The following is a 57,671-nucleotide window of genomic DNA, read 5'->3' on the forward strand; positions in this document are numbered from 1 at the left end:
TATGAATTTCAAAGAAAAAATTTCTAAAATTAAAGAAAAATATGCTCCTAAAATTGCCCAAATTATCGAAAAACGCTCTGAAGTAGTTGATAAAAAATTAAAAAAACACAAAGAAAACTCTCTTAATAAGAAAAAAAATCTTGAAGAAAAATATGAAAATCTAATTGCACAAAATCAAGATGAACAAAAACTAAAAGAAATTGAATCGAAAAAACTAGAAGTTCTTGAAAGACATAAATTAAGAACTTTTAGAAAAACAAAAGCTATTGAACATGATAATTGATGATGATATAACTTTTTCATTCGTAGATTTGAAAATACTAGAAAGACTTTTAACTTTAGTGAATTTGAAAAAAATGTTCTTTTTGAAGACTTTCAAGGAAAATTACCAGCTCTAAAAGTTGTAGCTGAAATTAAAGATCTTTCACTTTCTTTTTTAAACCCTTCTAATCCTGGAGAAAAAAACATAGTTTTAAGAAACACTTCCATTAAATTTTACGAAGGAAAAATTCATGCCATTATAGGTGAGTCTGGTTCTGGAAAAAGTGTTATTACCTCACTTTTATTCGGACTAACAGGACAAAATGCAGTTTTTGATGCTGGAAAAGTTATGCTTTTTAATCATGAAGTTCAAGACTTTGACTTTACTGATTGAGAAAAATCTAACTATCGAGGTAAAGTTATTTCAGCTGTTTTTCAAAACCCAATGTCAACTTTAAATCCAACTATGAAAATTGGAAAACAAATCATGGAAGGAATTTTAATCAATGGTATTGCCCAAACTAAAAAACAAGCCTATGAAATAGCACTTCATTATTTAAGCTTAACTAAAATAAACCAACCAGAAAAAATTATGAAGCTCTATCCACATGAGCTCTCTGGTGGAATGATTCAAAGGGTTGTTATTGCAAGTATTGTTGCACTAAAACCTAAAATCATTGTTATGGATGAGCCCACCACTGCCCTTGATCCTACCGTTCAGGCTCTAGTTCTTGATGTTATTAGAGAATTGCAAAAAGAGCTAAAAATTACCATTATTTTTATAACCCATGACTTAGGAGTAGTAGCTTCTATTGCCAACTACATTAGCATTATGTATGCAGGTCAAATCATAGAAGAGGGAAGCCGTGATGAAATTTTAAACTTTCCACAACACCCTTATACTTGAGGTTTAATTGGCTCAATGCCAGATGTTAACAATAGTGAGCGCTTAACTACCATTAGAGGATCAGTTCCTTCTTCTTTAAACAAAATCAAAGGTGATGCCTTTGCAGTTAGAAATGACTATGCCCTTGAAAGAGACTTTGAAATTGAACCTGATTTTTACTTTCTTTCACCAACTCATAGAGCAAAAACAGCTCTACTAGATCCAAGAGCTGAAAAAATAGAACCACCAAAGTTAATTTTAGAAAAATGAAATAAATGAAAAGCACAAGAGGATGCAAATGAAACAATCAATAAATAAAGAATATTACATTGAAAAACAAAGCAGTTTTTTTTCTAAGAAAAAAACAGCTCGTCCCTTGCGCGAGGGCTTAGATCAAATGTTAAATGTCCAACAAGGAAGAAAAACCTTAGTTGAAATTAATAACATGGATGTTTACTATGGAAGTGGAAAGAAAAAATTTAGAGCCATTAATGACTTTTCTATCAAAATCTTTGAAGGAGAAGTTTTAGGTCTTGTTGGTGAGTCAGGTTCAGGAAAAACCACTGTTGGAATGGCCCTTGCAGGACTTATAAGTCATCAATTTGGTCAAATTAAAATTGCAGGAGAGACTCTTCCTCACAAAAACAGTAAAATCAAGAAAAAACTAAATGAATTCTTGGCAAATAAAGTTCAAATGATTTTTCAAGATCCAGCTAACTCACTTAATCCAAACAAAAATATTTTTGACATCATCTCAGAGGGTCTTGACAATCTAAGTCGAAAAAATAAAGGCTATCTTTTGGAATTAACTCTTTTTAACTTTGACCAAGATTTTGTAAGTTTAATTTTTGAAAAATACTTTTCAACATTTTTTAAAAACAGTGAAGAAAAAGAAGAGCGCTTTAATTTCATAAGTGAAAAACTTTCAATTCCAGATCTTGAAATTATTTATGAAATTTATGATAAATGACCTAAAAAATATTCAAATAAAGAACTAATTGAAGATATTGAAAAAGCCAAGAAAAAACGCCAAGAAATTTCAAAACAATCTTTAAAAGATCTTAAATATAATCTAATTGTTAAAATCTTAAAAGACGTTGGTCTTGATGAGGTTGTTCTAAGAAGATATCCTCTCGAGTTTTCTGGAGGTCAACAGCAAAGAATAGGAATAAGTAGAGCTGTTGTTTTAAGACCAAAACTTCTTATAGCCGATGAGCCTATTTCTGCTCTTGACGTTTCTATTCAAGCTCAAGTTGTTAACATTTTCAATGACCTTAAAAAGCAATACAAACTAACTATTTTATTTATTGCCCATGATCTAAGGATGGTTGAGTATATCTCAGATAGAATTGCTGTTATGTATCAAGGAGTTTTACTAGAAATAGGACCTGCCAAAGAAATTATGAACAATTCTATTCATCCTTATACAAAATCATTGCTTGAAGCTGTTCCTTCAATTGAGTCAAAAGTTGGATCTTTAATAGGTTATGTCTATGATCCTAAAAAGCATCAATACACAAAAGAAAACCAACCTAAATGAATTGATCTAGGTAATGACCACTTTGTTTTAGCAACTGACCAAGAGCTTAACAATTGAAAGAAAAATATTTATTAAACTAAAGGAGTTTAAATATGAAAAAATGAAAATTATCAACTAAATTTTTAGTCTCACTATCAGTGGTTGGTCTAATGAGTGTTGCAACCATTGTTGGTTTTAAAATCAATTCAAAAGTTAATCCTTTAGGTGAGGTCAAACTAGAAGTTTCTAAAAATTTTGACACATCAATTCCTGATGATAAAAAAGTTAACCATGCTTATTTTAATGACCCTAGTGGTAGAAAAATAGCTGAATTTAACTTGGCTTTAACTCAAGTTGATGAAAATACTAAAAGCATTTTTATGGCTAGTGATGTCAAAAAAGAAAATCCTCTTTCTTTAAAAGAATTTTTAAATAATTTTATTGAAAACTATAAAAATCCTAATCCAGAATTTGTAGCTGAAATAGGAGCTATGAAATTTATCAATGAATACTTTGAATCTCTTAGTCCATGAGAGTTTGTTGAATATGCAAATTGATTTATGCAAAATGTTAGTTGAGGCCCTGACATCTTATCTTTAGAAAGCTTTGTTCTTAAAAAAGGAGTTGTTCAAGATGGAGGAAGAATAACACTTGGCTCTCATGCAACTATAAATAAAGAAAAAAAACAAATTACGTTCTATCCTGATTCATTTTTTGGTTCACTTCCAATTTTTTCAAATAGTGCTGGTAAGGGACAGTTTCACGACTCTTTAACTAGAAAAATTAATGAAAAAAAATGAACCAAAGAAGAATTAGAAGAGTTTTTGGCAAAACTTCCTGAAAGATTAACTATTGCCAACTATGATAAAAAATACTACAATAAAGGTCTAGCTGGTCTTGATCTTTTAAAAGATCAAAAAGCTTATATTTATGACCTTGAAGAACTTTTAGAAAAAGAAGTTAATTCAAAAGATCAATCTAAAAATAACGTTAAAAAATTTGAATATCTAGTTTTTGCCCAAGATGCTCAAAAAGCCAAAGAAAAATTTTCTTTAGCGGCTAAATCTTATTCTTTTCAACAAGCTAGAAAACTAGTATTCAAAAATGATGGAGATAATCTTCGCGGAAGTTTAAAACTTAGACTTACATTTAAAAAAGACCAAAAAGAAGAGACAAAAGAAATAACTCTTACAAATTTAAAAACTTCTCTTTTAGAAAGTGATCCTCTAAAATACTGAATTAATCAATTTGATTTAGCTGAACTTGCAGAAAGCCTAAAAGAAAGCCTTGGCCTTCCTAGTGCTATAAAATCTGCCATTGACCCATCTAATTTAACTTTTAAAAGCTTTGAAGGCAATGTTTTATCTATTCCCGCTAAGATTAAAACTTCAATTGAACTTTTAGAAGATAAACAAGAGGCAAATGATCAACTAGGAACTTTAAAGGTTAAAGTTAAATTAACCAAAGATGAAAAAACTGAAGAAAAAATCATAAGTCTAACAAATTTAAAAACAGATCAAAACAAAAATGTTGAACTTATTAACTTAGCTAATAAAATTTTCTCAGCTAAGTTATTAGATGAAAAAAAAAGAAAGCCTAGGCCTAGCTTCTGAGCTAAGTTCTGTTGATTATGCTAATTTAAAGCTCTTAGATGTAAATCAACAAGAAATTAGCCTTCCTGAAGGAACAAGTGCTTCAATTGAGCTTCTACAAGACAAAGCTCAAGCAAATGATGGACTAGGAAGTCTAAGAGTTAAAGTAAAATTAACAAAAGCAAATGAAAGCCAAGAAAAAGAAATAACTCTTTGAAATTTAAAAACAAATGGAAATGAAATTGCTGAGCTTGTTTCTAAGATTGCTTTTGCTCAAGTTTTAAATGCTAAAAAAGATAGCCTTGATTTTCCTTTATCTTTAAAAACTCTTAGCGCTAGTGATCTAAGATTTAAAACAATTGATTCAAATGATGTTTTTTTACCTACTCTAACAGGGCTTTCAATTGAAGTTGTTAAAAAAGAAAATGAACTTAACTTTGATGAGACAAAACTAGAAAAGCACGTAATTACTAAAGTAGGTAGAACTCGAGGAGCTGGTGTAAGATTTCATAGAAATCGAGAAAACCCAAAAACCAAGCAAAGACAAACCCTTGTAGAATTAGATGGAATAGACAAACCTACCAATACATTAACTTTGGTAAAAGAATCAGAATTTCTTTTAGCCAAAGACAAACAAAATTCAAGAATTTTTAACATTCAAAATGTTAATTTTGAACCAAATAACTTAGTTAATTCACTTCAAAGTATGGAATTGGCCACTTTTTTAAATCCTTTACTTAATGAAAAAATTAAGAAAAATAGCTTCATGGACTTTTATGATTTAACAAAAGTAAAAAATCATAGTATTTTTCTTTATGAAGATGAAGAAAAACAAAAAAGTGACTTCATTAGATCAGAGCATGAATATATAGGATGAATTTATGATCAAGAAATTGAAAGTGAAAAATTTTTTTATCGTGATAAAAGATGAGTTACAAAAGAAAGAGACTTTTTTGTAGAAGATCACTTTGATGGAAAGCCTGATTGATCTCTTGTTAATAAATATCGAATAAGAGATTATAAAATTGATCCAGAAAATAAACAAAAATTAACTCTTATTTTAGAACAACTTCCAAGCAAAGGAAAAGAACTAACAAAAGAGAGCTTTAGAACTTTTGTTTTTGATTTTAGTCAAAAAGATCAAGAAAAATTAGCAAAAACTAAAAAACTTTGAGAGACTTTCAAAAAAGCTCTTAATTGACATGATGGACTTAGCCCAAGGGTAATAGCTGAAGAGCAAACTATTAATGAAAAAAATGAAATCATTTCAGTTTTTGACATTTACAGTGACATTTTTGGTGGATTAATTGATGAAATTATTTCAAATAATAAATACTTAGCCAATGAAATTGATGGCTTTTATGTTAAAAAAGAAATTGATCCAACAACTGGCTTATTAAAGAGTGTTCTTAAAAAAGGGGTTTATAGAGGATTTTATCCAACTGATAGAATCGGTATTATTCCACTTTTAAAAGCTAGTGCAAAAGAATTTAAAACAACTGGAATAAACTACTTAAAATATGTTGGAACTCATGAATACGGACATCACCAAACACTTCAATATGCCCAAGATGTAAGTGATCCTTCTTCTGTTATTATTCCAACTGCTATAGGTAGAAATGGAATAAGCTCTTCTCATTTACATAACAAAGATGTTCTTCAACTTTATTTAGATGCTCGTTCAAGCGGTCTAAAAGTTAGAAAAATAAACCCTGACTATAAACCAAATGAAAGAGGGGTTTTACCTAACTATACTAAAAAGCTTCTTGATTCTCTAAAGAAAAGCCAATCAGGAAAAAATGATCATGGACACTCTCATTCAAATGAGGATATTTGAGAAAAAATCAAAGATATTTTTGGAAGTGAAAACAATAAAACACTTGATTCAAATGATAAAGTTCTTTCAAATGAAGAAAGACGTTTTTTACAAACTGTTGTTGGAATTGAAAAAGCTGCCAAAGCTAGAAATCTACAAAAATATGATCTTTTTATTCTAAACTCTTTTGACCATGAATCAGCTACTATAAATCCTGGAATAAGTGGAAAAAGTGAATACTTTAAATTAAAAGATAAAGTTGAATTTTTCCCAGCCGAAGATGAAAATTCTACAGATATCAAAAGTTTTTTTGAAAAAACTGATGTTTTAAGTGATAATTTAGGAAATTTAGTCAAATTTGACAAAGACAGAAAAATTATTATAGCAACATATAAAGAAGATCTAGCAAATGATACTTTTAGTGATTTAAAACCAACATTTTTTATAGCAAAAGACAAGCCATTAATTGATCTTTCTATCTTTGAAAAAACTAAATCACTTAAAGCACTAAAAAAAGAAATTGAAGAAAAACAAAGACTTTTAGAAAATGAATTTGAAAACTTAGACTTTCAAACTACATTTTCAGTTAATGGATGAAATGGATCTCTTGATAAAAAAGATTTAACTAAAATCGAAGTTATCCATGAAGAAAATAATGAATTAAACGAAGATCATTTACAAGATTTTAAAGAATTTGTTGAAGAAACAGGCTTTATAAAAAAAGAATATGTTGATTTTACTAAACTAGAAAATTTCTATCAAGAATATCTTAAAAGGCACAATGGAAAAGCAAACTTCACTTTTTATCAATTATTGCTTTCAACACTAATTACAGGACAAAAAGTTACACTTGAGGGAAAAGAATATAAATTAACTCAAAATGATCAAGATGAACTTTGATTGCGTGCAAAAATTTTACATGATGATCCTTCAAGATTTAATGGAATTGATGAGTTAATAAAGCAAAGAACTTCTTACTATCCTAACTATAGTATTTTCCATTTTGAAAATGCTGATTATTTTGTTAATCCAAGAAAAGAAAACAAAAGACTTAAAGAACAATTAATAAGAGAAGGTAAAAAAAATTATGATTCCCTTGATATTGCTCTTTCAAATTACAAAAAAGATAATTCACATGAAAATGAAAATAAAAAAGCAACTCACTATTATTGAGGAGAATTCAATGAATTTAAAGTCAAAATAGATGGAAAAGAACCTATTATCTTAGATGCTTGAGATTATGAACATTTTAACTTTGGAGATAATCACTTTAAAGAAAATTTCTTTAGAACAAAAGAAAATGAAAGTATAACTTCTTTTGATAGCTTTGAGAGCTTTTTTGAATTTAGCTCAATTGATCCACTTAAATTCACTCTTACTGGCCAAGGAGAAAATGCTCAAAGAATTTGAGACATTGACTATGCACTAACTAAGTTTAATCTTTTTGACTATGCTAAAAAATTAGATTCAGATCTTTTTAAAACAATAACTTTAGATCAAAGCAAAAAATATGATAAAGCAGCTTTAATTCAAGCCTTTGAAAAAGCTTATGGTCAAGAAAAAGCAAAAGAAAAACTTCAAGATATAGCCAATGATTTAATGGATAAATTTGAAAGCTCATCTTTGGCATTTTTTATGAAAAACCACAATATAAAAGATCTTAGTGTTGATCATCTTTTTGTTAGTCAAGTAGGTATTTTAGGTTTTAATAACATTACAAAATCACTTAGACCAAATCCAAATGATAATAATATGGTTATTGAAAGATGAAAAACAAGTCCAATTGATTCTAGCGATGTAATTCTAAGATGAAAAACAGACAATCCATCAAATGACTCAAGAATTGTTATGGATGCTATAAGAAAATTTTTAAAAGACAACAACATTGATGATTCAAAACTTGATCTTTTTAAACTTAAATATATTTTAGGAACTCAAATTTTAAATGGTAAAAATGATGAACAAATTTTTATACCAAATAATTTCCAAATAAATGAGTTAAATAATAAAAATATCTCTCGTTTTGAAAATGACTTTGGTCAATACTTTAGTGATTATGTTTTTAACTTTGCAGAGTCTTTAACTAGAGATTATGTTCAAACTAGTTATGTTCCTTCACAAAAACAACTTAAAAACATGAATGGTTATTTAAAAGGCTTTAGTGAATGAAATACTGGAAATGAATATTATGTTAGTGGATCTTTGACTAAAAAATGATTAAATCAAATTAATGTCTTAAGTGATGATTTATTGCGAAGAAGAAGCATTTACAGTAGATGATCTTATGTTGAACAAGCTAGCCAATTTTTACACTTTGGCAATGCTCAAGTTTTTGAAAACTACTCTAAAAAATTAGATGAAGTTCTAAGTACATTAACTAAAAAAGAATTCAAATTTGATCAGCAAAGTCCATTAGTAAATTATTTTGAACTTTTAGATTCATATCAAGAAAAAAGACAAAAACTAAATGAAGAATCAACAAAAAAAACCGAAGAGCTTAGAGATAGAAGTGATTTAAAATACATCGAAAAATTTATTATAGCTTCTAAAGAAGAGAAAAAATATCAAAGCAAATTTAGCGAACTTGAAAAACAACTTGAAAAAGCTACTGGAAATCTAGTTTTAAAATTGGATGAATTAACAAAATCTTTCTACTTAGAAGCTGGTAGTTTATTTGATAAAGAATCTTACAATTTAATTACCAAGGTTATCTTTGATAATTTATTAGATAACACTAGAGCATATTTAGGTAATTTCTTAGGTCAAAACAACACAACAAACAATGGATTTTTCAAAGACCGTTGAGAGAAAAAAGAACTTGGTTGAGAGCTCTATGATGATAAAGGAGTTGCCACAAAAGATGATAAACTTAACATAACAGAATTTGATGGAAAAACCAAAATTACCAATAGAGCTAGAGCTTTTTGAATTTACTCATTAAAAGCTCAAGGAATTGGTGATAAAACAGTTAGTGGTATTTGAAGAGATGAAAAAAGAGATGCCGTTACATTTTGAGGTTTTGTTGACAAAGCCACTCATGAAAAAATTGACTATATTAGTTTAAAAAGAGTTGATGATCCTTCTGAAAAAATTGATATTCCACTAAATAAACAAAACACAAATAATTTATTCTACTTTAAAAAACAAGCAAGTCCAGATTCAAAAACAACTCTTAAAGATGAAGGTTTTGACTCATGAATTACAAACTTTAACATTTTATCTACTTTTAGTAACTCAGTTCTTACAGCTCTAAAAAATAGAAAAATAAAATATGAAATTTACTTTAGTGATAAAGATAAAAATGAAATTGAAGGAGCTTTAAACTTAGGTAAAACAAAATATCTAGCTGAAAATGGTAAGGCATATAACCAAGCACCAATATATATAGAAAAGGGAGAGGATGGAAAAACTTATCTTGTTTTACAAGAACAATTTAAGTAAAATAATATGAACAAAAAAAATATAGCTTTATCGATTTTTGCTCTTAGCTCTAGTGCTTTAATGCTAGTGGCTTGTTCAACTCAAGAGAGCATTGCAACTAAAAATTTAAATTTAGACAATAGCACAAAAGTTGACTTTGGAGTAGCGAGCAATCCTATTAACTCATTAAATTACATCAAAAACTCTTCAATGGACAAAATTAGACCTAGTTTAATTGAAGGGATGTATAAATCTTCAATAAGTGCCAATACAGCTTTTGGTAATGTTTTAAAACTTCCTTCATTAGCTTTTACTTCTTGAAATAATCAAAATGCCACTAGCTCTTCAACAGGTAGTGAGCTTTTAGAAAATCCTGAAAATATTTTTAGAAGCAATAATTTCTATCAAATAAGTAACTTTTCCCTTACAACAGGAGTAGCCGCTTACAACTCACCTAATTATAGTTCTGTAAGAGGGCTAATAAACAACAACAACAACTATGTCTCAGTTGTTTTTAGAGTCAATAATGGACTAAGCAAATGATCAAATGGTAAGGAAGTGACTCCTCAAGATTTTATAGATGCAGCTCACTATATTTTAGACAACAACACAGCTAGTCAAAAAATTGTTAATTATTTAAATTTAAATATTAAAAATTCACAAGCCATTGTTGATGCACAAAATGATTATGTTAAAAAATTTGGAACCAACTATAAAAACCCTTTTGGTAGAAAAGAATATAAATTCGATGAAAATAGAAAAATCTTTGTCGAAGACTATAGCAAGCCAAGCTGAGAAAGTCAAAATGAAGCTGATCAAGAATATGTTGAAAAAATCAAAAAAGCAGCTTCTTCACTAGGACTTTACACTGGAAGAGTCTTTGTTGAGTACTCAAATGATCAAATTAGATCATTTGTAAATGCCCTTCCTGAAGAAAACAAAAACTTTAATAGCAAAAGTACTTTTATTTACATAAAAGAGGGCGACGAAATTAAAAAAGTTAATCTAAATCCAAATCCTTATTTAGATCCAAAACAAGTTTTTGAAGGAGCGCAACTAAAAGCTAAATATAGTTTTTTTGCCCAAGATGACTTTGAATTAAGAGTTGATTTGGAAGATAGTAATCCTAAGAACATAAATGCTATTTATAATGATCTTCTTGTATCAAATGTGTTTTTACCAGTTAATCGTGAATTTGTAGAGACAAAAGCTGGTGGAATTGACAATTTTGGTAGTACTTTAGATAAATTCTTGTGAAATGGTCCTTTTGACATTGAAAGTATTGAATTTGGCCCTCAAGGTAATATGATTTTAACCAAAAGAGATCAATACTACTCTTCAGATATAACTCTTTCAAAGAAAATTAAAGTTTTCTTTGCTGATGAACTTGAGGTTCTTTCACTTCTTTTCCATGAAGGCTACATTGCCAACACCAAAATTAGTAATACTTACTTACCTAAATTTTGAGCAAAAGAAGAGACTAGAAAGTTTTTAACAAAAACTAGTGGATATGGAACCATTGCCCTTCAAATGAATCTAGACAAAGTTACAAATTCTCAAAGCTACTTGCAAGATGAAGATCTAAGAAAAGCTATTTATTATGCAATTAATCGTGAGGATATTTTAAGTCTTACAAACTGGGATTCATCTTTTCCTGTATATAACTGAACAGCCTTTGGTCAAGCTACAACTAATAGAGGTATTAACCTAGAGCTATTTTTTGATGGAATTAAATATAAAAGTGAATACATTAAAGATGATGGAGAAAATCTTGAAATGCCACTACAAATAGCTGATTATGTTGTCCATAATGCCAAAAGATTTAAATTTGAAAATGTTGAACGAACAGATAAAGCTTTTGAGCCAAGAGTTTCTAATTTCTTTTTAGAGCGCTTTAAAGCTCGCTATCCAGATTTAAAAGATGTAACTCTAAGATTTGTCTATACAGGTAATGAAGCTTTAAAAGCAGCTTTAGGTATTCAAGATAGCCTTAGAAAAATAACCAATGACTTTATTAAAATTGACATTCAGGGTTATGCCTCAGGAGTTTATCAATCTAAAATTTCAAGTGGTGAATTTGACCTAAGTTATCAAAACTTTGATAAATATGGAACAAGTGCTCACTCATATATAGCTACTTTTTTTAGTAGTGATGGAATTAGCTTCGAAGATAATAAAACCAATGGTTATATTAAAAATCCAGCTGGCTCATGAACTTATTATGATTGATTTATTTCAAAGACTAAAGAACAAATGCAAGAAATTTACAAACGCCTTGAAATTGATGAGTTAAATCAGAAAAAATTTGAAGATTTAATTACAAGAAAAATCAAAAAAGACCAAGATAATAACCCTATTAAAAAACCACTTCGTTTAGGTTTTGGCCAAGATACCCCATTTGTTAAAGATGTAAATGGCAATGTTATAAGTGTTTTTGACTATGAAGAAAGTGAAACTGAGTATTCTCAAAGAATTAGTGCTTTTTTCAATGGTGCTTTTAGTCAAGAAGAAATACAAGAGGGCTGAAATGATCATAAAGTTTTTGCACTTGTAGCTATTTTTGAAAAAATCATTAGAGAAGCAGCTCCAATTATTCCACTAATTGAAGTTGATACTAACTGAAGTGTTAATCGTCTAGCTGGAGTTGGAAGTACTTATACTTATACCCTTCAAACAGCCTATGATGTCAACAAGCCTCCTAGTGTTAATTTCCCTCTTCCAAGCAATCCCAACAGCGAATAGAAGCTTAATTTCTATATCTAGAGATTCAAACTTTATTTTTAATGATGGAAAATATGCTTTTTTATTTAAAAAATTATTTAATTGCTTTAAAAGATTTTAAGAGCCTATTAACTAATATTGACCTCTTTTGGCGTAGTTTGTTTTTATAAAATACAATAAAATAAAAATCAAAATCTAGCTTAAAAAGCTAGTAAGCAAGCTTAAAAAAAGCCTAAAAAATAAAGATAAAAATAATTATTAATTACTTTTAGAATCTATCTTTTTGGCTTTTGTTCAAAGATAGACTTTATTTTTATTTTTTCTAGCTAACTAAGGATAAATTTTATAGATTTTTTTAATTACAAAAATAACCTTAGGTAAATAAAAACTACTTTAGCTTAATTAAATTACAAGTTAATTTAATTCAAAAAAAATAAAACAAAAAGAGCCTAAATATAAAAAAATTTTATAACTTCAAAAATTTAGAATTACAAAAATTAACTAAATTTTATTGAACTTTTAGTTTTATTTAAAAAACAATTTTTTATCTTAAAAAGAAGGTGATAAAATGACTAATTTTAAAAAAATGATAATAACTAATGGAGATATACTAAATTCTGTATCTGCATTTAGTCCAGCTAATAATTCAATTGCAGCAATGAGCAAATATGAAAAATTTGAATTAAAACAAAATTTTGAACTAAAAGAAAAAGATTCAATTGACAATAAAGACTTTTTAGCTATAGATGATGATTCATTAATGGAGCAACAAAGAGATTATGTAAATGGTTTTTTGAACTCTTTTGATTTAACAAAATTATCTAAATCTTCAAAATCTGAAATTAATCAAGAAATTAACAATACTTATAGAGAGATAAAAATAGGAGCCATATCAATTTCAGATATTAAAAGACAAATTGAACAAAATAATCCAGATTTTTTTAATTCAATTAAACCTTATATTGATAAGAGCTATGATCTTGATATCAACTTAGCTAATATAAAAAGTGATTCAAGTATTTTTGCATTAAATGATGCTCAAGACATATATAAAGATCCAAAATCACTTTTACAAGATTCCCAAAAAGAAAACATTATTGATTTAAATAAATTAGATGATTTGTACTTAGAACAACAAGACTTTTTTTATGAAGGTAGATTTGATCAAAACCAAGACACAGATCAATTTCCTTTATTTATTCCTCGACATAAAAAAACTTTTGATTTAAAAGACTTGCATGACAGGCGCTCAGAAATACAAGCTTTAATGTTTAACCCAAATGAACTAGATCCTTTTGGTGGTGGATGAGGAGGTGGAGGTGGAGGATACTATCCACCAAAAAAATCAACCACTAACAATAACCGAAATAGCACTGAAAATAATATTATAGTTGATAAACAAACTATTAATGATCTTAAAGTAGAATTTAATAAAATTAAAAGCAACTTTGATGAGTGTTTAAAAAAATCAAAAAACTTGTTATATCACTTAGAAAATTACTTAATAGGTTTAAAAACTTTTAATACTCTATCAGCTACTCTTAGTGCTGCATCTTGAGCTTTGTTTTTATGATATTCAGCACAATCAGTTTTAACTTTTGGAGCATCAACTCCTCTTGCTATAGCAGTAGGAATTCAATCTGGAATTATGACTTATTTTACAAATGAAGGCTTCAATACACAATATGAAGTTGAAAAACAAATTAAAGAAATAAAAGATGAATTAAATTCTTATGAGCTTAATAAAGTAAAAGAAAACTTCGAAAAAGGCTTTGATAATTGATATGAAAATTTAACAAAGTTTAAAAGAGATGTTTTTGATGGTCCAAATGTTGCCAAAAGAGTATTTAACGTTGCAACTAGCTCTTCTATGCTAAGGTATGAGTTATTTGACGCTTTACCAAGTTTACTTTCAAAAAAGTTGTCTAATATGATCGCTCAAAAGACATTTAAAAATAATTTTTTAAATAATATTATCAAAAAATTTTCTACTATTTTAACTTCTAAAAGAGCTGTTTTAATTGGAACAACTTGAGCATCGCCAATTGTTATGGCTATTTCTGTTTTAGATGGTGTTGTTGGAGCTGCTTCTATAATATTTGATCTTGCATATAATGACATAATCAAATAATTTTTTAGGATAAAAATAATGTATACAAACGATACAGAAAATTTTTATAGATTTATAAATTTAAAAATAAAAATAGATCTTAGATTTAATTTTTTAGTTGGTATTAGAACATATATAAATTTAATAAGAGCATTTTTAATTCCAAGCATTAGTGATTTAAAAATACAATTGAAAATAAATAGAGTAATTAATTGTTTTAGATGAGTAAATTTACTTGCTTATTTTGTTTGAATTATTTCAATTTTATTAGTTTTTCCTCCTGTTGACATATTCGATTTAAAATCTACTTTACTATATGTAAATAAATATTATGAATATCTTATAATTTTGACTTTTTTTCCATTTGTCTTACCTTATTTATATTTTTTTATTCATCCTTTCATAATATTGTTTATTAAAAAAATATTAATAAAAATATATGAAAAAAATTTTGGTAAATTTGAAAGGACAAAACAATATGAAATAAGTTTATATGGTGAAAAAGACTTTATTAACTGATTAAACTTTTTATATGATTTAAAAAGAATAGATTCTTGATATGAAGTTGGTATTTATTATTTAGAAAAAGATCCAAGTAAAAAAACCCAAATTTTAAATAATATAAATCAATTTTATGAAGCTAAAAAAATAAAGAAAAACAAAACATCATTTTTGTCTAAATTAGTAGCAAAAAGACAAGTTTCTTATATTTATAATATGTCTATTTTTTTTAAACAAATTTTTATTAATTATAGTAATTACAAAATGAATGGCACAATAAAGATAGCACCTTTTATAGCTTCTATTCCCCTTGGTATTTTTGTATCTATTACTCTTTTTCTTTTACATTTTTCTAATGAAGCCTTTGCTAATCAACAAAAAGTGCTTTATTGAATTGTAAATGTTATTCCAATCATTAATATTTTTCTATATTTACAATGTTACTTATTTTTGCAATTTATAAGATACAAAATGGATTATGAAAGAAAATATCTTTTAAGAGCAATTAAGGAAGAAAAAGAAATTTATAAACCTAATGGAAATTAAAAACTCAACTCAAAATAATAATCAATCTTTATTTGATTTTAAACCAAGTATATTTAACAAAATTTATTTGTTTTAAAATTTATAATTCTTAAAAATTAAGATCTAATAAATAAAATTTTCAATGAAATTGAATTAAAATTTATTTATTAAAAAAAGGTTAAAAAATGCACACAAATGATCAAGAAAATTTTCATAGATTTTTAAACTTAAAATTATCGCGAGAAATTAGATGAGGTTTTCTTGTTGGTCTAAGAGTTTATAAAAATTTAATAAAATCCTTTTTAATTCCAAGCATTTCTGATTTAAAAATGCAACTGGAAATAACTAAAATAGTTAATCGTTTTAAATGAGTGAGTTTTTATCTTTTGATTATTGAGTTCTTTTGAGTTGGACTAATTTTTCTACCTTTTGATAAATTCGGTATACAAACAAAAAAATTTGATTTTCCTCTTTATTATGGAATTATTACTTCACTTATGATTTTTCCATTTGTTGTTTATTTTTTTGTTCAACCCTTTGTAGTTAATAAAGTTAAAAAAGAATTAATAAAGCTTTATGAATTAAATTTTGACACTTTTAAAATAGATACAAAAGTTAACAAAAAAATCTATAGCGAAAAAGAAATTAGAGATTGAATGGATTTTTTATATAATCTAAAAAAAATAGATTCATGATATGAAGTTGGAATTTACTATTTGGAAAAAGACTTAAAAAATAAAGAGAAAATTTTAAACAATATAAATCAACTCAATGAATCTACAAAAAGAAAAAAAATCAAAAGATCTTTTTGAAACAAAATAAAAGCAAAATGGCAAGTTATTTTTATTCATAATATAGCTCTAATTTATAAACAAATTCATGATAACAGCACTAATAAAATAACCGAATGAAAAAAGAAAGAAATTGCTTTTGCTTTTGCTCTTCCAGTATTTTTATTTTGTTGACTTATTCCATTTTTTTTAGTAACTTTTGCATCAGCAATTTTTCAAGAAGAAAATGTAATTATATTATTTAGATTTTTTGTACCTCAATTATGCGTTGTTATGCTTTATTTATCATCTCTATTTTTTCAATTAGTATTCTATTTATTGCGTTTAGAGAAACGAGAAATATTAAACTCATCATTAAATAGATGACAAATTTAAATTTATTTAAAAAAATTTAGAAAAAGAAAATTAAGTTTTAACTTATTTCAAAAATCTATCTTTGCATTGAATTTATTAAAATGTATTTTTCATTTATATATAAAAATTTGATTTCATATTTTCTTTTTTATAACTAAAAAAGATTAGTTTTAATAAACAAAAAATTTGATTTTTATAACAAGAAAAAAATCACAAAACAAAAACTATTACAAAAAGGAGATACTCTAACATGGCAAACTTGAAAAAAATGATAATAACTAATGGAAATATACTAAATTCTGTATCTGCATTTAGTCCAGCTAATAATTCAATTGCAGCAATGAGCAAATATGAAAAATTTGAATTAAAACAAAATTTTGAACTAAAAGAAAAAGATTCAATTGACAATAAAGACTTTTTAGCTATAGATGATGATTCATTAATGGAGCAACAAAGAGATTATGTAAATGGTTTTTTGAACTCTTTTGATTTGACAAAATTATCTAAATCTTCAAAATCTGAAATTAATCAAGAAATTAACAATACTTATAGAGAGATAAAAATAGGAGCCATATCAATTTCAGATATTAAAAGACAAATTGAACAAAATAATCCAGATTTTTTTAATTCAATTAAACCTTATATTGATAAGAGCTATGATCTTGATATCAACTTAGCTAATATAAAAAGTGATTCAAGTATTTTTGCATTAAACGATGCTCAAGACATATATAAAGATCCAAAATCACTTTTACAAGATTCCCAAAAAGAAAACATTATTGATTTAAATAAATTAGATGATTTGTACTTAGAACAACAAGACTTTTTTTATGAAGGTAGATTCGATCAAAACCAAGACACAGATCAATTTCCTTTATTAATTCCTCGACATGAAAAAACTTTTGATTTATAAGACTTGCATGACAGGCGCTCAGAAATACAAGCTTTAATGTTTAACCCAAATGAACTAGATCCTTTTGATGGTGGATGAGGAGGTGGAGGATACTATCCACCAAAAAAATCAACAACTAACAATAACCAAAATAGCACTGAAAATAATATTGTAGTTGATAAACAAACTATTAATGATCTTAAAGTAGAATTTAATAAAATTAAAAGCAACTTTGATGAGAGTTTAAAAAAATCAAAAAACTTGTTATATCACTTAGAAAATTACTTAATAGGTTTAAAAACTTTTAATACTCTATCAGCTACTCTTAGTGCTGCATCTTGAGCTTTGTTTTTGTGATATTCGGCACAATCAGTTTTTACCTTTGGAGCATCAACTCCTCTTGCTATAGCAGTAGGAATTCAATCTGGAATTATGACTTACTTTACAAATGAAGGCTTCAATACACAATATGAAGTTGAAAAACAAATTAAAGAAATAAAAGAAGAATTAAATTCTTATGAGCTTAATAAAGTAAAGGAAAACTTCGAAAAAGGCTTTGATAATTGATATGAAAATTTAATGAAATTTAAAAGAGATGTTTTTGATAGTCCGAGTGGTTTATTAAGAGTGGCTAATGTAATTACTTCTCCATCTAAAACAAGAAATAAATTATTTAGTGAGCTTCCAAAAAAACTTTCTGAAAAATTGGCTGATCAAATTTCTCAAAAAACTTTTAAAAACCAATTTTTAAATAATTTTTTAAAGAAATTTTCTACCAACTTAACTTCTAAAAGAGCTATTTTAATTGGTACTACTTGAGCTTCACCGATAGGAACTATTATAAGTGTTTTAGATTCTATTGTTGGAACAACAAATATGATATGAGATATAGGATATATGCTTAGACTTAAATAGGAGATTTAAAAAATGAATCTAAAAGATAAAGAAAATTTTTATAAATTTATTAATTTAAAAATAACAACAAAAGATGTTACTTTTGATTTTTTGGTCGGAATTAGAACTTATATAAATTTAATAAAAGTATTTTTAATTCCAAGCATTAGTGATTTAAAAATACAATTGAAAATAAGTAGAATAATCAATTGTTTTAGATGAATAAATTTATTAGCTTTTCTTATTTGAATTATTTCAATCTTATTGTTTTTGCCACCTATTGATATATTTGATTTAAAAAAAAATTTTACAAATTGAAATTTTATATAATCTCATAACGACTTTATTTCCAGTTGCTTTAGCTTGATTATATTTTTTTATTCATCCTTTTATAATCTTATTTTTTAAAAAAATATTGATATTAATATATGAAAAAAACTTTGGAAAATTTAAAAAAACAAAACAACATGAATTAAGCTTATATGAAGAAAAGGATTTTATAGATTGATTAAATTTTTTATATGATTTAAAAAAAATAGATTCATGATATGAAGTTGGTATTTATTATTTAGAAAAAGATCCAAGTAAAAAAAACCAAATTTTAAACAATATAAATCAATTTTATAAAGCTAAAAAAATAAAAAGGGATAAAACTTCATTTTTGTCTAAATTAATAAAAAGATTTAACTTTATTTTTGTTTATGATATATCGCTTTTTTTCAAACAAATTTTTATTAATAATACTAATTACAAAATGAAAAAAGTAACAAAAATATGTCCTTCTCCTCCCTCTATTTCAATAGGTATTTTTTTATTTATTACATATTTAGCTTTAATTTATTCTGATAAAATTTTTTCAAATCAAGAAGAAGCACTTTATTGATTTAAAAATCTTATTCAAATTATTAGTCTATTTTTATTTTTTTGTTATATTTATTTTTACAATTTATAAAATATAAAATTGATTACAAAAGAAAACATTTCTTAAAAGCAATTAAAGAAGAAAAAGAATTTGTAAACATTAATGAAAATAAAAACTAAAATCAAAATAATAATTAATCATTATTTAAATTCAAACAAAAAAATTAAACTGGACAAAAAAATAGATTATTTAAAAAATACTTAGAACATCTCAGATTTGTTGAGGTGTTTTTCATTCTAAGATTAATTGCAATTTTTCATTATTGTATTAGTGAATATAATTTTTAAATTTTAAGATCATTTAAGCACTCACTTTTGATATTTGAAAAGAACTATTCTGCTTCTCTATTATCAAGTGAATTTCCAATTCTACTCATTAAAATAACTCCATTATTTTCTTTGATAATTTCGCTATATTGAATAGATCAATATTGACTTCCATGATCTAAGTGAATTATTCACTCTTTATAAAATTTGATTTTAGAAATATGATCTAAAACCAACTTAACATCATTTCTTTTACTTAATTTTAGTTAATTATTTTTTTGCTTTGATGATGAATTGCAATCGATAAATAAACATGGTTGTTAATTGCATCTTTGGGCCTTGGAATTTAAGTGACATTGCTAGCAACTATGTTATTAAATTTACCGTTATAGCTTCTTTGTATTAGATTTTGATATTTAGTGTTGAATTTTTAATTTCATTTTTTCTTTTTGCTTTTCTATTTTTGCAAAAAGATTTAATTTAAGCAAAATTCTGCCTATTTTTTGATAATTTGTATACATTTATTTCATAGAATGATTTTTTGATAATCTCTTCAATTTCTTGATCTTTTTTCGGCTCTGCAAGTTTAGGTTTTTTTCAAGAATAATATGTTGATTTTGAAAAGAGAAATTCTTTTCATGAAATTTTAGTTAATATTTTTTCTTTATCTTTATGTTCTTTAATTTTTTTTGAATTTATTTTTCACTAATATCATCAAAAATTATTCTATAAATTTTAACAATCTCTTCTAATTCTTCTCTTGTATATTCATTAACTTCTTTTTTTGGTGGTCTACCGTTATTTTTTTGTTAGCTGTAGATTTGCCAGTTTGTGAAATTAAAGATTGTTCATCTTTTTGAAAAGCAGAATATTTTTTGAAAAATCAAGATTTTACATATGTATTTTTTCAATCTTTACCGATATTTTTCTTTACTAAAAATATATATTTTTTATATTAATTTTTCCATCATAAAATTCTTCATATAATGAAAATCATTTCTTTCATTGTTCTGGTTTTAGTTGTTTCATAAACACTCCTATTTAAAGTATACTTAAAAAGTATTTTTTATTTTTCTGTCCCGGTTTATTTGTTAACAAAATTTTGCTTGTTTTATTAGATTAATAAATTTGAATTTAATTTATCCTAAAATAAAAAAATAGAGTATTTATTGTTCAAAATATAACTTTAATTCAAACTTAACAATATAAAAAAATTATATTACTATCCTTAAAATTACATAAAATAGACTTTTATTTTTTAAAAAAATTTATCCAAATTAACTATTTTCATATTATTTTTTTAAGTTTAAAGCACTCTGAAATTGAAAAAAATTCAATAAAAATTGTAAAATATTCTATTATGAGAAAGAAATTAATAATTACATTATTAACTACCCTAGCTATAGTACCTATGGCTGTTGTGTCTTGTACATTTGAAACAGGTAGAGAAAATGAAAATGGACAAAATACTAACAATCAACAAGCACAACCTGATCAATCTAAGCCTAACACAAACCAAACCGGAAGTGGTTCAAACCAAACAACCCCACCTCCTGTTATAAAGCCAGAGTCTCCAGCAAAACCTCAAGAGCCAAAAGCTCCTGAAGCAAAGCAAGATGATCCTAAATCTCCTGAGACTCCACAGCCTCCAGTAAAACCTAATGAAGAGCCAAAAGCTCCAGAAACAAAGCCAGAGGATCCTACAAAATCTCAAGAACCAAAAGAGTCAGAAAAAAAAGTTGTTGATAAAAAACTTGTTATCGATAAAATTCAAGAACTTTCAAAATTCGCTAATAAGCACAAAGAGTTATTAACGACTTTAACAAGTGAAGATAAACTTAAAAAGATTTCTCTAGATTCTTATGCTAAAGAATTTGAGCAACTTTCTAAGTTAGATGAAGAATTTATAAAATTCTATACAGAAAACAAATACATTTTTGAAAGTGATGTTGCTTTAAAAGAATTGAATTTTGCTCCTATTAAGACAGATGAGTGAATTAATGATGTTTTACCTGCTGTAAAAATTGCCAAAAAAATATTTTCTTCTTTCATTGAGTTAAAAACAATATTAGAAGAATATTATGGAAAAGTTTTTTTAATTACTCAAAAGAAAGATAAATTAAGAATTGAATCTATTAGAGAAGCTGTTGAAGTAGCCAAAAAAGGTTATGGATGATTAACTCAAGGACTTGATTTAACGAATGAAAAACACAAAGAATTAGAGATGCATTTAATTCAAATTTATGAAAAATTATTTCCATATGTTAAACAATTTGGTAATGAATTAGCAATTACTGATTTTGAAAAGCCTTCAAAACCAAAAGAAGAAAAACCTAATGTAAATCCAAAACCTTCTCAGCCAAAAGAAGAAAAACCAATTGACTTAAAGCAAGTTTTAATTTCAAAAGAAGAAGTTGAAGATTGAATTCAAAATCAAGAAATTTATTCTTTAGATAATAGAATTAAAAGCCTTTCACACTTTAATGGACGAACATTTGACTCAACTTTGTCATACAATGTTTTTAAAAATTATATAGTTAAAACAATTGATGGTTCTTCTTATGTTAAATTTACTAATGAAAAAAATGTTTTATATCCAATCTATAAACAAGTAGATTTTTTATCAGAAGAACATTCTAGAGTTTCTCAAAGCACTAATAAAATTAATGCTTTTTGATTATTTCAATGAAGAGATGTAACTAAAAATAAAGAAACTGATTGACATAATTTAACTGTTCATACAAGAACTGATGGCGAAAATCGATTTACTGTAGAGTCTCATCACAATAGAAATAACATTGAAAATCTTTCAAAGCTTTCGACTATGAACAATATTCTAAAAGCATATATTAGAGTAAGTTATATTAATGTAGCAAAACCAACAAATCCAGTTCCAAAATATAAACCAGCAAAAATTAAACCTGAAGTTAAAAAACCCGATTGAAGACTAGTAAGTGTTAACGAAATTAATACTTTTGTAAGAGAAGTAAAAAAATATAGCTCTGAAGAGCAACTTAGAAGAGCTGCTCAGTTTGGCCATGTAACTTTCGAAAATAGAGCCGCTGTTAAGATCTTTACTGATTATCTACAAAATCTACTAAAAAGTGCTTCAATTGCATATATTGATAAAGATGGAAATCTTTTAGAAAGACAAGAATATAAATTTGAAGAGTATTACTATGATTATAAAAATAATTTAGCAAATGCATATTTAGTTGTGCAATGAAGTAATACCAAAAAAGAAGGAAAAGGTGATAATAAAACTACTTGATGACACCACTATTTAAAAGGAACTCAAAGAAGAGCCTTAAAATACTCATATTGAACTTATGATATTAATAAAGTTCCTGAATTACCTCAATTAGGTCCTGATCATCATTTCATTTGATTCAATTACTACAATAAATAATTTGAAATTGCTAAAGCAAAATACAAATGGTTTTAAAAGTTTTATCTAATATAGGGCAAAATTTTTTTTATTAAAAAACTATTATCAACTTCAAAAAGATAAATTTTGTTAGTTATTTTTACTAAAAAATGCATTAGTTTAATTGGATTCTTAATTAACTTTTGACAACTTTATTAAATTTTTTATTTTATAAAAAAGCTCAAAATCTAATAAAAATTTCATCTAATTTAATGTAAAAATATGAAAAATATCAAATTTAATATGAAATATAAGCCTAATTTAAACTTTGAAATGAAAAAACTTTATATTAAGTACAATAAATTTTAAATAAGTCAAAGCGATTTTCTAAGTTTAGGTTGCGTTTGGATTGAAAAAAAGCTAATAAAAATTGTATAATATTACATTATGAAAAAAAAATTAATACTTCCATTATTAAGTGTATTAGCTATAGTGCCTATAGCTGTTGTATCTTGTACAGATGACACAAATATAACTTCTAGAAAAAATCAAAATGGCCAAAGTGGTAACAATCAACAGGCACAACCTGATCCATCTAAGCCAAACACAGATGGAAACGGAAGTGGTTCAAACCAAACAACCCCACCTCCTGCTACAAAGCCAGAGTCTCCAAAAACTCCTGAGACTCCACAGCCTCCAGCAAAACCTGAAGATCCAAAAACTCCTGAGACTCCACAGCCTCCAGCAAAACCTGAAGATCCAAAAGCTCCTGAGACTCCACAGCCTCCAGCAAAACCTGAAGATCCAAAAGCTCCTGAAACAAAGCCAGAGTCTCCAAAAACTCCTGAGACTCCACAGCCTCCAGCAAAACCTGAAGATCCAAAAGCTCCTGAAACAAAGCCAGAAACACCAGAGCCTCCAGCAAAACCTCAAGAGCCAGAGAAAAAAGTTGTTGATGAAAAACTTGTTATTGATACAGCTCAAAAACTTTTCAAATTTCTTAATAAGCAAAAAGAATTATTAACAACTTTAACAAGTGCTGAAAAACTTAAAAGTCTTTCTCTAGATTCTTATTCTAAAGAAAAATAATTTGAAGAACTTTCTAAGCTAGATCAAGAATTTTTAAAATTCTATGCAGAAAACAAATACATTTTTGAAAGTGATGTTGCTTTAAATGAATTGAAATTTGCCCCTATTAAGACAGATGAGTGAATTAATGATGCTTTACCTTCTGTAAAAATTGCTAAAAAATTGATTTCTTCTGTTGATGAGTTAAAAGCAATAAAAAATGAGTACTTTACAAAAATTTCGCAAATTGCTAAAGACGGACAAGCAAGAATTGATTCTCTTAAACAAGTAGTGGGAGTAGCTAAAAAAGGTTATGAGTGGCTAACTGAAGGATTTGATTTAAAAAAAGAAAATCATAAAGATGTAGAGGTATTTTTATCTTCAATTTATCAAAAAATATTTGAAAATGTTAAAAAATTTGAAGATGAAATAAAAAAACCTAAAGAAGAAAAACCTATTGATTTAAAACATGTTTTAATTTCAAAAGAAGAAGTTGAAGATTGAATTAAAAATCAAGAAATTTATTCTGTAGACAAAAGAATTAAAAATCTTTCATACTTTAATGGACGAACATTTGACTCAACTTCGTCATACAAGATTTTTAATTTCTATGTACTTGGAACAGTTGATGGATCTTCTAATGTTCAATTTACTAGTGATACAAACAAAATCTATAAACGTACAGATTATTTAGCTGAATACTATTACTCACCTCTTCAAAGCAATAATAGAATTAATGCTTATTGAGCATTTCAATGAAGAGAAGTAACCAAAAGCAAAGAAACCAACGGAAAAACTGTAACTGTTCATACAAGAACTGCTGGAGAAAATAAATTTGATAAAGTATCTCTTAATGATAGAGATGACATTAACAAACTTTCAAAACTTCAAATAATGCACGATCTTAACAAAACATATATTAGAGTTAGTTTTGTTAATGTAAAAAATCCAGAAAAACCAAATTCAAACTACAAGCCAATTGAAAAGAAAGTTGAGCCTAAAAAACCTAACTGAAGATTAGTAACTATTAGGGAAATATCTGACTTTGTAAAAGAAGTAAAAAAATACAGCCCCGATGAACAACTTAGAAGAGCTACTCAATTTGGTCATGTAACTTTTGAAAATACAACTGCTGTTAAAATTTTCACTGACTTTTTAAAAGAACTTTTAAAAGGTGCTTCAGTTGCATATATTGATCAAAATGGTAAACTTTTAGAAAGAAAAGATTATAAATTTGAAGAGTACTACTATACATACAAAGATAGATTGGCAAATGCACATTTAGTTGTACAGTGAACTCACTCTAAGGTAGTTGGAGAAAAAGACGATCAAACTTACTGATTCCACCGTCGCTTAAAAGGAACTGAAAAAGTAGACTTAGAATTCAAACATTGAGTTAAAAACATTAATAAAAGACATGATTTCCCTGAAATAGGACCTGATCATCACTACATTTGATTTAATTACTACATCAATAAATAATTTTAATATTTAACAAAAGTGCAAAAAATCCTTGCACTTTTGTTTTTTCAAAAAATAAAAATGGCTTTTAAAAATACTAGGACAAGAGTTTAATTTCTTGTCCTAGTTTATTTATATTTTCTTGTTTATCTACTTATATATGAAAGATTGTATATTATCAACAACATTTTTAGTTAATACTTTTATTGACTAATATTGCTTTTCTTTTACTCTAATTTTTTTAAATTAAGTAATTTAAAACAAATAAAGCATCAAAATGATATTTAAATTATTGCTCAGAATCTTTATTAGAAATAAAGCTAAGCTATTTAATTTAATTAAAAGTTAGTTTTTATTATGATTTTAGAATATAGCTAAAATTATTTATTTTTTGCCTTAGGGATATTTTTATCATTGACAATAGCTTCTTTTTGTTTTTGTTTTTTAGAATCATCTTGACAAAAGAAAATAAATTTAACTTTTTCAAGAGGATTAAGTTTTTTAAAAAAGTTTTCTTCTTCATTATTATTTTGGTTATTAATTTTCTTTTGAATCTCAGCTAGAAAAGCCCCTGCAATAACCCCTGATGGAATTGCAAATAAAGCAATACCTATAATTGAAATAATAACTATAATAATTTTTCCGTTTGTAGTAACAGGGGAGATATCACCATAACCAATTGTTGTCATTGAAATAGTAGTAAAATAAATTGCATCTCAATAGTTTTTAATATTTGGATTTGCATTTTCACCAATTGTTTCTACTGAATAAATGATTAGTGAAAAAATTAAAATTAAAATAATGATAAAAACAAAAAGGGAAATTAAAATTTTTTTCTCATTTTTAAAAGCTCTATACAAAATTTTAAATGGCTCAAAAACTTGTAAAAGCATCAAAACTCTTCCAACTCTTAAAAAAACCAAAGATCGAAGAAAGCTTAATACTTGACTAATTTCAAAAGTTTTAGGTACTTTGTTATTTTGTAATTCAACATTTATGTCTTTGTTTTCTATAAAAGCCTCAAGTATTCAAATGCTAGGCACAAAAGAGCTTACTAATAAAATGCCTGTAAATGTAAAAGGAAAAATTATCATAGAAATAAGCTTTCCATTTTTTCTATATGGATATGTAAAAGTTCATAAAAAAAAGTCAACTAATAAAACAAAGAAAATTGTAAGTTCAATAACTAGAAAAAAACTTTTGTTACTAGCTATGAATTTTTTGTCAATAATAAGTAATAAAAAAGACAAAATTATAAAAGATAGGACAACTATAAATCAAATTTTTCTTAAAACATCAACAATTAAATTAACTTTTGGTTGGTCTTTTTCTTTTGATTTTTCATTAATTGCTACGTTGTTTAAATGCTTTGCAATGTTAAGATATTTTTGATTCATATTTATAAAAATATATATCAAAAATTAATTTTTAATTAAAATAAAATTTGATAAAAAAATAAGTTAGCTTTTACCTAACTTATTTTTAAAAATTAACCTTTAGTTTTTGAGTTATATTCACTTATTATCTCTGTTCTAAGCTTATCATCTATTGGTTTTATTCTTTCATAAACTACTTCGTAGATATCTTCTGGAGCAGTGTTTTCATCAACAAAAGTTCCATAAACACTTTGTTTTTTCTGTTGAGTAATATAAAGATTTAAAAGCAATTTTGTTGCATGTTCTTCTTGAGTTGAGATGTTTAAATTTTTGATATCTGCAATATTTGTTTTAATTTCTTGAGTGCTTCAAAGCTCTCCATTTTCATTTAAAATAATGCTCTCAGGCTCATCTGAGACTTTAGACTCTTCATCAATTGTGTAATATTCATCTGAGGTGTTGTCATTAAAGTAATATCTTTTAAAATATTCAAAATCACTTTTTCAAGTTGGGCTGTAGTTAATGTAGTCGAAATTTCTAAGAATTGGAAGAGCGCTATAGTCAAGAACAAGTCCATATTGTTCTTGAGCTTGAGGATTATTTTTGCCTTTAGTAACTTTTTTAAAACTAGCACTATGTTCAACAAGCTCATCAACGCTATAATCTGCTCCTTTGTAAACAGCATCATAGATTACTTGAAGTATTTTTTTGTTTTCTTCTTTTGAATTAGCAGAAGAGAGAATAAAACCTTCCATTAAAGTAATATTTTTTTTAGGTCTAATAAATCTAATTGACTGACCATCTTCAACATTGGCAAAGTTATCAGATGAAAAAAGTCCATCAATTGCATCTCCGTTATAAATTATTCCAACTTCATTTAAAAGATTAGGATCAATTAAAGACTCCAATAGAGCTAGTCCACTTGTAGTTAGAGCATTTGTTTTACTATCTTTAATTGATGAGCCAGTTCCTTGTTCAACAATTTTTAAAAAACCATCAATTTGTTTTGAATAATTTTTTTCAGTTGGCTCTCCACTATAGCCATTTTTTTCTAAAGATGAGCCAATTAATAAATTATCTCTAGCAGATTCAGTTCAACCAAATTTCGAATAGCCTTTATTTTTTAGAGTATTTAAAATTCCTTTTCAGCTTTGATCATCAAAGCGCAGTCCTTTTTCTTTTTCTTGATCACTTAAGTTTTTAGAAGAGGCTCTTAGACTAGCTTTGGTGCCATCGCTTTTTTGATAATCTCCAACACTATAGGCCACTACTTTGTCTTGGATGTAATAAGGAATCATAAATTCTCACATTTCATCTGCTTTTCCATCTTGGTCTAGATCTATTCTTTTGTTGTTTTCATCTACTAAATATTGATCGTAGCCTTGCATGTGCTCAACTGTTTCTGGTCTAAAAAAACTTAAAACCTTTTCTTTTTTAACTCGTCTAATTTCCTCATTTTTTGAGTTTTTTACAACTTCAAAGTCTTGTTCTTTTAGAAGGTTACGTTGATTTAAAATAACTTCATAGTCAATTTTTGAAAGTTTTTTATTTTTAATAAGCCTTGCTATTTGAAAATCAGAACCAAAACCAGCTACTGCCTTAGCAGAGTCAAAGGCTCTTGAAAATTCATTTAGTTCACCAAATTCTTGATATTTATAACCACTTTCATTGATTTTGTTTCTTCCTTCAGGAGAAATATAAGCTTCATAGTTCATAATTGTTGGTCGATAGTTATTTTTTGACTTTAGATAAACAGCTGTTGAAAAAACACCAGCAATAGCTATTAGTGCACTTGAAATAGCCATTGTTATAAAAGCCTTTTTAAATCTCATTTTTAGCCTCCTTGAAATTAACTTTGCTTTTAATTAAGTTATTAGTTCTATTAAATAAAGATTTAAATGAACCAGCATTTTTATAACTTAAATAAAGAGCATTTCCTAAAACTACAAATAAAAGCATGATCGCCCCTAAAGCAAGAGCTCATGTTTGAAATGATCCTTCATAGAGCTGAGTTCCTATTGTTGAGGTATTTGAGGTGATTCTTGTGATGATAAAATCATCAAAAGAAAGAAATGAAGTAATAACAAAAACAAAAACAATACTTGAAAGCATATAAACAAAGTAGATTTTGAATCAGCTCTTAATTTTTCCATATCCAAGATCATAAGAGGCCTCTAGTAAGTTTTTGTTAAACTTTTCACTTCTTGGATACATAAGCATAATTCCATAAGGAAGTGACATTACAATGTGGGCAATTACACTTCTGTAAAATGACTCACTTGAGGCATAAAGAGTTCCAAAAAAGATACTAAAAACTAAAGTTAGTGCAACAGCTGTGACAATATCTGGGTTAATTAAAGGAACAGATGAGCTATAGTGCATAAAGTTTTTTCCAGCTTTGGCCATTTTATTTTTTTGATTTCAAATGGCAAAAACTGAAATAAGAGAAATTACAATTACAAAAAATGAGTTAATAATTGCAATTAAAAAGGAATTGGCCAATCCGTTAACTCTTTCATCAGAAAAAAGTTCTAATCATCCTTTTGAACTAAAGCCATTTCAAGATAAAAGAGAAACACTTCCTTTTTTAGGTTCACTATTAAAAGAAAAAACAAAGCCATAAATTAAAGGAATGTAAAACAAAATTAAAATAATTCAAATGTAACTTTTTTTAACAAATTCAAATTTTTTTAAAAAATTTATTAAATTAGTCATAGTTTATTCCTTTCAATTTTAGTACAAGCATTGGAACTAGATAAATTAGACTATAAAAGCTCATTAAAACAATAGTTGTAATTAAAACAAGTGTTGAAGCTCTAGCCATGTCAAAAGGATTTGATGGATTAACATGTTGGTTTATAACATTACCTATAAGTTGGTGTTGAAAACCATTTGAAAGAAGCTTGTCGCTAATAATAACACTTGAAGCTGCCATTAAAAATACAAGTCCAACTCCTGAAAAAATAGCTTTTATCCCATAAGGTAAAACAACTTTTATAAGAGTTAAAAATTTGTTGTAACCAAGATCATAAGAAACTTCTAAAATGTTAGGGTTCATGTCTCTAAAAACTGAATATAAAGGAATAATCATAAAAGGTAAATTTAAATAAATCATACCTAAGACCATAAATCATTCACTGTTGATTTTTCTTTCATCAAAAAGAAGAGTAAACATTCCTCTAAGAGCTAAAGCTTTGGCTATTGTGAAAATAATAAGAGGACTTATGATTAGTGAAATTGCATAGAATTTAAAGCTCTTTGACTTGGAAGTTGAGACAAAAAAAGCGTATGGAAAACCTAACAAAAGACAAATAAGGGCCGTAACTATTCCCATTCAAACGCTTCGTCACATAATAACTCAAGTAGAGCTATCTTTGACAATTTTTCAATTGTCAAAATCAGCAGCAGCTGGTTTAAGTGAAATTACTAAAAGGATAAAAAAAGGTAAAACTATAAAAAGAAGGGCAATAATTATGTAAGGTAAAAGTAAAGCTAGTCTTGGTCGAGATTTTAAGGCACTTTTTAATTTATCTAATTTAGAAATCATTGGCCATAAATCCTTTGTGATCTTTTGCCATTAAATGAAGTGCATCTAAGTCTCAAGTTATTCAAACTTTTTTACCTACTTCAAAGTAGTCATTAGTTTCAACTTCAATTATTTTACCCTCTACATTAACGCTAATAAAGTAATATGAACCTTTATAAATTATTTTTTCAACAACCCCTTCAAAGTGTCCTTTTTCTAAAGAAATGTCAATGTCCTCTGGTCTAATAAGGCCATCTAATTTTTGTCCCTCTTCAAATTCAGTATGGATTGTTGGAATGTGTTTTCCTAAAAGTAAAGCTTTATTTTTTTCAACAAATCTAACATCAAAGAAATTAGCCTCACCAATAAAATTGGCAACTCATTTGTTAATTGGATAGTCATAGATTTGTTTTGGTGTGTCAAATTGCTCGATTTTTCCATCTCTAATAACGGCAATTCTATCTGAGAGCTCTAAAGCTTCATCTTGATCATGGGTAACAAAAATAAAGGTGATTCCAATTTTCTTTTGTAGTTCAATTAAAAGTCTTTGCATTTTGGTTCTAATTTTGGCATCCAAAGCAGAAAGAGGCTCATCTAAAAGTAAAATTTCAGGTTCAATAACTAAAGATCTAGCAAGAGCTACTCTTTGTTTCATTCCTCCTGAAAGCTCTGAAATTTTTTTATTTTCAGAGCCCTCTAGTCCAACTAGCTTAATCATTTTAGTTATTTCTTCATTGATTTCATCTTTAGTAATTTTTCTAGTTAAATGATGTTTTTCAAATTGTTCAACTTTGTTAACAACATAAGTTTCTCAATAAGAATATTTAAAATCAGAGTCATCTAATCAACTTTGGTATTTTTGTCTTTTGCCACGAGAGAGATTTTTTGATTTTAAAATTTTTTCATATTCTTCTTGAGTTTTATCTAGTTGTTTCATTTTGCTTTTGGCAAATTTTTCTCATTCTTTTTTCTTTTTTTCTAGATTTTTATAAATTCCTGGATCTATGCTAGAAGGATCTTTTGGATATCTTTTTAGCTTTAGGCCATATTTAATATTTCCAGTTACACTAAGATGTTGAAAAAGAGCATAGTCCTGGAAAATAGTTGAAGTTTCTCTTTTGTGTGGTGAAAGGTCTTTGATGTCAAGGCCATCAAAAAGAATTTCTCCTCTAGTTGTTCATTCAAAACCGCCTATTAGACGTAAAATAGTTGTTTTTCCTGAACCCGATGGACCAAGTAAAGTAACAAATTCGCCTTTTTTAATACTTAGATTAACATCATCGAGTATTTTTTTGTCTCCATAATTTTTATCAACGTTTTTTAAACTTATATGGAATTTCGAGTGAGATTTTCTACCTTCAATTAATGTGGTATTAATGTTATTCATATATTAATTTTTCTCCTAATTGGTTAAAAAATTAAACTTAACTATTGAAAAATAGTAAGTAATTGTAAAAATTTAGATAAGCAATTGAGGTTTATTAAAGTTTAATTTTAATCATTAAAAAATTACTCTTTAATAAACTGAAGAGAAAAATTATCAAAAATATCCTGCAATGACTCTTCAGGAGTGTTTGGTAAATCTGGATAGTTTAAAACAGAAAATAATTGTAATTTAATGTTGAATAATTTAGCCATTGAGTTATTTGTGAATTTCATAAGTATGATTATAATAAAAAAAACAAAATACTAAACTAGGACAAAAAAAGTGACTATTTAAAAAACACTTAGAACATCTCAGCTTTGTTGAGGTGTTTTTCATTCTAAGATTGATTGTAATCTTTCATTATTGTATCAGTCAATATAATTTTGAATAATTTCTTGCAATTCTTTGAATGATAATTTTGAAATTTTTAGATCATTTAAGCACTCACTTTTGATATTTGAAAAGAAATATTCTGCTTCTCGATTATCAAGTGAATTTGCGATTCTACTCATTGAAATTATCCCATTGTTTTCTTTAATAATTTCACTATACTGATTTGATGAATATTGACTTCCATGATCTGAGTGAATTATTCACTCTTTATCAAATTTGATTTTAGAAATATGATCTAAAACTAACTTAACATCATTTCTTTTACTTAGATTTCAATTAATTATTTTCTTGCTTTGATGATGAATTGCAATCGATAAATAAACATGATTGTTAATTGCATCTTTGGGGCTTGGAATATAAGTTACATCAGTGGCAACTATGTTGTTAAATTTGCCATTGTAGTCTCTTTGAATTAGATTTTGATATTTAGTATTAAGATTTTTAATTTCATTTTTTCTTTTTGCTCTTCTAATTTTGCAAAAAAGATTTAATTTAAGCAAAATTCTACCTATTTTTCGATAGTTTATATACCTTTTATATTTATTTTGAATATAAATTTCTAATCTTTTTCTACCAAATATACCTTTGTTTTCATGAAATGATTTTCTAATAATTTCTTCAATTTCTTGATCTTTTTTCGGCTCTGCAAGTTTAGGTTTTTTTCAAGAATAATATGTTGATTTTGAAAAGAGAAATTCTTTTCATGAAATTTTAGTTAATATTTTTTCTTTATCTTTATGTTCTTTAATTTTTTTTCGAATTTCTTTTTCACTAATGTCATCAAAAATTATTCTATAAATTTTAACAATCTCTTCTAATTCTTCTCTTGTATATTCATTAACTTCTTTTCTTTTTGGTGGTCTACCGTTATTTTTTTTGTTAGCTGTAGATTTGCCAGTTTGTGAAATTAAAGATTGTTCATCTTTTTGAAAAGCAGAATATTTTTTGAAAAATCAAGATTTTACATATGTATTTTTTCAATCTTTACCAATATTTTTGTTTACTAAAAATATATATTTTTTTATATTAATTTTTCCATCATAAAATTCTTCATATAATGAAAATCATTTCTTTCATTGTTCTGGTTTTAGTTGTTTCATAAACACTCCTATTTAAAGTATATTTTAAAAAGTGTTTTTTATTTTTTTGTCCCAGTTTATACAATAAAAACTTTTACTATATTTTGTTATTTTTTTAGTATTAAATTAAAAGCCTTTTTTAATTTGAGTTTTCAGTTTTTTGAGCTAAATAAATTCGATAAATTTTTTCAACTAACTCATCTTTATTCATGCTTTCATAGCCAAAAATTTCTAATTTTTCAGCTATTTTATTTAAATTTTCTCTTGATAAATTATTTAATTTTTTAATTTGTTCATCTTTTTCTTCACTAGGAACTTGTGATTTTTGTTGATCAAAATTTTCATAAGTTCTATTAGTTTGACTGCCACTTTGAGCTCGTCTTTGTTGTTCATACATCATGTTTGAGATAAATTGATCAAAAGGAACAAAATTATTTGACATTGACCCACTAGCTAAGTTTCTAGCTAGCTCTTCTGAGAGAATTCTTGCATTTTCTTCAACATAAATTTTGAAATATTTATTTCTAATTAAATCATATTGTTTTAATAAAAAACCATAAGCAACTAATAGGATAATATAGAAATAATCCATAATATCGCCGGCCAATACATTATTAAAGCCTTCACTAATGCCTTTAAACAATAAATAAACATTGTAAAAACTAACAAATGAAAAAATAAAAAAGATAATTTTTGATGAGTTACTTAAAAGATGGAAAGAATTTTTTTTAATAGTGATAACATAGGATTTAAAAATTAAGTAAAAAGAAATTAAAAAGCCAATTGCAATAATGGTGTTTGTTGCAAGATAATTACCAAAAAATATTCCAGCAACATTTTCTTCATTAATGTTGTTGTTTTTGCTATTTTTAAGTAAAAAATCAAAATAGCTTTGCTTAAAAGCAATTTTTACACTAATGATAATTAGGCTATAAAGTGCAATAAAAAGCAAAAATGCTAGAAAAGCTAGAATAATTTTTTTTTGATTTTTATTATTTTTTCATTCATTTTCAAAAATTTTAAAATCAATTTCTCTATTAAAATGTGAAGCCAAGATACTCTCCTTTTTTCTTTTGTAATTATATCAATTTTTATCATAGATAAAATAAAATTAAAAATATTGACTCTTTTTTGCCATATTTTTAACTTTAAAAGTTATTTTATGATAGCAAAAATTAAAGCTTAAATTAGATTTTCAAAATTAATTCAAAAGATTAAAATTAAAAAATAAACACAAGTTAATGCTGTGTTTATTTGTAATTAAAAATTTAATTTAAAATTAGTTTTTAATGTTTCTTTTTTTAATGATTTCATCAGCTATGTTTCTTGGAGTTCTTTCATAGTGATCAAAGTGCATTTGGTAAGTTCCTCTTCCTTTAGTCATAGAACGAAGATCAGTTGCATAACCAAACATTTCACTTAAAGGAACATGTGATTTAATAACACTAGCTCCATCAGATCTAGTTTCATCATTGATGATTTGTCCTCTTCTTCTTGAAAGATCACCAACAACATCTCCATAGTATTCTTTAGGGAAAACAACTGAAACATCCATAATAGGCTCAAGTAAAACAGTTTTTATAAGATCTTTAGCTTTTGTTAGAGCCATAGAAGCTGCTATTTTATAAGCCATTTCAGAGGAGTCAACTTCATGGTAAGAACCATCAAATAAAGTAGCTTTTAAATCAATCATTGGATAACCGGCCAAAATCCCTGAAGCCATTTTTTCTTCAAGACCTTTTTGGATAGTTTTGATGTATTCTTTAGGAATTTTTCCACCAACAATTTTGTCAACAAATTCAAAACCATTGTTTGGATTTGGTTCAAAAGTAATTCAAACATGTCCATATTGACCTTTACCACCAGATTGTTTGATGTATTTTCCTTCAACATCAGCTTTTGCTGTAATTGTTTCTCTATAAGAAACTTGAGGAGCTCCAACTTTAACTTGAACACCAAATTCTCTTCTTAGTCTATCAACAATAATATCAAGGTGAAGCTCACCCATACCAGCTATAATGGTCTGTCCTGTTTCAGTGTCTGTAAAGGTTCTAAAAGTAGGATCTTCAGCTGCTAGTTTTTGTAGTCCTAGAGAAAGTTTTTCAGTAGCTGCTTTTGATTCAGGTTCAAGAGCCTGAGAAATAACTGGCTCTGGAAAAACCATTTTTTCTAAGATAATGTGTTTTGATTTATCACCAACAATGGTATCTCCTGTAGTGGTATCTTTTAGACCAACTGCAGCTGCTATATCACCTGTTCTAACTTCATCGATTTCTTCACGAGAGTTAGCATGCATTTGTAAAATTCTACCAATACGCTCTTTTTTATCTTTAGTTGTATTGTAAACATAGCTTCCTTTTGATAAAATTCCTGAATAAACTCTAAAGAATGTCAATGAACCAACAAAAGGATCATTCATAATTTTAAAAGCTAAAGCTGAAAAATCATTTTCATCACTAGCTGTAACTAAAACTTCTTTTTCTTGGAAATATCCTTTAATAGCAGGAACATCAAGTGGAGAAGGTAGATAATCAACAACTGCATCAATCATTGCTTTTACACCTTTGTTTTTAAAAGCAGTTCCACAAACAACTGGGAAAAACTCAGATGTTAAAGTAGCTTTTCTAATTGCTGATTTTAAAAGATCAACTGGAATTTCTTGCTCTTCTAAAGCAAGCATCATAACTTCATCATCAAAAGATGATACAGCTTCAATTAATTTACTTCTTTCAATTTGTGCAGCTTCTAAATATTCAGCTGGAATTTCAATTTCTTTACCATTTTCTTCAGGTTTTCCATCAAATTCTCAAGCTTTCATTTCAACTAAATCAATGTGTCCGCGATAATCAGATTCACTACCCATATTAAGTTGGATAGCAACTGCATTTCCGTTTAATCTTGTTTTAACACTTTTGATTGACTCTTCTAAATTAGCTCCTGCTTTGTCCATTTTGTTAACAAAAACAATTCTCGGAACTTTGTAGTTAGTAGCTTGTCTTCAAACAGTTTCAGTTTGAGGCTCAACTCCTGATTGAGCATCTAAAACAGCAACCGCTCCATCAAGAACTCTTAGTGATCTTTCAACTTCGACTGTAAAGTCAACGTGTCCTGGGGTATCTATAATATTAATTCTTTTACCTCTTCAAAAAGCTGTTGTAGCAGCTGAGGTTATTGTAATTCCACGCTCTTTTTCTTGAGCCATAAAATCCATTTGTGAACCTCCATCATGAGTTTCACCTATTTTATGGATTTTACCTGTGTGGAACAAAATTCTTTCTGTAGTTGTGGTTTTACCAGCATCAATATGAGCCATAATACCGATGTTTCGATAGTCTTTTAAATCGTATTCTCTACTCATAATTATCACCTAAAGTGTGCAAAAGCTCTATTGGCCTCTGCCATTTTATGTGTATCCTCTCGTTTTTTAATTGCTCCACCAGTTTTATTTGATGCATCAATAATTTCATTTGCAAGTCTTAAATCCATAGTTTTTTCATTTCTTAGTCTTGCATAGTTTGTAAGTCATCTTAGTGATAAAGTTTGCTGTCTTCTTTTTGAAACTTCAGTTGGAACTTGGTAGTTTGATCCACCAATTCTTCTTGTTCTAATTTCAAGCAATGGAGTGATGTTATTTAGAGCTTCTTGAAAAACTTCATATGGCTCTCTTCCGGTTTTTTCTTTAATAATATCAAAAGCCGAATAAACTATGTTTTGAGCAATTGATTTTTTACCATCAAGCATAATTGTATTTACCAATTTGGTAACTACAACCATGTTAAAAACTGGATCTGCCAAAACTGTTCTAATAGGCGCTTTGTGTTTTCTTGACATATTTTTCCTTTCTTCAAAATTTTTTAATAAGTTTTTAAATTTAATAATTTACTAAATTATTTTTTAGCTTTTTTTGCACCATAACGGCTTCGAGCTTGGTTTCTTTTATTAACACCAGCTGCATCTTGAGTACCACGGATAATTGAATATCTAACCCCAGGTAAATCCTTTACTGAAGCACCTTTAATTAATACAACAGAGTGCTCTTGTAAGTTGTGACCCTCTCCTGGAATATAAGCTGTTACTTCCATTCCATTTGAAAGTTTAACCCTTGCATATTTTCTTAGAGCTGAGTTAGGTTTTTTAGGTGTCATTGTTGCAACCCTTGTACATACACCTCTTTTAAAAGGTGCTGAAAGTTTTTTATACTTTTTGTGTAAAGAATTGTAACTTTGATTTAAAGCAGGAGATTTAGTTTTTGAAGCTTTTCTCTTTCTTCCCTTAGTAACTAATTGGTTAATTGTTGGCATTCATTTCCTTTCTTTTTATATTTTGTAATTTAATATGATTTTGCTCCAAATATGCTTTTTACAATATTTGCATATAATTTATAGCTTCATATAACAACATATTCTAGTGTATCATAAAAAAATTTTTTATAAAATAAATAACATTAATTTATTTACTCTTTTTTTCTTAGTTTTAATTAAAAAAATTGTTCATTAATGACAATTTATAAACTTGGTGAAATAGCAAAAATAGTTGGAGGAAATTCTAAATTTACAGAAAAATATATTTTAAATAATCAAGGAATTTATTCTGTTATATCTTCAAAAACATCAAACAATGGAATATATGGTTGTATCAATACTTTTCAATATGAAAAAGGTATCACTATTTCAAAGGATGGTGTATATGCTGGAACAATTTTCTATCAAGAAAAACCATTTTCAATAACTTCTCATGCATTTTATCTAGAAATTACAAATAAAAATGTGTTAGAAAAATACCTTTTTTACTTTTTAAAAAACAAACAAGAACATATTCAAAGTATTACATATGGTAGTACAAGAGATAGTTTAACAAAGACTGATTTTTCTGATTTTGTTGTATCTATTCCTTCTTTAGAAACTCAAAGTGCAATAATTAAGATTATTGAACCTAAAGAAGATTTATTTTTTAGGCATAAAAATCTTGTAAGAATTGATAGTGAAGAAAATACAAAAAAAGATTTAAGTATATTAATTAAAATTATTGAACCTTTAGAAAAACAAATAAATGCATTTGATGAATTGATTTTGAGTGAGCAAAAAAGTCTTCAACATTATTTGAATTATTTTTTTGGAAAATTCTATCAAATTGAACCTTCATTGTTTCATGATTATAAACTCGAAAAGATTGCAAAAATAAGAAGAGGTAAGATAATAAATTCATTTGACCTAAAAGAAAATCCTGGAGATTATCCTGTAATTTCATCAAATACAAAAAATAATGGAATTTTTGGTTATTTAAATTCCTATATGTATGATGGTGAGTATATAACTATAAGTGCAGATGGTGCATATGCTGGAACTGTGTTTTTGAATAATGGAAAATTTTCTATAACTAATGTGTGTTTCATTTTGTTGCTAAATGACAAAGTAAACCTTCTTACAAAATTTCTCTTTTATTATTTGAAAAAGAATGAAAATATCATACAAAAAAAATCAATAGTAGGTTCTTCAAGACCATCAGTTAGAGAATATGCTCTCTCAGAAATAGCTATCAAAATACCTTCTCTAGAAATCCAAAGTGCAATATTAGGTATTATTGAACCATTGCATAAAAAAATTAATCTTTTAAAACAAAAGAAAAAATTGCTTGAAAAAAGATTTGTATATTATCAAAATCACTTAATCAAGGAGAAAATCAAAGATGAGTAGAAATGAACTTCTTTATGAAAAAGAATTTGTAGATGACTTGGTTAAAAATCAAAAATATGTAAAATTAGATATTAAAAATGAAGAGAAAATATTTGAATTAATTTTGGAAAATATAAGTAGACTCAATAACATAGAATTAACTGAACAAAATATTTTGGATATAAGAAGAGAATTACTTTCAAACAATTCTGCATCTTCTTATCGATTTGCTCAGTATTTATGAGGTTTTGATACTGTTAAAATTTATAAAAATGATGGTCCAAAAAAAATACGCCTAAAGTTCGTTGATTGAGAAAATTGAGCTAATAATGAATTCTATGTTTTGCAACAATTTCCTACAAGAGATGCAAAAAACAACATGGGTAAAAGATTTGATTCGCTGATCTTAATCAATGGATTTCCCTTAATACTTTTTGAATTTAAAGACAAAAGTGAAAATATTAATAAAGCAATAAATCAAATAGATGAATCATATAGAGGTAGTGTTTTAAATAAAGGTATTTTTAGATTTATTCAAATTTTGATAGGTTCAAATTTTGAAGAAGTTAAGTTTCTAGCAAATAACAAAAGAACAAATAATAATAAGATTCTTTCATTCAAATGAACTTCCGAAAATGGTGGTTCTTCAAAAGAGCTCATAAAAGATTTTTTAAACAAAAATGCTTTAGAAGAATATCTAAAAAATTATGTAGTTTTTCAAAGATCAAAAGATGATGAAAAAATTATTTTACTTAGACCATATCAACAAAGGGCAATCAAAAAAGCAATTAACTTTGTTGAAAAACAACTAAAAACTAATTTAGATGCTAAGCATAATTTAAACAATGCATATATATGGCATACAACAGGAAGTGGTAAAACTTTAACTTCATATAAAATAGCTGAAATATTATCTAAAAATAGTGATATTGATCATGTTGTTTTTTTAGTTGATCGTAATGATTTAAATGATCAAACATCTCAAACATTTCAAAAACTTATGTCAAGTTCTAAAAATGAAAAAATTGATTTTTTAAATCAAGACACTTCAAAGGACTTATATGAGATTTTTCTTAAAAAAGAAAAATTAATTATAACTACTATTCAGAAATTAAATAATGTTTTATCTTCTTATAAAAATGAAAAAATTGAATTTTTAACTAATAAAAAATTTGTTTTTATTATTGATGAGTGTCATCGTTCTAATGCTGGGTTAATGGGAAAAAGAATTAAAGATTATTTGAATAATAGCATCATTATAGGTTTTTCAGGAACTCCAATATTTGAAGAAAATAATGATAGAGAAACTCAAAAAATCTTCGGAAATGAAATTGACTCATATAACATGAAAGATGCAATTTTAGATAAAAATGTTCTTGGATTTAAAGTAGTTAATTACTACCAAGAAACACCAATTTTTCGAGAAAATAACAATTCTAATCTAGGAAAAATTAAGTCAATAATTAGTGTTATCAAAAGCAAACATTTAGATTTTACAAATAATAGAAACTACAATTCAATAATAGCTTTTGATACAATCCAAGATGCCTTGACTTTCTATGATGAATTTTATAAAATGGATGTTGGCGATATTTTTGCAACTCCAATATTTAGTAGCTATTCAAATGAAGAAAAAAATGAAAAGTTTTTCAATTTAAAAGAACATAAAGAAAAAATTTTAAAAAGATATGAAGAAAAATTTAATACTTCCTTTAAAGTTGAAGATTTTGACAAATATGTCAATGATGTTCAATGACGTTTTAAAGAATATAATAGTGAAAATAATAGCATTGATATAGTTATTGTAGTCGATATGTTATTAACAGGTTTTGACTCACCAAGAACCAACACTTTATATATAAACAAAGAATTAAAAAATCATAATTTAATTCAAGCTTTTTCTAGAACAAATAGATTAAGTGATTATTTAAAAAAGCGTGGAATAATTGTTAATTTTTCTCTTGAAGAACAATCAATCAATGATGCTTTTAAAATATATGCAAATAGTAGTGATAAAGAAATACAACAACTTGTTTATGGAGAAAAATATGAACAGGTAGTTGAAGATTTTATTAATTTTTGAAATAGTTTAAAAATCTCTTTTTCTAATATTTATGATGAGAAAAATAATGAGATTTTTAGAAATATTTCTTTAGAAAATAAGAAAAAATATTTAAAAAATCTTAGTCAAGTTTCAAATATTTTTTCTTCATTAAAAACTTTTAAAGAATATGGAAAAAATGAAAAAATTTCAGATTTTTCTTTGGAACAATTAAATCAATATCAAAAATGAGCAAATGAGATCAAAAAAAATTTATCTACTAATGAAAAAGAAAAAATAAGTTATGAAGTTTTAAACTCAATTGATATTAGCAATATTAAATTTGCTTATAAAGAAATGATAATTGATGAAATATATTTGGAAAATTTATTATTCTTTAATAAAAAAATTAGTAAATACCCAAATAATAGATTAACTTATGAAGATACATTAAGTGAAATAGATAAACATATTCAATTGATAAAAAATAATTACAATCAAGGAAAAATTAATCAAAAAGAATATGAAATATTCTTACTTTTAGTACAAAAATGAAAAAATGAAATAAAAAACTTTTTTATCAAAAAAGATAAATCCTTAGATGAAAAAGAATTTATAGATTATGGAAAAAGGATTTTGAAAAGTGTTTTTCAAAAAGTTAAAAACCAAATAGAAGCCATGTGACTTGAAAAAATTCTTAAAGAATATCATGGAATTAATAATGATCAAATACGCAAAGATTGAAAAAAAAGAATAAACGATAAAGATCTAGATGATATTGAAAAATCTGAATTTATAAAAAAATGATCAAGAAGATCTAAAGAAGTTGATAAGGATATTATTGATAAATTGTCCATTGAATATAAAGAAAGCATTGAGGCCTTTTTAGACTTTGAAATAAAAATGAATAAAATTATAGAAAGCAAAATTTAAAGTATGTCAAATAGTAAAGAATTAATAGCAGTAGTTAAAAAAATCTGTGATCAATTAAGATCAAAAATGGAAGTAACTGAATATAGAGATTACATAATGGGTTTTTTGTTTTTCAAATATCTTTCAGAACAATCTGAAAAAAACTTTGAAGAGTTTAAAGAAAGAGTTGATTATATTAAATATTCTGAATTTGATGAAAATCATGAACAGTTTAAAAAAATCAAGGAAATAATTATTCAAAATGATGATGATTTTTTTCTAGCTTATAAATATAGTTTTCAAAATGTTGTAGATATGATGAATCAAGGAAAAAATGTTATCCCCACAATTGAAGAATCTTTTAATAAAATTGAAAGTATTAACAGTGAATTAGATGATGAAAAAAAAGAGTTTTTTAAAGACCTTTTTACAAATATAGATTTTATTAATAAAAATCTAGGAAACATTGATGAAGAAAAAGAAAAAACAATTCAACTTATTATTAAAGAAATAAATACTTTGAATTTATCAATGGATGAAGTAGACCACTTTGGTAATACATATGAATATTTATTATCGGAATTTGCTAGTGACACTGGTAAAAAAGCAGGAGAGTTTTATACTCCTAGTAAAGTTGCTGAACTTCTTGTAAAAATAGTATCTCATGGAAAAAATAAAATTAATAAAGCCTATGATCCAGCTTGTGGTTCTGGTTCTTTGTTAATAAAACTAGCTAATAAAGTGGGAAAATATAACAAAATTTATGGTCAGGAAGTTAAAACAGCAACATATAATCTTGCAAGAATGAATTTCATATTAAGAGGAGTACCTTTTTCTAAATTAGATCTTAGATCAGGAGATACTCTTATCAATCCATTACATATTGAAGAAGAAGGCTCGTTTGATTGTATAGTGGCCAATCCTCCTTTTAGCCAAAAATGAAATCCAACTCAAGAACTATCCAAGGATAGAAGATATAATCCCTATCCATCTTTGGCACCAAAAAGTTATGCAGATTTTGCTTTTCTTCAACACATGCTTTTTCATGTAAATAAAGACAATGGAATTATTGCATCTGTTTTTTCACTAGGTATATTAAGTCGTAAAAATCCTAAAGCCGAAGAGGATATAAGAAAATACATTGTTGATGAAAATTACATTGATACTATTATTTTCCTTCCGCCAAACCTTTTTTATAATACAAGTATTGAAAGTTGTATTATTGTAGCTAGAAAAAACAAGCCTAGAAATGACAAGAGAATTTTCATGATTAATGCAACTAAAGAATTCCAAAATGCCAAAAGACAAAATACTCTATCAGAAGAAAACATTAATAGAATTTTTAGTGCTTGAAAAGAAAAAAGAGAAGAAGAAAATTTCTCTAAATATATATCTTATGAAGACATTGTTAAAAATGAATATTCATTATCTATGAGATTTTATGATCTAGATAATTTTGATGAAGAAAGTGAAGATATTGACATTGATTTTGTTGAAAGTGAAATTGTAAAAATCAATGAAGAATTGCTTAAATATGAAAATGAGTTTAAAAAAAATCTAAATGAATTTTTAAATAAGAAAAATTAATTCTAAATACAAATGATTCATAAAACAACTTTTTTTAAAAGACTTTAAACCTAATGAAAGTGTTCATTAATACCTAATATTGCACTTTGGGTTTTAAGAGTAGGAAGATCAACCTTAATTTTAACAATATCTCTAGGATATATATGCTTAATAACGCTGCCACTAAAAACTTGTTTTATATTTTTTTCCTTGCTTCTTAGTAAATAAAATAAATATTTTTCTAAAATCATATTTTCAACAGGTTGAATCAACATGGCAGATGCATTTATCGAAAAACAGTTACTTTGATAGAATATGTTTCCAACTGAGCCATCTTTTGAAATAGTGATACCTTTTTCATAGTCAAATGTATTTATATAACCATAAACTCCATTATTAAAAGATGAGCTAGAAATTACTGGATACACACCCTCATTTTTTTCTATGTAACTTTTTGTAAATTTAGGATTTCCTGAAACTATTTTTGTAATATCTCCAAGTTTATAATTTTTGAAAATTGAAGGATTAATTGATGCAAGTTTATTTAAAAAATAATTTAAATAATGTTGGAGACTTTTTTGCTCACTGAAAATCAATTCATCAAATGCATTTATTTGTTTTTCTAAAGGTTCAATAATTTTAATTATTGCACTTTGAGTTTCTAAAGAAGGAATAGATACAACAAAATCAGAAAAATCAGTCTTTGTTAAACTATCTCTTGTACTACCATATGTAATACTTTGAATATGTTCTTGTTTGTTTTTTAAAAAGTAAAAAAGGTATTTTTCTAACACATTTTTATTTGTAATTTCTAGATAAAATGCATGAGAAGTTATTGAAAATGGTTTTTCTTGATAGAAAATTGTTCCAGCATATACACCATCCTTTGAAATAGTGATACCTTTTTCATATTGAAAAGTATTGATACAACCATATATTCCATTGTTTGATGTTTTTGAAGATATAACAGAATAAATTCCTTGATTATTTAAAATATATTTTTCTGTAAATTTAGAATTTCCTCCAACTATTTTTGCTATTTCACCAAGTTTATAAATTGTCATTAATGAACCTTTCTTAATAATAAAAAATAAAGATCTTATAAGCAAAAGTTACAAAAATTCAACATTAACTTTGATGGTTTTAATGGAAAAATATTTAGTATTTTCAAATAAAGTTATAAGAGCTTAAACATTTTATATTATAAACATGTAATCAAATTTACATAGTTAGATTTTTATACATAAAACAAGCTAATTGTAAAAAATAGACAGCACTTTTTCTTTTTAAAGTCATGTCTATTTTTGTAACTAAGTTTTTATTCAATTAAATTAACTTTAGAATTATCTTTTAAATTTTTTTTAAAGAATTTAAAATTACTTTCATATTTTAATTTAAATAATTTTACACATGCATATCCAAATCCTAGTGGTAGTAAAACAAAAATTATAAAAATTATTACAATCAAAAATACTCTTAGACCTAGATTATTAGCGGCTCCAGCTATATAAAGAGGTTTTTGATAATTGGCAAAACCATATACTACAACTGCAAAATATTTTATAGCTTTGGTCTTAGTATCATATGTGTAGTAATATTCATTATTTAAAGTTGAATAATACAAAATTAGAGTAAACAAAGAATAACCAAATAAATAAAGTGGTGAAGTCCAAAGAGTTTTTTTTGTAAAAACTACTTCTTTTCTATAAAAATATAGAGAAATATAAGCAAGCATCGGAACTATAAAATGAACCATAAAACTTCTAAATGCATTATAAAAAGTACTTCAATTTGACTGTCATGCCAAAAGTATTCAATAAACAACAAAAGTAATTGTAATGTATATTATTCCAAAAGCTAAAAAGTTATTTGTTTTATTATTTTTTTTAACTGAATAAGCAATCAAGGCTAATGAAATAAATAAATTTGATTGAGTTGTAAAATAAAAAAAGTCATTAAAAAAGCCAAATAATTTATACATTCCTGATTCTTGAGTGTCTTTGGTTGGAAAAAATCCTGTAATTAATATAAAAATTAAAATAGCTACAAAAGAAACAACACCAAATATTAATGTCATTAAATCATTTCTACTAAGATTTTTATATACTTTTACACTCATATATTGAGTTAAATTGTTATTTTTCATAGACAAAATTTTACCTTATTATTAAAATAATTAACATTTGTGGTAAAGTACTTAATGAACGTTGCCAATATAGCTCAGCAGGCAGAGCACATCCATGGTAAGGATGGGGTCGCTGGTTCAAGTCCAGTTATTGGCACCATATCTCAAAAATGGGTAAACTAAAATATATTAATTTAAAATAAGAATGGACTCTAGGGTCAATTCTTTTTTTATTATTTTTAAAAAACAATAAAAAAATTACAACTAAATTAGAATAAAAACAAGCCCAACAAAGCTAAGGGTTTAAAATCTTTTTCAAGAAGTTTTTTGTTCTAGTTTTGCTAATTTTTATTTTCTAATATCAAAAATTTAAATGACAAAAAACAAAATTTAAAAACAGTCTTTTTATAAAAATACAAGATTTTAATATCTAATTTTTTAGAAAAATTAAATATAGAGCTTGAGATTTTCTTTTATTTGCAAGTGTTGTTAGGTACTTTTTTACTTTTTTGATATATTATTTTGTTTTTAATGAAAATAAGTTTAAAAAGGTAGCGGTAATTATGAACGTCAAAAAATTTTCAAAAAATAAAAAGCTTTTTGTTTTATTTTCGAGCATTATTTTTGTTTCTCAATTAGCTTTTATTTCTTGTACAACTCAAATTTCTCAAAACCAAAAAGTAAAAATTTTAAAAAATGAGCTTGACTCTATTGACAAAATTCAACTAGTAGCTTCTTCAAATTTAAAAAATAAATTAGCCTCTGAAGTTGAAGTTTCAGATCTTAAAAAAGAAAACTTTCAATTAATAAAATCAGGGAAAAATTATAACTTAGCCTCTGATTTTATGCTTTCATATGAGTTAAGCAAAGAAAACATGAACTCAAATGATGAAAAAGGAACTTTAAAAATTAAAGCTATTTTAACAAAGGACAATCTTAAAGAAGAAAAAGTTTTTATCATTGAAGGTTTTAAAACAACTAAAGTTAAAAATACTCAATTATTAGAACTTGAAATTCAAAAAATTATTCAAGCAGAACCAGCACAAGGCTCTTTATTTAAAAATAAATTAGCATCGCAAGTTCAAAAAAACAGATCTTTCAAGTAATTCACTAATATTGAAAAAAAGTGATGGCTCAAGCTATAGTTTGCCAGCAAAATTTAGTCTTTCTTTTGATCTTGTTGATCAAAGCAAAAGAGAAATTGATGATGATAATGGAAGTTTAAATATTGTTCTTAAATTAGAATTTGAAAATCAAAGTCTAACAAAGATAATCAAACTAAACAATTTAACTACAAAAGATCAAAGCAAACCAATAGACCAAGAGAGTCAATTAGATAGTGAAATTCAAAAGATTAGCAAAGTTGAGCTTTTAGAAAGTTCAAAACTTAAAGATAAACTTGCCTCAGAGATATTAGAAAGTGATCTTAGAGCTGAAAATTTTCAACTAAAATCTAATGGACAAAATTACACTTTAGCTCAGGGAATTACTCTTTCATTTGAAAGTCCAAAATCCTCAGAAAAACAAGTTGATGATTTAAATGGAAGTTTAAGAATTATAGTTAAACTAACAAAAGAAAACGAAGTAAAAACCAATACTTTTATAGTCTCAGGATTTAAAACTATTGATAGATTTTTAGATGATGAGTTAAAGCAAATTTCTTCAATTGAATTATCTAAAAATTCTAAACTTAAAGACAAAATTCCTTCAGATATTCTAAATTCTGATCTTAATCTTGAAAATATTCAAATCAAAAAAGTAGATAATCTAAGCTATAGTCCTTCTCCTGGAGTTAGTCTTTCTTTGAGCTTATCTAAAGAAAAACAAGCCAATGATGAACATGGAAGTTTAAAAGTTGATTTAAAAATTGAAAAATCCGGAAGATCTAAGATTAAAACATTTACTCTTTACAATTTAAAGACAAAAAACCAACTAAACAATTCAATTAAAAGCTTTTTAGAAGAGCAAATAAATCAAATTTCTAAAATAGAAACTTCTTTAAATAAAGAAGCGCTTCCTTCAAGTTTTGATAATCAAAGTCTTGCAAGTTTAAAAGCTAAAAAACAAGATAACTTAGATTATTTAGTTCCAAGTGATGTAAGTATTTCATATGATTTTGAAAATAAAAATAATAGAGAAATAGATGATGAAAATGGAATTTTAAAAATCAAAGTTACACTAACCAAATCAAATATTAAAGTTACTAAAGTATTTGATATTTCTGGTTTTAAAGATATAGAAAAACTTTTAGAAGAGCAAATTCAAAATATTAACTTGGCACAATTGACAAGTAATTCAGAGCTTAAAAATATATTTGCCTCTCAAGTCAAAGGCGAAAATCTTATTAATAGCAATTTCCAATTAAAAAAAGCTGACAATTCATATTATTCAACTTTAAATAAAATTCAAATTTCATATCGCTTAGATGAAAAAACTAAGAAAGTCAATAACTTAGAAGGAAGTTTGGAAATAATTGTTAAATTACAAATCAATCAAAAGTTCAAAGAAAAAAACATCAAAGTTTCTGGTTTTAAAAAAATAGAAACTTTGGAAAAACAAAGGCAAATTTGATCTCAAAATTGAAAATCAGATGTAATTCCTAAACCTGATATTAGTAAATTTGAAGGTGTTTCAGAAATTTGAGAATGATTTAAAGAGCTTCCTAAATTAATTAAAAAAGAAAACCCGCAAATCATAGACAACAAAGAAGAATTTAACAAAATTTTAATTGAAAGATATAAAAAATTTGTTGAATTTATTGGAGATGATAATCCTCGAGATATCGAAAAAAATACTAAGTTAATTGGTGAATATGTAAATCATTTTTTTAATCTTTACAATAAGAAAAATCTTAGCTTTAGAGACTTTAGTAGTGAAGCATCTCGACAAACCAATATCATCGGAACCTTTGATCAAGTCCCTACTGAAAAAGGTGAATATTTTGATTATAAAATGTTTAGCCAAATACCAATTGCACAATTATTTATAATGAAAAATTATGCACAAATGAGAATTGATATATTAAACAAGATGAACACTCAAGAAATTTATAAAGAAAACGGGAGTATTAAACTAGGACAAAAAAAGTGACTATTTAAAAAACACTTAGAACATCTCAGCTTTGTTGAGGTGTTTTTCATTCTAAGATTGATTGTAATCTTTCATTATTGTATCAGTCAATATAATTTTGAATAATTTCTTGCAATTCTTTGAATGATAATTTTGAAATTTTTAGATCATTTAAGCACTCACTTTTGATATTTGAAAAGAAATATTCTGCTTCTCGATTATCAAGTGAATTTGCGATTCTACTCATTGAAATTATCCCATTGTTTTCTTTAATAATTTCACTATACTGATTTGATGAATATTGACTTCCATGATCTGAGTGAATTATTCACTCTTTATCAAATTTGATTTTAGAAATATGATCTAAAACTAACTTAACATCATTTCTTTTACTTAGATTTCAATTAATTATTTTCTTGCTTTGATGATGAATTGCAATCGATAAATAAACATGATTGTTAATTGCATCTTTGGGGCTTGGAATATAAGTTACATCAGTGGCAACTATGTTGTTAAATTTGCCATTGTAGTCTCTTTGAATTAGATTTTGATATTTAGTATTAAGATTTTTAATTTCATTTTTTCTTTTTGCTCTTCTAATTTTGCAAAAAAGATTTAATTTAAGCAAAATTCTACCTATTTTTCGATAGTTTATATACCTTTTATATTTATTTTGAATATAAATTTCTAATCTTTTTCTACCAAATATACCTTTGTTTTCATGAAATGATTTTCTAATAATTTCTTCAATTTCTTGATCTTTTTTCGGCTCTGCAAGTTTAGGTTTTTTTCAAGAATAATATGTTGATTTTGAAAAGAGAAATTCTTTTCATGAAATTTTAGTTAATATTTTTTCTTTATCTTTATGTTCTTTAATTTTTTTTCGAATTTCTTTTTCACTAATGTCATCAAAAATTATTCTATAAATTTTAACAATCTCTTCTAATTCTTCTCTTGTATATTCATTAACTTCTTTTCTTTTTGGTGGTCTACCGTTATTTTTTTTGTTAGCTGTAGATTTGCCAGTTTGTGAAATTAAAGATTGTTCATCTTTTTGAAAAGCAGAATATTTTTTGAAAAATCAAGATTTTACATATGTATTTTTTCAATCTTTACCAATATTTTTGTTTACTAAAAATATATATTTTTTTATATTAATTTTTCCATCATAAAATTCTTCATATAATGAAAATCATTTCTTTCATTGTTCTGGTTTTAGTTGTTTCATAAACACTCCTATTTAAAGTATATTTTAAAAAGTGTTTTTTATTTTTTTGTCCCAGTTTAATCCATATTCTTTTTATTAAAATATTAGACTTTTTAAATCCATTAAGACAGTATTTTCTATCATATGACAATAAAGTTCATCCATTTTTAGACAAAAATATTTATCCATATCCAAAACACTATATAAAAGAGTTTTATAAAGATTTAACAAATTTATATAATAAAGAAATAAATTTTTTAATTGATCTTATTATTGTAAATACAAATAGATTTATAACAGCTGATTCTTTAGAAAGAATTAAAAATAACCCTGATTACAAAAAATATTTTTTACCAGAAATTGATAATTTAGAAATAATGAATTTTCATGATGAGCTAGAAAAAGCCAAAAGTTATCAGTCAATTACAAGCTCATATCCAGATAAAGAATTTAATATAGCAAAAGAAAATAAAGACTTTTTTGATGAGTGAATTAAGCAATCTTAAATTAAAAAATTTAAATTTATTAATTAAGCTTATTTTGTATAATTTAAAATAATGTTTAATTTCTCAAAACTTAATAAGTATTCTTTAAGATAGATAAATCATAGTTAATTAAATGTGGTAGAATTTTTAACTAATAATGTTTTATTTAGCTTAATTAAATTTTTATTCAAGGATGGTTATTATGAAAATTTTTAAAACTAGAAAAACTAGAAAAAAATTGTTGTTTATATTATCTGCAACTTTGCCCATTTCTGTAGGTTCAGCTGCATTAATTTACTTTTCTAATAACAAAAATTCAAATGAACACAATGAACTTTTACGAGCTGAAGATCCTAGACTAATCAGGTTAATTCAAAATAATAACCTTGATTATAGTAAAGCAGCTCCTTCTAATACTGATTTTAATCTTCCTGAAATTCCTAAGCCTCTTCCAGAGCCTGAAAAACCAAAAGAAGAACCTAAGCCTCAACCTAAACCAGAGCCCAAACCTGAGCCTAAGCCCGAACCAAAACCAATTCCTAAACCAGAGCCCAAACCTGAACCAAAGCCTGAGCCAAAACCAATTCCTAAACCAGAGCCCAAACCCAAGCCTATTCCAATTCCTAGTCCTAGTCCTAAACCTGAGCCTTTACCTAAACCAATTCCAGCTCCAAGTCCTATTCCAAAGCCCACTCCAAAACCAATAGTTCCTGAAAGGCCAATCCAAGGAGATGATCAAGCAGGAAAAATAGTTGATAGAATCTTAGAATTTAATGGGCTTAAAATTAAAGGGAAATTTTTAAACCCAAGAAAAAGAGAAACTTTCCAATCTGATATAGATAAAAAAATAACAAATAGAAATCCTTATTACAATGATCTAGGTAAGCTTTTATCAATTGAAGTCACTGACGAGCTAAGAAAATCCAATATTAAAAACTCTTTATCTGTAACTAATAAATTATTGCCACAAATATTAGACTCTCTTAAACATGAAGAAGCATATAAAATTATAAGTAGACAATGATCTAATTTTTATGAAAGTCTTTTTTATAAATTTTCTAGACTTTTTGAGTCTCCTAATGTAGTAAATTTTTTAACTGAAGAAGGTAAGAGACAATATCCTAATATCATTAAAGAATTTGAAGAAAATCCAAGAAAACTTTCAGCTTGAGATAATAAAAATCAAAAATATGCTAAATTGCTTTCTTATTTAGACACATCTAAATTTACAAAGCTAAGTGCTGATGCTGAAAAATTTCTATCAGAAGGGCTAACAACAAGTCCAGATAATATTTACTTTGAAGCAGATGGATCAATTAACTCTCATTCATTTTCTCCTTTAATTAATACAACTCAACAAAAATATACAAGAGACAACAGTGAAAAAAGAATCTTTGGATATGATAACTATTATGGAAGAGGTGGAAAAGATATTATTGACGGGAAATTTCCTGGATGGTCAAATCAAGATATTACAAATTTAGAAGAATATAGAAAACACGGAGCTTCTAGACAAGATGGAATTACTGTTTCTAAATTAACTAGAGATAAAAAAAGTGATAAAGGTATAAATGAAGGAATTGTAGTTACAATTGATCTTTCAAATGAAAAAGGTTATAAAAAAGCAAAAGCCTTTATTGAAGCTCTAGTAAAAGAAAAAAAAGAAATTACAGCTTATCGAATATTAAATATTGGTAAAAATGATGCAAATCAAAGATTTGGAGATATTCTAAAAGTCCTTCCAGAAAGATTAAAACAACTAGATCTTTTCTTTGAAACAAAAAACACCTCAGCTTTACTTGAACTTGAAAATAAAATAATTGATGAACTAGGAATGTTTACCAAGAGTTATCCAAACAATGATGGTTGAAATTTCAACCCATTTGCTCTAAGAAATGTAGCTTGAGTAAATACAACTGATTATAATGCTAGTTGAAATGCAGGAGATCTTCCTTATTCAAGAATTGTTTTTGACACCATCTCATTTGATGAAAAAGACAAAGAGTTAAACAGAATTAACGATGGACTAAGAATGGCTTATTTTGTTAGAAACAATGAAAAAATCTTCCAAGGTGGCTTTGGTCCAGGACTTGATCCTGATCATAAAGAGGGTGGAAACTCTTATGCTACAAGACTAGATTTAAGTAGAATAAAATCTATTAAATCACTAAGGGGCTTAATTTTTAGGGATGAGAAAAAACCTACAAATGGTAAAAGAAGATTAAAAAATTTAAAACTTTACAATAATCATCTTAACTTCGAAATTGATGTAGAAGAGTTAAATGAAGCTCAATTTGATGTTTTATCTTTAAATGAACCTGGACCTCCTAGAACAAAAATTGAATTTTCAAATGGAAATCAAACAAGACATTTAAAAATTGTTTCAAAAAATGGAACTCAACTATCTAGTGAAGGAATAGCTAATTTAAATAGACTTCTTCAAGCAGCTGTTGATAATTTTGGTGGAGATGCCAAAATTAAAGTTGGCTCAAAAGATGGCACTTTAAAATCACAACTTGAGTCTCTTGGAAAAATTGTTCAAGTCGAAGATTCAGCTGTTGATTTTATTTAAAAAATTTTTAAAGAATAAGCCAAAAAGTGCTTATTCTTTTTTTCATTTTAAAGCAACATCAAATCAATAGGAACTTTTTCCTCTAATTTTAAAAAGTGCATTAGGATCAACATAACCAATGTTAAGCTCATAATAATTAATGGGTGAGACATATATTTGGTTTTTTTGACTTTCAAAACTAGCTAGTCTTACTCCATCTACATTAACTGACGAGATATTAAAACCTGAAGTTTTATTCCAATAATTTTTAAATCTTTGACTATGAGAAAAATTTGTTTTTTGCCAAAAACCATTTTCATCAAAAATTTTTTTAACATTTGAATAAAGACAAACATGAACATGTGGTATTCATCCACCATTACTTTGAGTTGAGCCTAAATAACCAATAATTTGAGATTTAAAAACTTGCTTAGCTTTAGTTGGTTTTATTTTATAAGCTATTGTATTTTCTAGCCTTGGCTCATAGAAAATCTTGTGTTCAAGTTTTAAATCTTCAATGTTAAAACTTGTGTCTCTATCAAGATGGATAAGACCAAGATAAAAATATCCTTTAGTTCCTTTTTTGATTTGAAAATACTCCTGAAATTCTTTGGGACTAAGTTTTAATTTGTCATAGTCTATTTTCATCATTATTAAAGTGCCAAGCCCAAAGCCCTCATCAATCATTTTACTTTCATACATGGCAATAATTTTTCCATCAAAAGGAGCTACTATTGCACTATATTCAGGGGCTAGATAATCCTCACCTACATGGAGCCACTTTGCTTTTGTGTTTTTAGAATAAAAACTTCTCATGATGTTAAAGCCCCCTGAAAGAATCTTGCTTTCAAAGCCCCTAAACATCTCGGCATAGACTCCATCTAATTCTTCTTGTTGGACATTTTCTGCTATAAAGTTATAAGCTTTGTATGAACTATCTTGAAAATCTTTTTCAAAGATATAACTATAAAAACCTAAACCTATTTTTTTAAATATTTTGTGCTTTTCATTTTTATATTTAAAATCAACTTCAAAAAGAGCATTTTTAGGATCAACTTTGATGTAATTAACTTTAGTTATTAAAATATTTTCATCAAAAACTCTAAGAGCAAAATCTTTTAAAGATGATTTTTCAAAATTGATGTTATACAAATTATTTTTAACTATCTTAAAATCAAGCATTTCTTTAAAATATTGCTGCTTAAAATACTTATCAAAATTATTTTTGTCCAAATTAATTTTGATAAAAACACTTTTGCCATGACTAATGGCATAAGATGATTTTTTTAATTCAAAAAAACCTAAAGAATAATTAATTTTTAAATTAATTTCAAAAGGGTTATTTTTGCTAAAAAAAGCTTTATTTACTAAAAAATTAATCTTAAAAAAATTTGTTTCATTTTGATTTATTTGCTTTTGAATTGATTTTATTTTTTGATTTTTTGAAAAGCTAAAAATTGAGCTAAGCTCAAAAGAGCCCAGTTCTTCAATGTCATATTCTTGATATTGAAGAATTTTTTCTTTTTTTATTTTTATTAATTTAGCTAGCTCTATCTTCTTAAGTTCATTAGAAAAAAAATTAAATTTTTCAATTATTTTTTTTCTGTTTTGCTCAGAGATTTTCAAAGGATATCTTAGATTTTTTAGCTCAAAATTTTCAGCTTCAACTTCAATTGTTCTTGAAAGAAAAATTTGTGGTCATGAATTTTCTACTTTCAAATAAATATCAATAGGGACAAAAAATTTTTCTAAATTAGATCTTTTTTGATGAATGTTATGATAGGCAATTTTATATTTTAATTTTTCTAATCACTTTCTTTTTTGATTTGAAAAATTAAGTTTTTTGCTAATGACTTTTTTGAATTTTTCCTGATCAAAGCTCATTTGAAAAAAGATTTCTTCTTCACTAAGATCATTTTTTAAATTTTTTGCAAAAATCAAAAAATTTTTATCTTCTAATAAATCAAAGGCCTCTTTTATGTCATCGAGTAAATAATCACAGTAGTCTAATTTAGAAAAAGAAGATAAAGCCATAAAAAAAATTATAATCATTTTATTTTTAAAATTTTATCTTTTGACAATTTAAAGACAAGCTTTTAATATAAGATTTTATTTATGGAGAAAAATAAAATAAAATTAAGTGTTTTGGATTTTGTACTTTTAGATGAAAATCAAGACTATGAGCAAGCTTTTAAAAATACAATAAAATTAGCAAAATTAGCTGAAAAATTAGGCTATCAAAGCTATTGACTTGGAGAGCATCACGGAGTGCCTACTTTGAGCAATTCAGTACCTGAGCTAACTATGTTAAAACTAGCTCAAGAGACTAAAAAAATTAAAATAGGCTCGGCTGGAATTATGCTAAGGCACTACTCAGCTACTAAAGCAGCTGAAATAGCAAGTACTTTAGAGCTTTTTTATCCCGGCCGTTTTTTGATTTCCTTTGGCTCACACAAAGGAACTGTTGCTGTGCAAAAAGCTCTTAATTCCCTTGAGTACTATGAAAATGATGATTATCTACAAAAAGTTAGAGACTATCAAAAGATGGTCTCAAAACAACCTCACATCATTGAGCTTATTCCTAGTTTAAAAAAACCTTTAGATACTTATCTTCTTAGTACAAGTGTTGAAAAAGCTCTTTTTGCTGGAGAAAATAATTTAAAACTTATTCAAGGACCAGGAATCCATGGAGAAGACCAAATAACCCAAAAAGCCATTGAGCTCTATTACAAAAATAACAAAAATACTAAAGCTGAAGTTTTGCTTTCTTTTTTTGTTCTTATTGATGAAGATGCCAAAAAAGTTGAAAAATACAAAAAAACAGCTGAGGTTTATTTAAATGGAAAAGATGAATTTCAAGAATTTAGATTTTTTCCATCATATGAGAGCATAAAACACTACTCAAAAGAAAAACAAGATTACTTTAAACTAGGACAAAAAAAGTGACTATTTAAAAAACACTTAGAACATCTCAGCTTTGTTGAGGTGTTTTTCATTCTAAGATTGATTGTAATCTTTCATTATTGTATCAGTCAATATAATTTTGAATAATTTCTTGCAATTCTTTGAATGATAATTTTGAAATTTTTAGATCATTTAAGCACTCACTTTTGATATTTGAAAAGAAATATTCTGCTTCTCGATTATCAAGTGAATTTGCGATTCTACTCATTGAAATTATCCCATTGTTTTCTTTAATAATTTCACTATACTGATTTGATGAATATTGACTTCCATGATCTGAGTGAATTATTCACTCTTTATCAAATTTGATTTTAGAAATATGATCTAAAACTAACTTAACATCATTTCTTTTACTTAGATTTCAATTAATTATTTTCTTGCTTTGATGATGAATTGCAATCGATAAATAAACATGATTGTTAATTGCATCTTTGGGGCTTGGAATATAAGTTACATCAGTGGCAACTATGTTGTTAAATTTGCCATTGTAGTCTCTTTGAATTAGATTTTGATATTTAGTATTAAGATTTTTAATTTCATTTTTTCTTTTTGCTCTTCTAATTTTGCAAAAAAGATTTAATTTAAGCAAAATTCTACCTATTTTTCGATAGTTTATATACCTTTTATATTTATTTTGAATATAAATTTCTAATCTTTTTCTACCAAATATACCTTTGTTTTCATGAAATGATTTTCTAATAATTTCTTCAATTTCTTGATCTTTTTTCGGCTCTGCAAGTTTAGGTTTTTTTCAAGAATAATATGTTGATTTTGAAAAGAGAAATTCTTTTCATGAAATTTTAGTTAATATTTTTTCTTTATCTTTATGTTCTTTAATTTTTTTTCGAATTTCTTTTTCACTAATGTCATCAAAAATTATTCTATAAATTTTAACAATCTCTTCTAATTCTTCTCTTGTATATTCATTAACTTCTTTTCTTTTTGGTGGTCTACCGTTATTTTTTTTGTTAGCTGTAGATTTGCCAGTTTGTGAAATTAAAGATTGTTCATCTTTTTGAAAAGCAGAATATTTTTTGAAAAATCAAGATTTTACATATGTATTTTTTCAATCTTTACCAATATTTTTGTTTACTAAAAATATATATTTTTTTATATTAATTTTTCCATCATAAAATTCTTCATATAATGAAAATCATTTCTTTCATTGTTCTGGTTTTAGTTGTTTCATAAACACTCCTATTTAAAGTATATTTTAAAAAGTGTTTTTTATTTTTTTGTCCCAGTTTACTTAGATGTAAGTAATTTTGACAATAAAGTTATCTATGGAAACTCAAAAGAAGTTAGAGAAAAAATTCTAAATTTGTCAAAAAAATTCAAAGTTGATCATTTTTTGATTATTCCATTAGTTTATGGTTCTAAAAACCGTGAAAATAGTTTAAAATTATTAAAAAAAGCCTTTGAGCAAAAATTAGGAGATTATTATGAAAAAATTTGCAAATTATTTAATTGTTGAAAAAGAAAATAACGACTACATTGTTTCAATGAGTCCTGAACTTCAAGATGACATTGGAAGTGTTTGGTATTTAAAATTACATGAAGAAAAAAGCGATGTTTCAGCAGGTGAGGTTATTATTGACCTTGAAGCTTCAAAAACAATAGCTAGCATTAAGGTTCCTCTAAGTGGAAAAATTATCGAATGAAATAAAGAAGCAGTTGAAACACCAAAAGATCTTTCATCAGCTTCAAGAGATAAAAACTGATTAGTTAAAATGACTAATGTAGATCCAAAAGAATTTGAAAATTTAGAAGATTATTAAAAATGGAATGAAAGATTAACTCTAAAGATCCAAAAGAAATTTTTTTACAAGCAATTGAGCAAGCTGAATTGCTTGTTTTAGGTATAGGAGCTGGTCTTCCAGGATCAGCTGGTTTTGGTTATAGTGGTGAACGTT

40 protein-coding genes, 1 tRNA gene and 1 pseudogene (1 of these 42 cut by a window edge) are annotated in these 57,671 nt (G+C 26.1%); 25 read left to right on the forward strand and 17 right to left on the reverse strand.

What is annotated here, in order from left to right:
- Position 1 precedes the first annotated feature (1 nt).
- The 10 genes from EXC36_RS01960 (at position 2) to EXC36_RS02005 (ending at position 18,303) form a co-directional block, all read left to right on the forward strand.
- Positions 2–1,465, forward strand: a complete 1,464-nt coding sequence (locus tag EXC36_RS01960; protein ID WP_010925213.1) for an ABC transporter ATP-binding protein — start codon at positions 2–4, stop codon at positions 1,463–1,465.
- Positions 1,440–2,762, forward strand: coding sequence for an ABC transporter ATP-binding protein (locus tag EXC36_RS01965; protein WP_010925214.1), 1,323 nt, complete (start codon positions 1,440–1,442; stop codon positions 2,760–2,762). The genes EXC36_RS01960 and EXC36_RS01965 overlap by 26 nt, the downstream gene beginning before the upstream one ends.
- Before the next feature lie 17 nt (positions 2,763–2,779).
- Positions 2,780–4,303, forward strand: a complete 1,524-nt coding sequence (locus EXC36_RS01970; RefSeq protein WP_129690207.1) for a PDxFFG protein — start codon at positions 2,780–2,782, stop codon at positions 4,301–4,303.
- A complete protein-coding gene (locus EXC36_RS01975) occupies positions 4,245–9,515 on the forward strand; it encodes a lipoprotein 17-related variable surface protein (protein ID WP_129690209.1) in 5,271 nt (1,756 codons plus the stop codon). The genes EXC36_RS01970 and EXC36_RS01975 overlap by 59 nt, the downstream gene beginning before the upstream one ends.
- 6 nt (positions 9,516–9,521) lie before the next feature.
- Positions 9,522–12,236: an ABC transporter substrate-binding protein gene (locus EXC36_RS01980; RefSeq protein WP_129690211.1), complete on the forward strand. Its 2,715-nt coding sequence runs from the start codon at positions 9,522–9,524 to the stop codon at positions 12,234–12,236.
- Positions 12,237–12,783: 547 nt separating this feature from the next.
- Positions 12,784–14,346, forward strand: coding sequence for a hypothetical protein (locus EXC36_RS01985; protein ID WP_129690213.1), 1,563 nt, complete (start codon positions 12,784–12,786; stop codon positions 14,344–14,346).
- Between the two features lie 18 nt (positions 14,347–14,364).
- Entirely contained in the window at positions 14,365–15,372 is a 1,008-nt protein-coding gene (locus EXC36_RS01990) for a hypothetical protein (RefSeq protein ID WP_129690215.1), read from the forward strand.
- A gap of 164 nt (positions 15,373–15,536) precedes the next feature.
- Positions 15,537–16,517 (forward strand): hypothetical protein, encoded by a 981-nt coding sequence (locus tag EXC36_RS01995; RefSeq protein WP_129690216.1) that lies wholly within the window; start codon positions 15,537–15,539, stop codon positions 16,515–16,517.
- Between the two features lie 229 nt (positions 16,518–16,746).
- The gene (locus EXC36_RS02000) at positions 16,747–17,409 is read left to right on the forward strand and encodes a hypothetical protein (protein WP_129690218.1); all 663 of its coding nucleotides are present in this window, start codon (positions 16,747–16,749) and stop codon (positions 17,407–17,409) included.
- Between the two features lie 36 nt (positions 17,410–17,445).
- A complete protein-coding gene (locus EXC36_RS02005; protein ID WP_129690220.1) occupies positions 17,446–18,303 on the forward strand; it encodes a hypothetical protein in 858 nt (285 codons plus the stop codon).
- Between the two features lie 1,090 nt (positions 18,304–19,393).
- On the opposite strand, the pseudogene EXC36_RS02015 reads toward EXC36_RS02005, so the two are convergent.
- Positions 19,394–20,499, reverse strand: a pseudogene (locus tag EXC36_RS02015) (IS3 family transposase).
- Positions 20,500–20,830: 331 nt separating this feature from the next.
- Here EXC36_RS02015 and EXC36_RS02020 point away from each other — a divergent pair.
- The 3 genes from EXC36_RS02020 (at position 20,831) to EXC36_RS02030 (ending at position 25,387) form a co-directional block, all read left to right on the forward strand.
- The gene (locus EXC36_RS02020; RefSeq protein ID WP_129690222.1) at positions 20,831–22,879 is read left to right on the forward strand and encodes a hypothetical protein; all 2,049 of its coding nucleotides are present in this window, start codon (positions 20,831–20,833) and stop codon (positions 22,877–22,879) included.
- 405 nt (positions 22,880–23,284) lie between these two features.
- Positions 23,285–23,926 carry a hypothetical protein gene (locus tag EXC36_RS02025; RefSeq protein WP_129690224.1) on the forward strand — a complete coding sequence of 214 codons (642 nt, stop codon included), beginning with the start codon at positions 23,285–23,287 and terminating at the stop codon, positions 23,924–23,926.
- A gap of 90 nt (positions 23,927–24,016) precedes the next feature.
- Positions 24,017–25,387: a hypothetical protein gene (locus tag EXC36_RS02030; protein ID WP_129690226.1), complete on the forward strand. Its 1,371-nt coding sequence runs from the start codon at positions 24,017–24,019 to the stop codon at positions 25,385–25,387.
- Between the two features lie 359 nt (positions 25,388–25,746).
- Here the strand turns inward: EXC36_RS02030 and EXC36_RS02035 are convergent, their stop codons facing one another.
- The 11 genes from EXC36_RS02035 to rpsL all read right to left on the reverse strand — a co-directional run bounded on the left by EXC36_RS02035 (position 25,747) and on the right by rpsL (position 37,467).
- The gene (locus tag EXC36_RS02035) at positions 25,747–26,763 is read right to left on the reverse strand and encodes a potassium channel family protein (RefSeq protein WP_129690228.1); all 1,017 of its coding nucleotides are present in this window, start codon (positions 26,761–26,763) and stop codon (positions 25,747–25,749) included.
- Positions 26,764–26,855: 92 nt separating this feature from the next.
- Entirely contained in the window at positions 26,856–28,574 is a 1,719-nt protein-coding gene (locus EXC36_RS02040; protein ID WP_129690230.1) for a type 2 periplasmic-binding domain-containing protein, read from the reverse strand.
- Positions 28,564–29,457 carry an ABC transporter permease gene (locus EXC36_RS02045; protein WP_010925224.1) on the reverse strand — a complete coding sequence of 298 codons (894 nt, stop codon included), beginning with the start codon at positions 29,455–29,457 and terminating at the stop codon, positions 28,564–28,566. The genes EXC36_RS02040 and EXC36_RS02045 overlap by 11 nt, the downstream gene beginning before the upstream one ends.
- Positions 29,450–30,289: an ABC transporter permease gene (locus EXC36_RS02050; protein ID WP_010925225.1), complete on the reverse strand. Its 840-nt coding sequence runs from the start codon at positions 30,287–30,289 to the stop codon at positions 29,450–29,452. The genes EXC36_RS02045 and EXC36_RS02050 overlap by 8 nt, the downstream gene beginning before the upstream one ends.
- Positions 30,279–31,655, reverse strand: a complete 1,377-nt coding sequence (locus tag EXC36_RS02055) for an ABC transporter ATP-binding protein (protein ID WP_010925226.1) — start codon at positions 31,653–31,655, stop codon at positions 30,279–30,281. Before EXC36_RS02055 ends, EXC36_RS02050 begins: the two co-directional genes overlap by 11 nt.
- A 122-nt stretch (positions 31,656–31,777) precedes the next feature.
- Entirely contained in the window at positions 31,778–31,927 is a 150-nt protein-coding gene (locus EXC36_RS03980) for a hypothetical protein (protein ID WP_158304721.1), read from the reverse strand.
- Positions 31,928–31,984: 57 nt separating this feature from the next.
- Positions 31,985–33,187, reverse strand: a complete 1,203-nt coding sequence (locus EXC36_RS02060; RefSeq protein ID WP_041363864.1) for an IS3-like element IS1138B family transposase — start codon at positions 33,185–33,187, stop codon at positions 31,985–31,987.
- 118 nt (positions 33,188–33,305) lie between these two features.
- The gene (locus EXC36_RS02065) at positions 33,306–34,220 is read right to left on the reverse strand and encodes a hypothetical protein (RefSeq protein WP_129690232.1); all 915 of its coding nucleotides are present in this window, start codon (positions 34,218–34,220) and stop codon (positions 33,306–33,308) included.
- A gap of 225 nt (positions 34,221–34,445) precedes the next feature.
- Entirely contained in the window at positions 34,446–36,524 is a 2,079-nt protein-coding gene (fusA, locus tag EXC36_RS02070) for an elongation factor G (RefSeq protein WP_129690234.1), read from the reverse strand.
- A 2-nt stretch (positions 36,525–36,526) separates the two neighbouring features.
- Positions 36,527–36,997 (reverse strand): 30S ribosomal protein S7, encoded by a 471-nt coding sequence (rpsG, locus tag EXC36_RS02075; protein WP_010925230.1) that lies wholly within the window; start codon positions 36,995–36,997, stop codon positions 36,527–36,529.
- 56 nt (positions 36,998–37,053) lie between these two features.
- Complete coding sequence (gene rpsL, locus EXC36_RS02080) at positions 37,054–37,467, reverse strand: 30S ribosomal protein S12 (protein ID WP_010925231.1); 414 nt, start codon at positions 37,465–37,467, stop codon at positions 37,054–37,056.
- 195 nt (positions 37,468–37,662) lie between these two features.
- Here rpsL and EXC36_RS02085 point away from each other — a divergent pair, with 195 nt between their 5' ends.
- The 3 genes from EXC36_RS02085 to EXC36_RS02095 are packed head-to-tail and all read left to right on the forward strand — an operon-like array spanning position 37,663 to position 43,378.
- Entirely contained in the window at positions 37,663–38,859 is a 1,197-nt protein-coding gene (locus tag EXC36_RS02085) for a restriction endonuclease subunit S (RefSeq protein ID WP_129690236.1), read from the forward strand.
- Positions 38,852–41,812: an HsdR family type I site-specific deoxyribonuclease gene (locus EXC36_RS02090; RefSeq protein WP_129690238.1), complete on the forward strand. Its 2,961-nt coding sequence runs from the start codon at positions 38,852–38,854 to the stop codon at positions 41,810–41,812. The genes EXC36_RS02085 and EXC36_RS02090 overlap by 8 nt, the downstream gene beginning before the upstream one ends.
- A gap of 3 nt (positions 41,813–41,815) precedes the next feature.
- Positions 41,816–43,378, forward strand: a complete 1,563-nt coding sequence (locus EXC36_RS02095; protein WP_129690240.1) for a type I restriction-modification system subunit M — start codon at positions 41,816–41,818, stop codon at positions 43,376–43,378.
- 50 nt (positions 43,379–43,428) lie between these two features.
- Here EXC36_RS02095 and EXC36_RS02100 read toward each other — a convergent pair whose 3' ends face one another.
- Together EXC36_RS02100 and EXC36_RS02105 are read right to left on the reverse strand one after the other, a co-directional pair.
- Positions 43,429–44,421 carry a restriction endonuclease subunit S gene (locus tag EXC36_RS02100; protein ID WP_129690242.1) on the reverse strand — a complete coding sequence of 331 codons (993 nt, stop codon included), beginning with the start codon at positions 44,419–44,421 and terminating at the stop codon, positions 43,429–43,431.
- Positions 44,422–44,675: 254 nt separating this feature from the next.
- Positions 44,676–45,503: an MAGa3780 family membrane protein gene (locus tag EXC36_RS02105; RefSeq protein ID WP_129690244.1), complete on the reverse strand. Its 828-nt coding sequence runs from the start codon at positions 45,501–45,503 to the stop codon at positions 44,676–44,678.
- Between the two features lie 63 nt (positions 45,504–45,566).
- On the opposite strand from EXC36_RS02105, the gene EXC36_RS02110 reads away from it, so the two are divergent.
- The 3 genes from EXC36_RS02110 (at position 45,567) to EXC36_RS02120 (ending at position 48,677) form a co-directional block, all read left to right on the forward strand.
- Positions 45,567–45,642 (forward strand) — tRNA-Thr (locus tag EXC36_RS02110).
- Between the two features lie 403 nt (positions 45,643–46,045).
- Entirely contained in the window at positions 46,046–46,588 is a 543-nt protein-coding gene (locus tag EXC36_RS02115) for a lipoprotein 17-related variable surface protein (protein WP_010925237.1), read from the forward strand.
- Between the two features lie 10 nt (positions 46,589–46,598).
- Positions 46,599–48,677 carry a lipoprotein 17-related variable surface protein gene (locus EXC36_RS02120; RefSeq protein ID WP_129690246.1) on the forward strand — a complete coding sequence of 693 codons (2,079 nt, stop codon included), beginning with the start codon at positions 46,599–46,601 and terminating at the stop codon, positions 48,675–48,677.
- On the opposite strand, the gene EXC36_RS02125 is transcribed toward EXC36_RS02120, so the two are convergent.
- A complete protein-coding gene (locus EXC36_RS02125) occupies positions 48,577–49,779 on the reverse strand; it encodes an IS3-like element IS1138B family transposase (protein ID WP_041363864.1) in 1,203 nt (400 codons plus the stop codon). The genes EXC36_RS02120 and EXC36_RS02125 overlap by 101 nt on opposite strands.
- A 356-nt stretch (positions 49,780–50,135) precedes the next feature.
- On the opposite strand from EXC36_RS02125, the gene EXC36_RS04070 reads away from it, so the two are divergent.
- Complete coding sequence (locus EXC36_RS04070) at positions 50,136–50,264, forward strand: hypothetical protein (protein ID WP_268810698.1); 129 nt, start codon at positions 50,136–50,138, stop codon at positions 50,262–50,264.
- A gap of 181 nt (positions 50,265–50,445) precedes the next feature.
- On the forward strand, positions 50,446–52,815 hold the full coding sequence (locus EXC36_RS02130; protein WP_041364100.1) for a putative immunoglobulin-blocking virulence protein: 2,370 nt from the start codon (positions 50,446–50,448) through the stop codon (positions 52,813–52,815).
- A gap of 30 nt (positions 52,816–52,845) precedes the next feature.
- Here EXC36_RS02130 and EXC36_RS02135 read toward each other — a convergent pair whose 3' ends face one another.
- Complete coding sequence (locus tag EXC36_RS02135) at positions 52,846–54,828, reverse strand: MSC_0775 family lipoprotein (RefSeq protein WP_129690247.1); 1,983 nt, start codon at positions 54,826–54,828, stop codon at positions 52,846–52,848.
- An 81-nt stretch (positions 54,829–54,909) separates the two neighbouring features.
- Here EXC36_RS02135 and EXC36_RS02140 point away from each other — a divergent pair, with 81 nt between their 5' ends.
- Positions 54,910–55,845, forward strand: a complete 936-nt coding sequence (locus EXC36_RS02140; RefSeq protein WP_129690249.1) for an MsnO8 family LLM class oxidoreductase — start codon at positions 54,910–54,912, stop codon at positions 55,843–55,845.
- Here EXC36_RS02140 and EXC36_RS02145 read toward each other — a convergent pair.
- Entirely contained in the window at positions 55,745–56,947 is a 1,203-nt protein-coding gene (locus EXC36_RS02145) for an IS3-like element IS1138B family transposase (protein WP_041363864.1), read from the reverse strand. The two genes, EXC36_RS02140 and EXC36_RS02145, sit on opposite strands and share 101 nt — an antisense overlap.
- Here EXC36_RS02145 and EXC36_RS02150 point away from each other — a divergent pair.
- The 3 genes in view from EXC36_RS02150 to EXC36_RS02160 are tightly spaced (at most 2 nt apart) and all read left to right on the forward strand, a layout consistent with a single transcriptional unit that may run on beyond the window.
- Positions 56,939–57,244 carry a hypothetical protein gene (locus EXC36_RS02150; protein WP_129690251.1) on the forward strand — a complete coding sequence of 102 codons (306 nt, stop codon included), beginning with the start codon at positions 56,939–56,941 and terminating at the stop codon, positions 57,242–57,244. The two genes, EXC36_RS02145 and EXC36_RS02150, sit on opposite strands and share 9 nt — an antisense overlap.
- Positions 57,201–57,536, forward strand: a complete 336-nt coding sequence (locus tag EXC36_RS02155; protein ID WP_010925242.1) for a glycine cleavage system protein H — start codon at positions 57,201–57,203, stop codon at positions 57,534–57,536. The genes EXC36_RS02150 and EXC36_RS02155 overlap by 44 nt, the downstream gene beginning before the upstream one ends.
- Before the next feature lie 2 nt (positions 57,537–57,538).
- A protein-coding gene (locus EXC36_RS02160) for an SIR2 family NAD-dependent protein deacylase (protein WP_129690253.1) crosses the window boundary here: on the forward strand, positions 57,539–57,671 show its beginning. Its footprint extends 716 nt past the window's final position; 133 of the gene's 849 nt are visible here — the first part of the coding sequence; its start codon is at positions 57,539–57,541; its stop codon lies beyond the right edge, outside the window.

This window comes from Mycoplasmopsis pulmonis, assembly GCF_900660575.1.
Taxonomy (GTDB): Bacteria; Bacillota_I; Bacilli_A; order Mycoplasmatales; family Metamycoplasmataceae; genus Mycoplasmopsis_B; species Mycoplasmopsis_B pulmonis.